A 54,943-nucleotide genomic window follows, 5' to 3' on the forward strand; every position below is an offset into this window, starting at 1 on the left:
GCCTACGTGTTACTCACCCGTCCGCCGCTAACCAAGTTCAGAAGCAAGCTCCCAAACAAGATCCGCTCGACTTGCATGTATTAGGCACGCCGCCAGCGTTCGTCCTGAGCCAGGATCAAACTCTCCAAATTGGTTTGTTTGACTTGCTCATTTCATTGCTGGTATAACTTTTGCTTCCACCCCGAAAGGCTTCAGCGTCCGTTTGTTTTAACGCTCGATGTTCAGTTTTCAAGGAGCAATCTTGTCTTCGCTTTTGGCCTCTTGCTCGGCGGCCTCTCAGCGGCGACTTGAATAATATATCACAACAGCCCATTTCGATGCAAGCACTTTTTTTAAACGCTCGACATTTTCTTTTTTTGCTGTCGTTGCCGTTATCCTTCTGTCGAAGGCGGCGAGAACTAATTTATCACAGATGGACAAGCTTCGTCAACAGATAATTTCGATTTATTTTGCAGGTCCGTTTAATGCCATTGTATCGTCTGGATGCCTTCATGAAGCGTAGCCAGATGCATCCGTCCCCCGTGCAAGTCCAAGTCGGTCGTTGGACAGCCGAGCGTCACGGACAGCAGCGCCAGTTGCCCGCGAAGAGTCGCCGCACGATACAGCCCGCGATCCGTACAGAAGTATAAGCTGTGATGCTGCTGGACGGCGTTGAATACAAAAATCCCCGACAGATCGAACCGATCGAAGCCCCCTTCTCGATTGCTTCGGACGATTTTGCCTTTGTCCGTGATTCCCAGCAATGCGCCTTCATATGCGGCCAGTCTGACAATCGCCGCTCCGAGCGTGAACTGTTCCCACGCGCAGGTCAGCCGGTCATACATCGCGATCCCCCACGGCAGCGCCAGATAAATGAACTGGGGCGTAACATAAAAGTCATAGACCGCGTTTTGAGCGGATGCGATATTTTTCCAGCCTTTGGCGGTATTGCACCATAATCCATGCTCCGTAGCCGCAAATCCGATCTGCCCCAGCTCCCTGTAGGCGTAGCAAACGATGGGCAGCTTCATATCCTTCCATTGGCTGCCCTTCATCTCGTATAGCCCCAGATCGGTGCACGCGAACATTTTCCCTCTGTCGATTCCCTCGCATAGACGATTGACGTGCACATTGGACGGCAAGCCATGAATCCACGATTCCCATCCGCCCTCGTCGTCGGATCTCCATATCCCGCGCCCCGCCGGCGACGTCAATATACGCTGATCCTCCAGCGCCCGTACGCTGGAGTGGTGAAAAAGCAAGCTTTCGGTCCGCGCTTGTCGGTTAGACATGCATGTGCACCTCACATACGATAATGATAATCGTTATCAACAATAATTGATTATATCCTTGTTGTTGCTCGCCCGCAACTTCTCCCTAATAAAAAGAGAAGCCCCGCATTCGGGAGCTTCTCACGTTGTATGCTTAACCGGCTTGCCCGTGCTTCAATCGACATTCGCAGCCGTATAACTCAGATCCATAAGATGCAGCCCCGTCTTTCGTATCGGCTTCTTAACTTCTGTCGCATATCCGCGATGCGCAAGCTTGCGCAGGAGCGCCGACAATTCAATCTGCAATCCGGCGAGATCGGGATGCTGCTGCAGCTCGGACAAGCTCCATGGCTCGGACCGGCTCTGCAGGATGCGCAGAAGCAGCGTCGCGGAAGACTTCATCTTGGTCAACACGGCGAACTCAACTGCCAGAATGACCAAGCTCACCCTCTGCTCCATCGTCTCGCGGCTTGACGTCAGCTCATCGTACAGCTTGAAGATGCCTGGGTTGACGCGTCTCATCTGCTCCCACACGTTGGACTGGGGCTGCTGTATTTCTTCTATTATCGCAATATGGGCCCAATGGTTGAGGGCAGCCAATATATTCGTAAAGGCATCCATAACGAGATGATCTTTTAAATGACGCTTCGCAAGCAAATAAGTGCGCAGGAAACGCGAATACTCACGAAGAAGCCGTCTCTCGCGGATAAGCGCCGGCCAGCGCTCAAGCCTGGATCTGGTGCTGGCGAGATAGCCGTCCCGGTCCAGCAGCGCTTCGCCCAGGGTCATCCATTGCAGCAGGGCTTGCCCATGATCGTCTTCGGTCATCCAGGCATCCAGGCGAGCGGGTGTCGACCTTCGTACGAGAATGGTCATATCGCTCCACTGCCAATGCTCCTCCAGCGCCTTCCCCTCGATCGATTGCTCGTCGTAGAGCGCCAGAATCAGACGGTCCACCCCATCGATCAAGGTCGGGGAACCCTCCTGATTCTTGACGAGCAACAGAGCGATCAGATGCTCGTCGGAGCCGAACAAGGCCGTATAAAATAGATTCGTGTCTTCGAGACGCTTCATAAAGTTCACCACCCTAAGACAGGCAATCAGTGGTCTGCCCGCCGTTTGTAGGATATAATGAGATATCTCTGTTCGAGGTTCGTTCATCCAATTTAATTCTACGCCGGGTTCAGGTTTCCTGCCGCCGGGCGAATTAAGATCATGGGGGCATTGTAGGGAATGAAAATGAAGGCCAGCAAAATATCGACGATGCGCACTTGGGGCTTGCTGCTGGTGCTGGGCGGCATGGGATTGATGGTGCTCGGGACAAGCGGCATCATCCTGTTCGGCGAGGTTGGCAAGATCATCGCCGCCGTATTCATGGTGATCGGGATTCTCACCTGCGGGGCGAGCATGTTCATCTACTTCTGGGTGGGCATGCTGTCAACCAGCGCACCCGTCATCGAATGTCCGGAATGCGGCAAGCGGACCAAGATGCTCGGCAAAACGGACAGGTGCATGTACTGTCATACGATCCTCACCTGGGATCCTGCCGAAGCGACGAACACCGCAGCAGCAGCCAAGGACTCGGATACACCAGCAACGACGACTTCATAACGACAAGGGCGCCTGTACCGCTGATCGCGGCAGGCGCCCTTTTCTTATTTACGGATAGCTCTGCAGCGCCTTGTCCAGCACGCTCCATATGTCTGCGGATGCAAAGGTTCTGTTCCAGGTAGCCGCGCCGGCGAGCTTGTACTTCTTGACCAGCTGAACGCGCGCTTTGATCGAATAATCGTTCTCGAGCCATATTCGCTGCAGCGCGCCGTCCTCCACGAACTCGGCATAGTACTGGCCGGTCTCTTCGGAAAGAACAGGTTTAATTTCTTTTTCCTTGACGAGCTTGGCGACCGCGTCCATGCCGATTGCTTTGGACGAGACGACCGTCTTGCCTTTGTCGTCCGTCTTCTCCGTCCACACTCTCGCATAGAACGGCATTCCCAATATCAATTGATCCGGACGCACGCCGTCTTCCTTAATAATTTTGGCAAGAGAGCTCTCCGTCCACGGCAGCGAGGCGACCGATCCCGATGTAGGGCTCGTAGCCCAATGCTCGTCGTACGCCATCAGAATGAGATAGTCTACACCCTGGGCGAGGCGACCGCGATCCAGATAGGCGGACCACATCTCGCTGTTCGACTTCGGCGTGACGTCGATCGACACCGACGCCCGTTGCTCATGCATGAGCGGCGTCAGTTCTCTGACGAATTGAATGAGATTGTCCTTATCCTTCGTATATACGTTCTCAAAGTCAAGGTTAATGCCTTGCAGCCTGAACGTCCGTACGTAAGCGATCAGCTGCTGGATCATGCGGTTGCGGGACTCATAGGATGAGAGCGCTTCGTGCGTACGGTCCGGCTCAAAAGAATTGTTGAACATGGCCCATACTTGCATGCCCTTGCCCCTGGCCCAGGACGAATATGCCGCATCCGCCTTGCTCTGGATGTTGCCCTGTCCGTCCTTCAAGGAGAACCATGACGGACTGACGACGTTGACGCCCGTCCATTCGCCGATCTTGGCAGGATCGGGCTGGACGCTATAGATCGCATCCCACGTAAGATTGATCCGCTTGCCGGTTACTTTCCAAGGGACGTAGGGCTCGTCCTGCTCTTCGATCGCGCCGGAAGGCGTCTCTTCGATGCCGCGCAGCGAGACATCCCGCTTGCTCATATAACCTAAAAAACCCGCGGCCGTCTGAACCTTGTACCAGCCGTTCTCTTCCGCCCACACGATCAGCGTGTCGCCCGCCTTCAGATCCTGCACGATCGGATGCGACTTGCCTGTTCCGCTGCGCAACTGCGCGCCCTTTTTGTTCGCTGCCGGCACCTCGGCCTTCTGAATCGCCAGACCCGGCTCCGTCAAACTGACGATGCCGGTCGTCTCGGCCGTCTCGGCGTTCAGCCCGAACAGCTGCCGGAGCGGCGCGAGCGGCAAATAAAGCGTGCCGTCGTCCGCCTTCTTGGCGCCGAAGCTCAGGCTGAAGGGCTTGCTGTTGAGCGTCGCGCTCAGTTCTCCGGTCTTGAAGTGAAGAACGCGCGTATCCGAAGTCATGATGATCGACTCGGTCTTGGCCTCATAACGCAAGCCGTCTCCGAACAACTCCTTGGCGAGCGGCATCGGAATCCACAGACCTTCGCCTTCCCCGATCGCATAATCGCCCGTCCACGCTCCATTGTTCATGATCGGATGTGCCTTGGCCATGTATTCAGGCGTCTCATGCGCACGATTCGGCTGCGAAGACCACCATGCAAATACCGCCGCCGCGGCCGAGAGGCAAAATAAAATCAATAGTCCAATGTAAGGCGCCAGTCTCCTGCGCCGTCTGACGCGTCCGCTCATCGTCGTCTGCAATCTCTCACACTCCTGTTTCTAGTCTATTTAAGGACGAGGCAACCGCAAGCGAGGTTTCACCCAAAATGATCCATAAAACAAATGCGCCGGGTTCGCCGGCGCAAGCATCGTATTGTATTCATAATCGTCGTACCATGATGCTCGCTTAAGACGTAAGCCCGCGGCAGGTCGGACACAATCCGTATATCTCCATCCGATGACCCTGTACGAGAAAACCCGTACGGTCTGCCGCTGCACGCTCTACCTCGCGCACGGGCTCGTGGTCGAAGTCGACCATCGAACCGCAGCTGGTGCATATCGCATGGTAATGATCCGACAGATCGGCGTCGAATCTGCTCGAGTCGTCCCCGTAGGTCAGCTCGCGGATCAGTCCGGCATCGACGAACAGCTTCAAATTATTATATACGGTAGCCACGCTCAGGCTCGGATAGGCGGGCGACAATGACTTGAAAATATCATCGGCAGTCGGGTGTGACCTGGACTCCATCAAATACTTCAAAATGGCGTAACGCTGCGGCGTCATCCGGACGCCTCCGGACTTGAGCTGGTCCACGGCATGATAGATCCGGGTGTCCATGCTCCTCACAGCCTTTCCTTCGGGTTAAATTATATTTTATAGCCATAAATTTAAAAATGTCAAATCCAAATCCTATAAAATAAAAGCATCCTCTTAAACAACGAGTGTCTAAAAGGATGCTTGTCGCGCTTCATATGCGATCAGGACTTGCCCTGCTGTCCCCGATTCTCCCAGAGCCAGAGCGCCACGCCCGCAACGATCAGCACGAAGGCGCCGATCATCGCGCCGGCCGAATGGAACAGCCAGCGAATGTTGGAGGAGCCGAGCAGAATCACGGCCCCGGCCGCCAGCAGTACGACGCTGAGCGCGGGAAACGTCCGCGAGTCGCCTTCGCTGCGGGCAGAACGCCCGTCCCAGCCGTACGGTCCGCGGTACAGGTAGCCGCCGGTGGCGATGCGCTCGTTCACGATATCCGTGCTCTGCAGCGTATCGAACAGGTTGTAAAGATAGATGATCGGCAGCAGCAGACTGACGAGCACGACGGTCAGCACATTGCCGTCCATCTCCTGCACGACAAATACGATGCCGCATATGTTGAGCGCGATCATCAGCATCAGCATGACGCCTTTGCCCATCAGCCCTAAGTACATGTAGCCGGTGCCGGGGAAAATAAACGAAAGGAAGCCCGCGAGCAGCTTGCTTTTCTTTTTGCGGACGGCACCCGCGGCTTGCGGGTCATAACCGGGCGGATAGGGCAACGTCCCTGCATCCGACCAGACGGTCTCTCCCGGCGCAGATGCGACCGAGGCGTCATGCGGCTGGCGCGCCCGCTCCTCGTACGGCTCGTTACTCATCGTTACATCCCTCGACTCTCATTTGTTATAGGTTCGTTGTTCACTCGGCGGATACCGAGGCGATTCCCTCCAGCTTGCGAAGCTGCTCGGCCAAGGCCACCGCCTGCAGCGGCTCGGCGAGCCTGATCGTCAGACGCATCCGCAGTCCGTCCGATCCGATCTTCATGGCGACGTACTCATCGAACTGGACTTTGATCAGCTTGGCGTCTCTCGTCTCCAGCAGCATGCGGATCGGCTCCATCAGCTCCTGTCCCGCCGCCGCAATCACGGTGAATACGAATTCTCTCGGATGCGCGACGTACCTCTTCTCGACGACATTAAGTCCCCACAGCACCGCGAGCGCCAGAAAAACGGAGAAAGCCGCCCCCAGATAGAAGCCTGCGCCAACCGCCAGTCCGATCGCCATCACGACCCAGAGCGAGGCCGCCGTCGTCAGCCCTTTGATCGATTTGCCCGTAAAAAGAATTGTGCCGGCGCCGAGGAAGCCGATGCCCGTAATCGCCTGGGCGGCCAGCCGGGCCGGGTCCCGGTTGACGCCGGTCTGACCCACGAACTCCGAGAAGCCGTAGATGGATAACACCATAATCAAGCAGGAACCGAGGCTCACGAGCGTATGCGTCTTCAGGCCGGCGGCGTGGTTCTTGCGCTCCCGCTCATAGCCGATCAGCGCGCCGAGCAGCACGGACAGCAAGAGGCGAAGCATGAGATGCCAGTCATCGATAACCCATGGATTGTCCAAGTCGGTATCACGCCTTATAAGTTACATTATAGTGGTCAATCGCATGCGGCAAAACGGCTTCCCGTCGGGGCAAGGAACCCGACTTAAGTCCTGGCCGGTCGCCGCATCGTGATCATCGTAATATCATCGCGCGGCTTGAACGACGCTTCGGACTGGAAGCCGAAGCGTTCATACAACGCGATCGCCGGACGGTTGCGCGCTTCGGCCGTCACTTCCCATGACGCAGCATCCGGCCACTGCGCGAGCAGATGCCCGATCAGCGCCGTCGCGACGCCTTCCCGGAAATGCTCGGGATGAACCATCATCCTGCTGATGACGGCTGTGCCGTCGTCAGCCCGCTCCGCCGCGATCGCGCCGATCAGCTCGCCGTCGTCGTCCCGGCAGCCCCAGAACGTCTCGTCGGCCGCCTGGAGCGAGGCAATCGTGTCATGCAGCGGGGGCAGATCGGGCACCCCGATCAGCTCCGCCTCGATCCGGTAGGCGGCGTGCTGCAGCCGCCACACATCGCCGGCATTCTCCTCGCTGGACAAGTCCAGCTTATGTACCGTTGGCATCTTCAGGACCGCGCTCCTCCAAAAAGAGACGGCTTCCCTATGGTCAGGTATGCCGCCTCTAGCCATTCTTATGAGTTTTTAAGTCGATCCATGAGCAATTTGTTGACCAGACCCGGGTTCGCCTTGCCCTTGGTCTCCTTCATAATCTGTCCGACAAGGAAGCCGATCGCCTTGTCCTTGCCGCCGCGATAGTCCTCGACCGACTGAGGATTGGCCTCTACGATCCGGTCGACGATGGCCAGAATCGCGCCCTCGTCGCTGATCTGCACGAGCCCCTGCTCCTCGACGATCTGCTGCGGCAGCTTGCCGGATTCGAGCATCGCCTTGAACACCGTCTTGGCAATCTTGGAACTGATCGTGCCCTTGGCGATGAGCTGGATCATCTCGCCGAGCCCTTGACCGGTGATCGGCACCTGCTGAATCTCCAGGTTGTTCGCGTTCAGATAGCCGAGCAGATCGCCCATGATCCAGTTGGCCGAAGCCTTGGCATCGTCGGTATACTTGAGCGACTCCTCGAAGAAATCGGCAAGCTTCATCGACGACGTGATGACACCGGCGTCATAGGAAGGCAAGCCGTACTTCTGAGTGTAGCGCGCCTGGCGCGCATCCGGCAGCTCGGGAATCGAGGCGCGTACGCGTTCCTTCCAGGCTTGGTCGATCTGCACCCGCACGAGGTCGGGATCGGGGAAGTAACGATAGTCATGCGCTTCTTCCTTGGAGCGCATGCTGAACGTCTTGCCCTGGGATTCGTCCCAGCGACGCGTCTCCTGGACGACCTTGCCGCCGCTGTCCAGCACGTCGGACTGGCGCATGACCTCGTACTCGAGGCCGCGCTGCACGCCGCGGAACGAATTCATGTTCTTGAGCTCGGTGCGCGTGCCGAACTTCTCCTGGCCCCAGGGGCGGATGCTGACGTTGGCGTCGCAGCGCAGGCTGCCTTCCTCCATCTTGACGTCGGATACATCGCAATATTGCATGATCGCCTTCAGCTTTTCCAGATACGCCTTCGCCTCTTCGGGCGAGCGGATATCCGGCTCGGAGACGATCTCGACGAGCGGCGTGCCGACACGGTTGAGGTCGACGAGCGAGCCGAGGCCGCCGTCCATATGCGTCAGCTTGCCGGCATCCTCCTCGAGATGCAGGCGGGTGATGCCGATGCGCTTGGTCTGGCCGTTCACCTCGATGTCGATCCAGCCGTTCGAGCCGATCGGCTCGTCGTACTGCGAGATTTGATACGCCTTGGGCGAATCGGGATAGAAGTAATTCTTGCGGTCGAACTTGCACCAGTCGGCGATCTCGCAATTGATGGCCATGGCGGCCTTCATCGCGTATTCGACCGCCTGTCGGTTCAGGACGGGCAGCACGCCGGGATGACCGAGACATACCGGGCACGTATGACTGTTCGGCGATGCGCCGAACGAAGTCTCGCAGCCGCAGAAGATCTTGGTCTTCGTGTGCAGCTCCACGTGCACCTCGAGGCCGACGACCGTCTCATATGGGGGGGATACGGTAGACATAAGTGGATGTTCCTCCTATTAGAGCGCCGGGCGCAGCTTGTGGAATTCGGTCTGGCCTTCGAAGGCGTGGGCCGCGCGCAGCACGGTCGACTCGTCGAACGGCTTCCCGATGATCTGCAGGCCGACGGGCAATCCGTCCGCGAGCCCGCACGGCACGCTGATCGCCGGCACGCCGGCAAGGCTCACCGGGATGGTGCAGATGTCGTTGAGATACATCGTGAGCGGATCGCCGACCTGCTCGCCGATGCGGAAGGCCGTCGTCGGCGCCGTCGGTCCGACGATCAGATCGAACCGCTCGAACGCCTGATCGAAGTCGCGCTTGATGAGCGTGCGGACCTGCTGTGCCTTCTTATAGTAAGCATCGTAATAGCCGGAGCTGAGCGCATACGTGCCCAGCATGATCCGCCGCTTGACCTCGGGGCCGAAGCCCTCGCTGCGGGACTGCTTGTACAGGTCCAGCAGGTTGGCCGGATCTTCGGCTCTGACGCCGTAGCGGACGCCGTCGAACCGGGCGAGGTTCGAGGATGCTTCGGACGATGCCAGCAAATAATAAGTGGCGATCGCATATTCGGTATGCGGCAGGGACACTTCTTCCCAGACGGCGCCGAGGGACTCCAGCGTCTTCAGCGCCTCCATCACGCGCGCCTTGACCTGCGGGTCGATGCCCTCGCCCATATATTCCTTGGCGACGCCGATGCGCAGCCCCTTGATATCGCCGGTCAGCGCGGCCCTATAGTCGGGGATGTCGACATTCGCGGACGTCGTGTCGCGCCGGTCGTGGCCCGCGATCGCCTGGAGCACGTAGGCCGAGTCCTCTACGTTCTTGGTGAGCGGTCCGATCTGATCGAGCGACGACGCGAAGGCGACGAGGCCGTAGCGCGATACGAGGCCGTACGTCGGCTTGAGGCCGACGATGCCGCAATAAGCGGCCGGCTGCCGGATCGAGCCGCCCGTATCGGAGCCGAGGGAGAAGTACACCTGTCCGGCCGCGACGGAGGCCGCCGAGCCGCCGCTGGAGCCGCCGGGCACGCGGTCCGTGTCCCAAGGATTGCGGGTCAGCTGGAACGAGGAGTTCTCGTTGGAGCCGCCCATGGCGAATTCGTCCATGTTGAGCTTGCCGATCGTGACCGACTGTGCGGCCTTGAGCTTCTGCACGACGGTCGCATCGTAGATCGGATCGTAGTTGGACAGGAATTGGCTCGCGCAAGTCGTGCGGAGCCCTTCGGTGACGATGTTGTCCTTGATGCCGGCAGGCAGACCGTACAGCAAGCCGCGCTCCGCCGGAGCGGCTGCGTCCATCGCCTTCGCCTGGGCGAGCGCGGCTTCCTCGTTCAGCGTCAGGAATGCGCCGATGCTGGCGTCCGTCTCGCCGATGCGGGAGAACGAAGCCTCCACAAGCTCCTGTACGGACAAATCTTTATGATGAAGCCTGTCGTGCACTTCGGACAATCTCAGATTAAACAGAGACAATGCAGCTTCCTCCTCGGAGTTGTTCTATTCCAATACCGCCGGCACCTTGAATTGGTCGTCCTCGGCCTCTGGCGCATTGCGCAGCACCTTTTCGATCGGCAGCGATTCGGCCGGCACGTCGTCCCGCATGACGTTCGACAGCGGCAGCACGTGACTCGTCGGCTCTACGCCGGTCGTGTCGAGACCGTTCAGCTTTTCGGCATATTTAAGAATGGCGTTCAGTTGCCCGGTGAACTTTTCCTTCTCCTCGTCGGTCAGCACGAGGCGCGCCAGATTGGCGACGTGCTCGACGTCCTTTACGGCGATACTCATGGATGGTTCTCTCCTTTGCTGTGGTGCCTTTTCAATGCTCATTATTATATCGGACAAGCGGGGGGAACTCAATGCATGTGCGCCCTTCGCTTTGTTTCATAAGCTCGAATATTGGGGAAATACTTAGATCGTATTGACGGCCGACATTGTCATATTAAATCGGGGAGGTTGTCCTAAATGTTGACTCGCCAAGCAATCGAACGGCAGGCGCCGCTGCGGGACAGCGGTTATGTGGAGTTCGCCGCGGAGCGCGATGTCGCAGCCGCAGAGATACTCACAGAACTGCTCGGACCGCAGGATGCGTCCGGACACTGGAGCGTGCGCTACGACAATTACCAGCAGCTGCTCCAGGTGCTGAACGCCATCGACCGCAAGCTGTCCGACAGTCAGAAGGAAGCCATCATGTGCAGGATATCCTATGAAGACCAATTCGAAGCGGAGCAGGACGAGCGCGACGGCTGGATTCAGGCGTCCCGCCTGCTCACAGGCTTCGGCCCGCATCGCGTGGTCGATTATATCGCGAACCGCAGGTTCTCAAGCCATATGCAGCCGATTGTGCAGCTCAGCGGCGCCCCGATCGGCTACGAGCTGCTGCTGCGTCCGCTGCCCGAGCAGCCGCCGTTCCGCCCGTCCGAGCTGTTCGCCGCGGCCCGCGCAGCGGGGCTTCACTCGTTCCTGGACCGCGAGGCGCGCAGCAGCGCCATTCGCGTCGCCTCGCGCCAGCTGCCCGCAGGCGTCAAGAAATTCATCAACTTCTTGCCGTCGTCGATCTACCGGCCGGAGGATTGCCTCCAGCAAACGTTCGAGCGCATCATCATGAGCGGCATGGACCCGGCCGACTTCGTGTTCGAGGTCGTGGAGACCGAGCGGCTGGACGACGTGAAGCATCTGAACAAAGTATTCTCCATGTACCGCAATATGGGCATCCGCCTTGCGATGGACGATCTGGGCGACGAATTTGCCACGGTCGACGTCATGGAGCAGCTGCAGCCAGACTACGTCAAGCTGGACCGCAAGTGGGTGTCGGGCTGCGATACCGATGCGAACAAGCAGCGGCGGATCGAGGATGTGCTCGAGCGTGCTGCCCGCTTCCACGGCGTCGTGCTCGCCGAGGGCGTCGAACGCGAGGAAGAATGGAAGTATCTGCGCGAAGCGGGCGTGCCGCTGATGCAGGGCTATCTGTTCGGACGGCCGGCGCCGGTGCCGATGCCCGTCCGATTCGGGAATGGCGCCGCGGCCGCCACTGTCTAAATTCGATTCGAAGGAGCGATGCGATCATGAGCAAGATTTATACGGCACAGGTAACCTCGAAGGGCGGACGCGAAGGCTTCGTCAAGTCTTCGGACGGCAAGCTGAACATGAAGCTGTCCCAGCCGTCCGATTCCGCAGACAGCGCGACGAATCCCGAGCAGTTGTTTGCTGCGGGATATGCGGCTTGTTTTCACAGCGCGCTGAAGATGGTCGCCAAGAACAAGGACCTTAATACTGAAGGCTCCGAAGTTATGGCCGAGGTGTCTCTGCATAAAGAAGATCCTGCGGGCTTCCGTCTGTCCGTCGTACTGAACGTGTCGGTGCCCGGGCTGGATGCGGAGCAGGTCCAGACGCTGGCGGATCAGGCGCATCAGGTGTGTCCGTACTCCAAGGCGACGCGCGGCGATATCGACGTCGAGGTGAAGACGGCGGCGACGCAGCGTTGAGGCGAGCGACCTGCCTGGTCAGTTGAATTTCCGCAAAAAAGACTTCCGCGTCGTCGCACACAGCGGCGGTTCGGAAGTCTTTTTTCATTCCATATGCAATCAGATCCAGGCCTTGAGATTGACCAGCCGGATGAATTCCTCGCGGCTCTGTACCTCGCGCGGCGCTTCTTCCTCGGGCTCTTCGGCGTCTCCGTTCATGATCCGCTTGAACAATTCCTCGTTGCGCGTGGCCAGCGCGTAGTCGATCAGCGCCTCTCTGCCGATCCGCTCCGCCTCCAGCTCGAGCAGCACTTCCTCAGGCTCGATATCGGAAGCAGGCACATAATATTGACGGTTCGCATTCGGAACCCGGATGATATAGTCAAAAGCGCTGTCGTTGTTGCGGTCATAGGCGATGACATAGCCGTATTCGCCAACGGGCATGTTCTGCTCGAACCGATCGTTCACGATGATGATTTTTTCCCCCAGCTTCAGCATCCCGTCTCCCCCTCCCCTGATCACGCGGGCATGTATCTTTGCTGCTTGTCCTACTATCCTACTAGATAATGCGCCGATTGTCCAAACAGAGAGAGTCGCTAGATCTGCTGCGCGGGCAGACGGTACAGCAGCTCCGGCGATACGGTGAGCGTCATATAGCCGTCCGTCGTGACGACATACGTATTTTCGATGCCGACGACCCCGCGACCGGGAAAAGTGAACTTCGGTTCGATCGCCAGCACGACGCCCGGCACGAGCGGCTCGTCAAAGCCGCGCGCGAGAACGGGCCATTCGTCGATCTCCAGGCCGATCCCATGGCCGAGGAACCGCACCTGATCCGCGCCGAAGCCCATGAAGTGGTCGGACAGCCCCGCTTCGTCCGCCAGCCGGAGCGACTCCGCATACAGCGCCGAGGGCGATGCACCCGGTCGAAGCTGCGACTCTATGCGGCGAAGAATCGCAACCGACACATCGTACGCGCGTTCCAGCTCCGCGTCCAGCTCGCCGATGACGGCCGTACGCGTCTGATCGATCGTATAGCCGTCGATACAGCAGCCGATGTCGAGCAGGATCGGCTCGCCGGCCAGGATCGGGCGTCGGCTCGCGCTCTGCGGCGCGGCCGGCGTGAGGCCGCGACCGCCCGCTGGCCCGTCGAAGTACGAGGGCTCCGCCGCCGCTTCGCCCGCCGCGACCATGCCCGTCATGATCTCCTGATTGTAGCCTCGCATCCGCATGAGGCCGATATGCCCGCCGCCCCGCATCTCGGCTTCGATGATCGCCATCAGCTCCAGTTCGGTCATGCCGGGTTGAAGCCGGGCGAAGGCGGTATCGAGCGCCTGCGCGGCGACATGGGCCGCGGCTTGGATGCGGCCGAGCTCGTAATCCGACTTGACCGACCGGACTGTCCGTATGACGGCGGAGGCATCGCGCAGCGTCAGATTGGGCAGCGCCTCCTGCAGCCGCAAATAGAGCTGGGCGGGCAGCACGTCGAGATCCGCGCCGACGGTCGGGCGCCGGCCGGCCGCGAACAGCTCGGCGTAGTCGGACGCCAGCTGCGCCTCGAAGCCGCGCAGCGAACGCAGCGGCGCCGTCTTGACCGCGGACTCCGCCGTCGCTCTGCCCAGGCTGCGGCGAACGTAATAAGTCGGCTCGCCCTGCGCCGGTATGAACAGGTAGCCGGTCTGCATCGAGCCCGACCAATAATAAAGCCCGACGTTCTGCGTGACCAGGCACGCGTCCAGTCCGGCAGCCGCCATGAGCTGCCGGAGTCGGGCACACCTCCCCGCCAGCTCCTCGGCTGTCAATGAATCGTTCAAAGTGCGGCCTCCCCAACCTTTTGGCTTTTCATCATTTTAACGCGGCGCGGCGCGCGAGAAAAGCGGGCTGACGAAAAACAGCCTCCAAATCGGAGGCTGCTCCCGCCCGGCCAACGGCGACAGTTCATGTACGCGGCCTATGACAGGGTTAATTCCGCGGCGCCCTTGAGATCCCACTCGATCGGCTCCATCACGCCGAAAATACGCGGACAAGCGATATGGACAATCAGTACGACACCCGGACGGCGAAGCGTCACTTCATAGTCATAGGCAGCATTGCGATAAGTATACGGAAACGAATGCAGCTCGTTGATGACCGCAAATTCGACGATCTCCGGCGCGGAATCCAGCCACTGGCCGGCCTGGGGCGCGAGATTCGCCTCAAGTCTGAGGTTGCCGGCAAGATAGGCGATCGCCGCCGCCCTGGCCGCAGCCGGATCGATAGAGAGTATGCCCGTCTCCAGCTTGCTCTTGTCCAGCTGCTGCGCTGCCGCATGCGCGGCGCGATCGATCGCCCGCTTGCCTTCGTGCAGGATGCCGAGCGCGCTCTCTTCTTCAAGCTGCATCGCATGCAGCAGCCACCACACGACAACCATCAGAAAACCGAAAACGAGCTTATGCAAATAGAACCACCCCATCCATTCAAGGCACGTACTCGCTCATCTTCATGCCTGCGGCCGCCAGCCTGGCCGTAACGGGCGGCGGCTCGACGCCGATCAGCCTGTCGATGTTCATCAGGTTGTCGTACGGGTAGCGGATGATAAGACGCAGCCCGCTGCCTCGTTCGAGGGGCATTCCCGGATCGGTGCCCGGCAGACCGCTCGTCGTCGTCACCTCGTATTCAAGCAGCGCAGGCCGGAAGCCGTACGCGGACAATCTCGCCCGGGACGCCGCGATCATCGCGCCGTCGATATAGCCGTAGCGTCCGCTCGCGCCGACCTCCAGCATATAATCCGTCTCCTGCTGGAGGAGCGCCTGGCGGAGTACGATCACATGCTTGTATACCGGTGAGAACATCAGCCAGCAGAACAGCGACGCAAAAAGAATGAACACGAGCAGCTGCTTCATGGGCTGATTCGGGCGATCGCACCCGCCATCCCTTCACCCTCGTCCCGCAGCCTCTCCTTGGTGCCGTCGCTCCCTCCCGCCACATTGACGTAGATCAGCACGACGGTCAGGATGAGCATCACGGTCATCAGCAGCTGTCTCATAGGCGCCCCCTCCTCGCGGCAGATTCATCGTATATTCGTATATTAAGGTTCCATGCTGCCGAGCGTCGTGTTGGTCGTCGTGCCGTGCGTCTCGATCCGGGCTCTCGTGCCGGTCGAATCGTTGGCTACGATGCCGTTGAACATGAGGGCCACAACGATCAGCATCATAACTGTGATCAGAATGTTGCGCATAGGAACACCTCCTTCCGCCGTAATGGATGTCTGCGATTAAAAATGCGGGCCATCAGGGCTTCAGCACGTCGAACAGCTTCTGCGATTCCTGGACCCAGGGGTAGAGAAAAATCTGGAACGTGTACAAAATGGGGAGACCTGCCAAGACGAATAACGCATAGGAAGCCGTCTCCTTCCTGCCCGCCTTCGCCAGCTCGATATTCGCCTTGTATTCCGCCAGCACATCGCGCAGCATCCGGTATACCTCGTCGCTCTCGTGCAGTCGCATGGAACGCATCGTCTCCGCAAAGCTGTAGCCCTCCGAAGTCCCGAGCCGCTCCTTGAACCGGACAAGCGCGCCGTCTGCGTCGTAGTACCACTCGTTGAGCAGCAGTTGAAGGTCGCCGCGGATGACGCGGGTGTATGACATGCAGCGCGCCAGCTTGCCGTGGAGATGGAGCCTGGAGCCCATATAATAAATAAGCTGATTCATCACAGCGATCAGCTCGCGGCGGATTCGGTCGCTGCGGTATTTGCGGAACGATTCGAGCAGGTACTTGTCCGATGCGGCCGCCGCCGCAATCAGTCCGATCGCCGGAATCACACGCCATATCGTCGGCTCGGATATATAACCTGTGCGGCTGCCCGCAAGGAGAAGGAGGGCAATCGCCGTGCCGGCCGCAATCAAGCTGCGCCGGGCCGCCAGGTAGACGGCGGGCGGCAGGCGAATGCCGCAGCCGGCCAGGAGCACCCGCCTCTCCTGCAGAGCGCTGCTCTCCGCTCCGCAGCCCATCGCCCGCAGCCACCATAGAGGCGGCTCCCGCTTGCGCCACCGGGCAAAGGAAACGCGCCACCTGGGCCTGCGGTACGTTACGGCGTGCAGCACGCATGCCGCTCCTGCCGCCGCCGATAAAAATTGGACGATGAATAAGACGGACGAATAGACGCTGTCTCCCATGTTCGCCAAGCAAGTTCACCTCCGGGTATGAATTAAGCCGGTTACATCCTTCGTCTCGAGAGATACAGCCCCATCAGAAAAGAAGCGAATATGAGCACCAGCGCATTCAGCAGCATGCTCCGTCCTCCCGGATCGGAGAGATAATAAAGTGTGCTGGCCTCCGAATTCAAACGAAAATTAATGGTCAGAAATACGCCTAAAAACAGAACGGGCGAAAAATTGGCCAGCCGGATCTCAAGCAGCCGATGACGTTCGGCATGGTCGTCCATCCGCGCCTTGCGCATGTCGTCGATGAGCTCGCGAAGATTGTCCGCGATATTGTTGCCTTCGCTCAGCGCAACCCGGAGCAAGTTCGAGAAATAATCCGCCCAAATATGCCCGATGGACAACGCGAATCGCCTGAGCGTGCGTTCGTCGTCGTGATGGATGTTCAGCTGGCGGTAGAGCTGTTCGAAAATCGCCTGCGTCTCCCCGGGAAGCTGCCGCTCCTCGACCATGCGCTGCAGCGCAGTCCGCACATGCCGCGATCCGTTGACCAGGTAACACTGATAGAACAGCTCCGCTGCCGGCAAAAAGTTCAATCTGGCCGCCAGCTGGCGATTGATCAACGACATGCGCAGCAGACTGTACGGCAGGGCGGCCAGCATGCCGCCGAGCAGCGCCATCGAGCGCGCCGACTGAAAAATCAGCGCGCCGCCCGCCAGTCCGCATAGCCCGAGTCCGGCCGCCAGCGACCAAAAGGCGCCGGGCGACATGCGCCAGCCGGATGCCGACAGCACATCCTCCAGGTGAACGGTCACCGGCCTGAGCCAACCGAAGCGGACAGCCTGAACCGCCTCCTCGGCTGCGTATCTCCCCAGCCTCCGCCTGCGGCTGTGCCGGTCCTCCAGCAGGGTGAACAGCGTCCTGAACGACGCGAACAGCAGCATAAACAGCAAGCAGCCTGCGGCCGTCAGTCCCGCTGTCAGCATGAGCTCTCCTGCCGCATGCCGCGAAGCCAAGCCAGACTGTCCGGATCGAATCTGCGCACCCGCTCCCACGCCCGCTCCGACAGCTCCGCGGCGAGCCGCCATGTGCCGCGCGTCTCGTCATAGCGCGCCCAGTCGCGCACAATGATGGAATCCCCGTTGCACACGAACTCGCCGATGCGGACCAGCTTCCGGCTGCCGGCGACCATGCGCATCTCGAAGCCGACCTGCGTGACATGCTCCGCGATCCGGCGCGTCAGCCTGACGGCGTTCATCGCCCGGCCGTCAAGCATGCACATATCGGTAATCGCGTCGGGCACGTCCTCCAGACTGTTCGCATGGACGGATGTAATGCTGCCTTCATGTCCCCGCGTGCAGGCGCGGACATAAATATTCGCATCCGCGTCCCGAATCTCGGCGTGGCAGATTCGCTGCGGTGACTGGCGGAGCGCCAGCTTGAACGCCTGCTGCGGCCCGTGTTGCGGATCGTCCTCGTCCGCCTCGTATTCGATGACGTTTTTGCCGGGAAAATCGCTCGACAGCCGCAGCTCGAATCTGCCCTCGATCGTCACGATCCGCTCTTCGTCCGGCATCGCTGCGATCAACGCCTTGATCAAATGCGTCTTGCCCGTATTCGTCGGGCCGATCACGACCATATTGAAGCGCGACTTCACGATGCAGTGCAGCAGCCGGTATACGGACTCGTCGATCGATCGATACTCGGGCCGCAGCAGCGTCTCAAGATCGAAGCGCCGCACCTTGTAAAAGCGAATCGTGAGCGAGGGCAGCGCCGTAAAACCGAAGCCTGTCATCGTCACGCGCGAGCCGTCCTGCAGCAGCACCTCGGCCCAGCGCTTGCGGGGGTTGATCGCATCGTTGTTGAAGAGCACCAGATTCTGCTGGATGCGCTCTACCTGCGCGATCGCGGCGAAGCTGTAGGCGGAGCGAACCGCAAAACCGTCCCGCACCTCGAATATGCGAGTCCCGACCACCTGCACCTCCTCGAGACCTTCTCTGTCTTTGAGCACCAGCTCGAGTACGTTCAAGCCGATGACCTCCGCGAACAGAGCTTCGGCAAGCGAATCATAGGGCAGCTGCCCGAAGCTAACATGCTGCAGCCGCTTTTTAATGATCCAATCGGACAATATCGCCAGCAGCTCCGCGCGCTCCTGCGGAAATCCGATAACCGCCCGGTTCAGCTTTTCCGCATATCGTCTGCGATCCTCTTCGCTGAATCCGCGCGGGGCCGCCAGCATATGGCGAGCTTCCTCCGTCAAGGCGCTCAAGTCCTGTCCGCCGTCCGACATCTCGTCAGCGGCTCCGCCGCCGGAAGCGCCGGTCGTATCCCGCTGCAGCGCAGCCGCATAAGCCGCCGCTGAAAATCTCGGCGTCATGTCGGGGCTAAGCTCGACCGACAACTCGTCTGCCCCCTCCGTCATCTGCCTCGTCCCCGGTGCTGCATCAGTCTGCGCAGCCATGGCCGCTCCGTACGCTTGAGCCTGGCCTCCCAGTTCAATTGCCTGAGCAGCGTACCCGCCACGGGATCGAACGCCGCCGCATGCCGCTCGTCCGCCGCCAGCCATTCGTCCAGCCGTCCGCTGTCCAGCTGCAGATGCACACTCTCCGCAAGCTGCAGCTCGGATAACGATATACAGCCGGTTTCCTTGCGAATCTCCTTCATTCCAAATCCCCCCGCGTGTCTGTATTTGCCCTGCATCAGCACCAGATGATAGTTGGCCAGCGTCAAGCCGAATTGCGAGCCGACCTGGCCGGCCCAGCGATTGACGTCCTCCTGAAAATGGGTCAAGCTGCCCGTCGTCACCAGACACCGATGGTCGGCGGTCCGCATGGCGCACACTGTAGCCGCATTGTCCCAATACGCGCTCACGTCGGCCACCGTCACCTCGAAGGCGTCCCGCGCCGCCGCAAGCAGCGCCTCCATCTGCTCGGGCTCGTAATATTCCGCCTGATCCCGCGCCAGATTGCCGAACAGCACGTGCAGCCCCTCGAGCCGGGACGGCGCGAACGCATACTGCCGGAGCCGCTCGCCCGTCAGCGTGCCCGACTTCAGCTCCGGCCGCATCCCGCCGAGCGTGATCTCCGGGCGGTCGATGCCCAGATACAGATGCGTCTTGGCACTCTTGAGGTTCAGACACAGATAACCGACGCGCTTGCCCGTGGTGGATGCGATCCTGTAGGCTGTGCCGAACGCTGCGAGCGAAGTGCCGATGTTCGGCGTCGAGCCGCCGAACGCGATCAGCGCTCCCCGTGATCCGCTCATGATCCGGTCTCTCCTTCCCCGCCGAACGAGGCCGCGTCATAGGCAATGACGAGCTTGGCTGCCCCGTCCTTGCAGGCGTTGTCCAGCGCCAGCCACTGGGCCTCCGTCAGGTTGAGATTGACCGCATCGATGGACCCGTTCGCGTCTCTGCGGGAGGCATACATCCGTTCCTTGTCCCCCTCGGCCATCGACAGCAGGTTCGAGCTCTTCGGATTGTCGATCTCCTGATTGGCAGCCGTCTTGACCGCCGCCACGATGACCGGCTCGTCGAACAGCCTGCGCGATGCCAGCCCGTCGGCCGACAAATACACGATCGCCCGGTCTCCGGCCCGAATGCCGCTCGACACCGACTTCACATAATCTCTCGGCACCTGGAAGGTTGCCTCGCCCCGCCTCGGCAGCAGCCTGAACTTGTCCAGCTTCCAGCGCAGCAGCGGCTCGCCGCCCCCCAGCGGCGCGGATGCCTCAAGTCCCGCCGCCTCCGACATCTCCGTGATCATCTCGGCGGTCACCGCGCCGCTCGGCAGCCGAAGCGTCGTCAGCATCTCCCGCTCCAGCGCCGTGCCGGCGGGCACGAACTGCCTGGGCACGACGACCTCCGCCGTCTCCGTCAACCGAATCTGCCGCAGCTGCAGCAGATATACGCCGTACACCAATAGTCCCGACAGCACCGCCGCAGACACGCTGATCCCGATCTGTCTTCCCCGATTCACATGCCATCCTCCCTTGACGGATACAAACAAAAAAACGCAGACGCAAGAGAGTATGACTACTCTCAAGTCGTCTGCGTTCTTCGCAGCCGTAACTATAATATAGAACTTCGTACCGCCAATATAGCAGAAGCTGGCGAGACTTGTAAACCCCCATTTTTCCAGGGATCGACAATTTCCCGGGAAATTCACCGCAGTTCACGTCGCGCTACAGCGCCGGCACGTACGGATTCTCCCGTTTTTCCTCGCCGATCGTCGTCTCGGGGCCGTGCCCCGGCAAGACGAGCGTGGCGTCTGGCAGCGGGTACAGCTTGCCCCGAATCGAGCGCGCGAGCGCATCCTGATTGCCGCCGGGCAAGTCGGTGCGTCCGACGGAGCGGCGGAACAGCGCGTCGCCCGCGAACAGCAGATCCCCGCACAGCAAGCTGACGCTGCCCGGCGAGTGTCCGGGCGTATGCAGCACCTCAAATGTCTCGCCAAGCAGCTCGAGCTTCTGGCCGTCTTCGAGATACGCATCGGGCGGACCGGACTTGACAGGCGCCGTCACGTCGCTCCAGCGGGCGGAGCCGTTCTTGGCGGGATCGGTCAGCCAGTCCTTCTCCAGCGCGTGGAGATAGACGGGGCAGCCGAACTTGACCCGCAGCTCGTCCACGCCGCCGATATGGTCGAAGTGCGCATGCGTGAGCAGGATCGCCTCGACCTTGAGACCGGCTACCTTGCGCTGAAGCGCGGGATCGGCCGTACCGGGATCGATGACGACCGCGCGCGTACGCGAAGCGTCGACGACGACGTAGGCGTTGGTCTGCAGCGGACCGAGCGGAAACGATTGAAACGTCAGCATCTTCCGATTCCTCCGCGCCTAGACGCGCTCCAGCACGTCCTGCAGCTCCCACAAAATAACCGGCGTGTACTCCGAGGCGTCGCCGTATTGCTTGACGATCTCCTTGCGGGCTACGGCCAGATTGTCCTGATAGTCCGACGCCTGGTTGTCCGGGTTCGCTTCCTTGAACGCAATCATGACGTCCTGCACATGCTGCGGGCGCGGCCCCCACTTGCCGAGCAGATGACCGCCCGTATCGGTGACGAGCACGATCGGAATCGATCGGCCGCCCAGCGTCAGATGCTCGTCGATCAGGTCAAAGTGCTGTTCGATAATCATGACCTCGGTCGGAATGCCCGCCGTCTCGAACGCACGGAAGACGACCGGCACGCTGCGCAGCGCATCGCCGCACCAGTCGGCGGTGATGATCATGGCGCGCAGATCGTCGCGGTTGTTCAGCGATTCGAAATATTCGCGGCTTTTGTCGTCCGGCCAAGCGAAGCCTTCGTAATTGGCGATGAACGCTTCTTTGTTTTTCTCCATTCCGTCCATGAACGCGCGCGGAGAAATACCTTGATTCAGCTTGTGAGCGAGCTGTTGGCTCATACTAATCCCTCGTTTCGACAATCGTGAATAGAACTTGCTCCTATTGTAGCAATCCCGGAACAAAAAGGAAAATTCCGGCGCGAAAAAGCGACAAAGCCGCTCTTAGACGGATTTGCCGCGCTTGCGGAGATACGAATAACCGACATATACGATGAGTACGGCCAGCGCGATCAAAATAATCGGACGCACGTACGGCGCAGCCTTGTCGTCGATCTGCTCCCAGTTGTCGCCGAGAGACTTGCCCAGCCAGACGAACAAAATCGACCACGGGATCGAAGCGAGCAGCGTGAGGCCGCTGAAAAGCGCCAGATTCATTCTGGCCATGCCTGCCGGAATCGAGATGACCTGACGCATGACGGGGACGAATCGCGCCGTGAACACGACGATTGCACCGTACTTTCTGAACCATTCCTCCGACTTGTCGACATGCTTGGACTTCAGATGGAGGAACTTGCCGTACTTGTCCACGATCGGTCTGCCGCCGTAACGGCCGATGGCATACAATATCCACTGCTGGAGCAGCGCGCCGACAACGCCGCACGCGACAGCGCCCCAAAAGTTGACGTCGCCCTTCCAGACGAGGTAGCCGCCGTAGCCGAGCACGATCTCGCTCGGGATGACCTCGATCGCGAGGCCGATGATAATGCCGAAGTAGCCGAGACCTTCAATCCATAGCAGCAATTGGTCAAGCCATCCGTGGATCGTATCCATCATAAACGTATGTACCTGCTCTCTTCATCGTATTTGCGCCGCGTACCCGACGCGATACCAGTAGGGGCCGGAACCTTTATCATTCTAGCACATCATTGCAGCCCGATTCTACTTGATACGGCGCGAGATAGAAATGGTGTCATGCCGGGACGGGCCTGCGCATACAATCCCAGTATCACTAGGACAACGCCTAAAGGAGCGAACGGGATATGAGCAGAGTGATGTTCATCAGCAAAAGAAGGATTCAGTGGTACATCGCGGCGCTGGCGATCGTCGTGCTGGGCGCGGCCTACGAGGGCTGGCACAGAACGCAGGCCGCCTCCGCGCCGCCTCCGGCGGACGTGCAGGTCCGCTATATCGTGACGACGGAATTCTCGTCGAAGACGGACAGCGGTCAGGAGATCGAGGCGTACCGGTGGGACCCCGGCACGATTCCCGTCAAGAAGGGACAGCCCGTCGAGCTCCGCATCACCGGCGTGAACGGCCAATCTCACCCGTTTGTCATCGAGGGACTGGGCATCAAGGGGAATGTCACCAAAGGAAAAACGACGATCGTCCGCTTCACGCCCAAGGAAGCCGGCACGTACGCCATCGTCTGCGAGACGCACAGCGATCCGAAGGACGGCGTCCCGATGGTCGGATATCTCGTCGTTCAATAACGGCTCCGCACGTAACCCGGCGCTCCTCTACCGCATAGATTAACGCGGAGAGGAGCGTTTTCCGCATGAAAAACGACATCGGCAAACATGCCGGCTCGCTGCCTACCGCCAGGACGATCAGGCGCGCGTGCGGCAACGAGCTCTACCGGACCGTGAAGCGGCTCAAGGCGTACGTGCCGGAAGCCAAAATGAAGGAAGCGGAGGAGCTGTACGTCCGCCGCGTCATCTTGAACCTGCTGTGGATTCACGAGCATCGCAGCGACCGCAAAAAGCTGGCCGACTGGTGGGACGCCGAAGTCGCCGCCGATATCGCCGCGCTCTGGGGAGTTGAGCAGGATCGGCTCAGCCATGCGTTCAGGGAAGCGTTCGGCGGCTGACTCTCCTGCATGGCGACACGAAGCCCGGAAGAGATGCGCATTCGTCCGATGCGCATCTTCCGGGCTTCGTGTTGTTGTTTAAGGCGATTGCGGCGCGAGCAGCTCCTCCGCCTCGCTGCGCCAATCCGCATCGCCGTCTTGAATTGCCTCGCGCAGCCACGGCACAGCCTCGTCGCGGCGACCTGCCAGCAGGGCGCATCTGGCGGCGTTGACCTTGGCGGACACGAACAGCTCCGTCCCGTACCACGGATTCGTCCGTCCCGCATACTGCCGCGCATACAGCTCCCGGTACCGCTCGAAAAATCCGACGCCCGCGTCGCCCGCCAGCCGCGCGCCGTCCGCATCTCCATCGTCTGCCAGCATCTGCGCGAGCTCGGCGAATCTGGCGATGACGGCGTTCTGCGCGTCGCGGTCGAAGCGCGCGAGCCGCAGCGCTTCCCGCAGGTGCGCCTCGGCTGCGCGCACGTCGCCGGTGTCCGCGTACGCCATGCCGAGGGCGTAGCGAACGGACGCGGAGGCCGGCTCATATCGGAGCCCGGCCTCCAGCCAGGCGGCCCGCTCGTCCGCGGGCAGCAGCGCCGCCGCCTCCAGGCGCGGCCGGTTCCAGGACGGGCTGTCGCGCTGCGCCTCGCGCAGCAGCTCAAGCCGCGCCGCATCGCTCTGCGCCGCGCGCGCCGCTTCGTAGGCGCCCGCCGCAGCAGCGCCGTGGAGCGCCTGCGGCACGGCGGCTGCGGCAACGCCGAGCAGCAGCAGCGGCGGCAGGACCAGGCGCGCCGAGCGGATCGCGGCAGGCGCCACGGGCCTTGCGGGCGCGAGCGGGCGCACCGGCGACGGTGCAGGGGACGGCTGCGACAGATGCAGCGCCAGCCAGTACAGCAGCAGCAGCCATACATAGGCATAGGACCAGTCGAAGTCGACGGCCGCATGCAGGAGCAGCACGGCAGCCGGGCCCCAGACGGCGCGGGCGCGGATGCGCGCGAGCCTGGCGGCGAACACGGCCAGCATGACGAGCAGTGCGGCCGATCCGACCGCGCCTGTGTCGATCAGCACCTCCAGGTAGCCGCTGTGCACCTCGTTGCCGATATACGGCCCGCTCTGGTACAGACCGACCTGCATGCGCCAGGCCTCTCCCCCGGCGCCCAACAGCGGCCGATCCGCGAACATGCGCAGCGCATCCGCGTAGTAGAGCGTGCGGGCGCCGGCTGTCTCCAGGTTGCCCTCCGCGCGGCTGCCGGAGGAGGCGTCCGCCGGTACGAGCAGCGCGCACGAGATCGCGGCGCATACCGCGAAGACGGCCGCGCCTCCCCATGCGCCGGTGAGCAGGCGCCGGAGGCGGGCCGCAAGTCGCGCCGGAGGCGGCGCGCAGCTCTCCGGCGGCCGCAGCAGCATAGCGACGGCTGCGAACGCCGCCGTCGCCGCGCCCAGCGCCCAGGCGCCCTCGCCCGGCGCGCCGGCCTCCATCGCGCGGAAGGCGACGCTGGCCGCGAACGCTGCGCCGACGGCGGCCAGCCCTGCGGCCGCCAGGCCGTAGCCGCGCCGGTCGCGTCGCTGTGCGGCCGCGAGCGCGACGGCGCCGCCCGCGGCGAGCGCCAGCATCGCGCCGCGCGATTCGGCGAGCAGCAGCGCCGTCAGCGCAGGCACGAGCGCGAGCGCGGCGAAGAGCCTGACCGCCCGCTGCGGCCGGTCCAGCAGCTGCCACAGGGCGAGCGCGAAAAAAGCGGCGACGGCTCCGAAGGCGTTGGGATACTGCAGGAAGCCGGCCAGGCGCGCCCCCGTCATCGTCAGCGCGGCGTCGGACGAACGATAGACGATGTCCGGGAAGCGGATCCACCCGTACCAGCCCGCCAGGCCACCCCATACGACATACAGGCCCGATGCGTGCAATGCCGCATGTCCGGCCGCCCTGCCGCCGCTGCGCAGCATAAATAAAGCTGCCAGCGAGAGCCAGGCGCCGTAAGCGCACCAGCGCAGCAGGCTGTCCGCCGTGCCGTGGACGGAGACGGGACCGGCCAGCCAGGCGAGCCCGTAGGCCGCGGCAAGTCCGAGCGGCGTCAGCGCCCACAGCGGGAGCCGTCGTCTGACCGCCGCAGCCGCGCAGGCCCATGCGCACGCCGCCGCTATGAGCAGCGCCGCTTCGAACCTATACGACGCCGTATCGTAAAACAGCCCTTGCCGATATGCCGCCCAGCCGAGCGCCCCCGCGAACAGCGCGCCGCCCGCGATCGTCGTAAACAGCCGCAGCAATTGTTTAAGCATCATGGTTCGTACCCGCTCCGCTAGATTCATACCTCTAGCGTAGCGACTTTGACAGGCCGCCGCAACTTGAGGCGTCGGCGCGGGCGGCGACGCCTCAAGTTGCGGCGGCAAGCTGAGGTTTGTGCAGTCATCCCCAAAAAACTGGCTTCGTCGTTCATCGGACGACAGTTATATTGATTTTTGCGCGGTACACCCACCGCCTATTCTTCGGCAGCATGGGGGCAAATGCAAAATTTGCGTCTAGCGCGGTGCGATGGGAGCGGTCTGGACATGCAGGTGCAAATTTGCGTCTAGCGCGGTGCGATGGCAGCGGATTGGATGTAATGTGTTGGCTACAGGCTAATTATAATTCCAATGAGAGCCCTATCCCCCAAGCTCAAACCGCTCACGCCTCGAGCCTGCGCGGCTCCGGCGGAGTCTTGGACTGGCGCTTGTGCTCGTAGAGGCGGCGGTCCGCGGCGGCTGCGAGGTCGGCCAGCGTCGCGCCGTCCTCCGGGTAGAAGGCGTAGCCCCAGGCGGCCGACAGGCGGTACCCGCTCAGCAGGGACATGCTCTCCATCCGGTCGTCGATGGCGCGCTTCAGCGCTTCCGCTTCCTGCCGCTCCGCGTAGGGGCATAGCAGCAGGAACTCGTCTCCGCCCCAGCGGCAGACGATCTCGCCGCGCACGGCGGCCTCCTTCATCGCCGAAGCGGCGAGGGCGATCGCCCTGTCGCCTTCTGCGTGCCCAAGACTGTCGTTGATCTGCTTGAAGTCGTTCAGATCGAGCAGCACGACGGCCAGGCGCTTGCGTCTGGCTGCAGCTTGCTTCAATAGCCCATGGATGCAGCGATAGGCGAAGCTGCGGTTCCACAGACCGGTCAGGCTGTCCCGGTCAGCCATTCGCTTGAGCCGGTCATAGCGTCTGCCCAGCAGACCGAAGGCGGGGAACAGGACAAGCGCGAAGACAGCCGCTTCCCACAGCGCGTAGCCGCCCGCATCGCCGAAGTAACGCTCGGCCGTTCCGGCAGCGGCTACAGCCCCGCTGACGAGCGCGGCTATGGCGAGCCCTGCTCTAAACCCGCGATTGTCCATGTTCGCCCGTTCCTTTCTTCGACATAGGCAGCTTTATGAGATTACGACTCTGTTGCGTCCCTCGTTTTTGGCCCTGTACAGCGCCACGTCGGCCTTGGAGAACAGCTGCTGGAGCATGTCTCCGACGGGGATCTGCTCTTGATCGTGCACATCCTCCGTGACGATCCCCATGCTGATCGTGATGCGGATCGTCTCCCCGGCGATGCGCACTTCGTTATTCAGCACGGATGCCATCACCCGGTCCGCAATCCGCTGCGCCTCCTCCCGTGTAGCCTGGGGCACGAAGATCGTGAACTCCTCCCCGCCGTAACGGGCGAGCAGGTCTACGCTCCTGAGCTCCCCGCGGACGGCCGCAGCGGTCGCCCGCAGCACCTCGTCGCCAGCCAGGTGGCCGAACCGGTCGTTGATCTGCTTGAAGTGATCGACATCGAACAGCAGGATGGAGAACGGTAAATTCCGCTGCTGGCATAAGTAGGCTTCGTGCTCGACGTAATGCTGGAAAAACGTACGGTTGTAGCAGCCGGTGAGACCGTCCGTAATCGCGGCCTGTTCAAGCTTCTGGTTGGCCCGGTACAGCTCGTCCTGCATCGCGATCAGCTCGAGATTGCGTTCGTGTAGCGCTTCATTCTTGTGGTTCATCTCGTCGATCAGCTTGCGCTGCTCGGTCACATCATAAAAAGCGATAATACGCCCCTGCAGGCTCTTGAACTGATCGAACAGCGGGGATATCCGCAGCGATACGGACCTGTATGCGCCGCCTGCGAGCAGTATCTCCGTGCGAATTCTGTCGGCGGGATGATGTCTGTAGCGGAATAAAAATTCGCTCAGATCGTTCGCCGGCTGGCCGGTCAGCAGAAACCGCTCCAATTCGAAAGCCTCGCCCTTCACAACGTTGAAAAAGCCGAGCGCGCTGCGATTGAAATCCAAAACATAGCCCGCTTCGTCGATCACTACGATTCCCGTCTCTACCTGTTCGAAAATTCTGTGCTTCGCGATGTCCACGAGGTCGAAAACGCCGTATCGGTATATCGCGTAGACGAAGCAAACGTCCGACAGCAGGATGCCTGCCGAGGTTAAGCCCTGAACCACGCCAAGCCACGGTGCCAGCACGACGTTGAACAGCAGATCGAGCACGACGAATACGGATAATATGAACATGCCGAGCAGCGAGACGGCAAGCTGCTGGCGCTCGTTGAACGACCGCACGGTCCGGTGAGCCTGGAACATATGGATAAGCGCCACGAAGAAGTACGAGAACTCGATGAAGGTCATGACCCAGAAAAGCGGACCGTAGTCGCGGGCAGCGTACTGCCCGTCCTGCGGACTCACAAATAAGCTGCCGGGATTCCAGATCGCAGACACGGCGCAAAATAGCGCCGGCAGCGCGAAGGCCAGCCACCGGGAGGGCTTGCGCAAGTAATGCGTGCGGCGTGTCAGCAGCAATACGAATGCGAGCCATCCCGGACCGAGCAGCGCAAGCGCGGCGAAGGACACGGTCAAGTAAAAATGCTGATAGGAGGAAATGTCCGTGGATCGCACACCTACCTGGCCGAGCGGCCAGAGCATCATAATAAAATGAAAGAGCAGATATGCCTTGTGCGTCCTCGTGATGGGATTAAAGGCTATGAACAGGCCAAACAGAATAAACAGGCAAACAAATAGCAGAAAGTCTGGCCGTAAAAATTCCAATCGGCTCACCTTTTCATCGTTCGGCTAACCCTTTAATCGGGACTAATTGATTTATTCTAACACAGCCTCGATTTTGTCGACAAGGACATTGGGAAGTATTGGAAAACAAAATATTAAATTTATCTATTTAATTACTTTAAATTCCATTCTTCTCTCCATATAAGGAAGGATAGACAGGAAATCCCGGAATTCCTCATATTCCTGACGCGCAGTGGCAGGTACGTCGCTCCCGCTCCGCACAGCTCGAATCAGCAGGTTCTTGGGCGTATGCTCCAGATCGATGAACTCGAGCAGCTGAACCTTGTAGCCGGCCAGCTCCAGCAGTTGGGCCCGCGCGGCATCCGTGACGAGCGCCGAGAAGCGTTCCTTTAAAATGCCGTGCTTAAGCAGCGGCTTCAGCACCGGCTGCTCGATCTGGCGGAAAAGCTCATGCTGGCAGCAGGGAACCGACAAAATGACGGACGCTCCCCAATCGACAGCCTTGAGGAGAGCGGCGTCGGTCGCCGTGTCGCAGGCATGCAGCGTGACGACCATGTCCACCTCGTCCGCATCCGCATATGCCGCGATATCTCCCACCGCGAAGCGGAGACGCTCCCAGCCCAGCTTGTCCGCAAGTCTCGCGCATGTCTCGATGACATCGGCCTTCAGATCCAGCCCGATGATGCGCACCTGCAGTCCCTCGCGGATCGCCAGCAGATGATACAGCGCGAACGTCAGATAGGACTTGCCGCAGCCAAAATCAACGATCGTAAGCTCCTTGTCCTGCGGCAAATAAGCGATTACGTCCGCCACCATCTCGAGGAAACGGTTGATCTGCCTGAACTTGTCGTACTTGGCCTTGAGCACGCGCCCGTCCGCAGTCATCACGCCAAGCGCCTCCAAAAAGGGAACCGGTTCGCCTTCCGGGAGAATGTACGTCTTGGATCGGTTGTGCGACGGCACAGGCACTGCGGTTCCGCCTTGTATGGCTGCCTTGGCAGTCGGCGCGCTGCGGAGGATCGCAGCCTTGCCCTTTTTGCTGACCAGAATCTGAATATCGCTCCCGGGCGTCTTGAGCAGCGCTTGCCGGTATTCGTTCTCCACGAGACGAACCAGCTCATCCGCGGCCTCGGCGGGCGTCAGATTGTCGTGCAGCGCCTTCTGGCCTGCGAACCGTTCGAATTGATAGAACAGCTCGCCTCTAAGCATGACGGGCCGGATCGCGATCTTGCGCGTCTCCTCCGTCTTGCTGCGCGGCTGGCTCACGGTCGCCTGAATCAAGCTGCCGTTGCCGATCGCCTCTGCGATAACTGTCCGCAGCTCCTCCGTCTTCGCTTGAGTGCTCATGATGCTGTCTCCTTGGTCAGATTGTTCCACTGCCGGATGCCCTCGCCCAACTCCTCGTGCGACAGGCCGCCCACTCCCAGCGCGTCATCGTCCAGTCTCTGCAGCCGTCCGTAAAACGCCAGGCCCTCCGCGGAATCGGCGTCGCCGACGTCGAAAAGATCATACAGACTGTTCTCCGCATCCGCAAACCGACCGGCATGCTCCTGCCATTCCCATGCGGCGCGCAGCGTCGATGCCGAGCCCTCCGTGCGCGCCGGACCGGTCGTCAGCCGCTCCATACGCCGCTCAAGGTCCAGTCCCTCGATCGGCCCGTGCGTCCGCAGCACATAGCCGATGAGTCGAAGCGCCTTTTCGAGACGCGGCAGGCTCTCGGCAGTGCGGCCCATGTCGGCGAGCACGTCTCCCTCCTCCTGCAGGCAGGTGGCGATCGCCGCAATCGCTTCGGCGTCCACCCGGTCCCCGCTGCTGAACATCTTCATGAGATCCTCATCCGACAACCCCAGCGCAAGCCGCGCGCGCAGCCGCAGCTCCTTGCTCATCCAGACGTCGATCACCTGGAGCGCTTCCTCATGCTTGCCCTGCTGCTTGAGCCCCATGAGCGCGCCGAAGGCGACCGACATCTGGTTGATGAGGCGCATGAAGTAATCGCGTTCAAACATCGGTGTCCTCCTCCGCGGAATCTTCGGCCGCACGGACGAATTCGAGAATCGCCTGCGCGAACGCTTCAGGCCGCTCTATCATGCTCATATGTCCGGCCCCCGCCAGAAGACGGTGCGTCACGTCCGCACCCGACACCGGAAACCGCTTTTCAGCCGCGATCACCTGATCAGACTCCCCCGCCAGCAGCAGGATCGGCAGCGCGAGCCGCTCGAGAACGCCGCGGCGGTCCGGGCGCTCCTTCATGCCGAGGGCGGCGCCGATCCCGGCCTGGGGCGAGGCCGCGAAGCCGATCTCCTTGGCGCGCTCGACCCGGTCCTGCATAGTCTTCAGATTGTCCGGTGCGAAGAGCTTTGGAATCAGGTCCTCGATATGCCCGCGCATGCCTTCGCTTGCGATGCGGGCAGCGACCTTGTCACGGTTGGCCCGGCCGTTGTCGTCGTCGGGGAAGGTCGTGGAGTGAACGAGCCCGAGGCCGCGCAGACGGTCCGGATATCGTTCGGCCAGCGCCAGCGCAGCATAGCCGCCCATCGAATGTCCGAAGACGTAGGCCCGGTCGATGCCGAGCGCGTCCAGCAGCTGTACGGCGTCCTCGGCCAGCTGCTCCATCGCGTACGTGCCCTCGGCGGCGTCGGATTCGCCGTGTCCGCGAGCGTCGGGCGCCACGACCCTCGCGTGCGCCGACAGCAGCGGCAGCGCTTCGTCCCAGTAGCCCCGGCTGCCGCAATAGCCGTGCAGCAGCAGCAAAGGCGCACCTTCTCCCTCATCCGTATACGAGACGCCGAGTCCGTTTTTTAATGTCAGCCGGCTTTGAGCCATTTCGAGCACATCCTTCCGCTTTTTTGTTTATTGTAGCGAACCGGCGCCCTTGAACTCAAATCCATGGCAGGATTCGCAGAGGCGATGCACATCGCTGTTCCCGAGGGGCGCTGCGTTTCGTTAGAGACGGCGGGGCAGACGGCGGGGCGGCGGGCAGCGTTATCCGAGGGGACCGAGCATGCCGCGTACTCCGTCGATGCTGCGCGCCGCCGGATAAGCGAGCATGCCGCAGTCTTCGAGCGCGCCGCAGGCGGCATCCGCGATGCGTCCCGCCATCTCCATGACGGCATACAGCGATGTCGTCTGCAGCGTCTTGTACGGCTGGGGCCCGAACTCGCCCACGACCGCAGCGACGCTGTAATCGCCGACGGCCGGGAGCGCAGCGCCGGTCGCGCGCGCCGGCTGCAGCGGCCCCTGGCCGAGCAAGTAGCGGCCGACATTGTCCGGACGGCCCAGACAGGCATCGACGGCGATGACGATCGCCCCCTCGGGCAAGGACGCGACATCGCTCGCCAGCCTGTCCGCGTCGCACGGCCGGCGCAGCGTGCCGATCACGCGCCTCGCCCCGCGCTCCTCCAGCATCGTGCCGACCAGCGGCCCCAGGCTGTCGCCTGTAGAGCGGTCCGTGCCGATGCACAGGAAGACCGGCTGCTCGCCGGGATGCCGGGCGCATATGTGCCGGAAAAATCGGCCGAGCTCCCCGGCGCTCGATACCGAATATTGCAGGAACGCTGCGCCGGAAGCGCGGTTGTCGGACATAAGTCGGTTCCTCTCGCATAGACATGTGTTGATTCAAGACTAACACGCGGCGTACAGTTATGCCAACGCGGGGCGAGCGTCTCCTGTGGTACAATGGGATGAGCTTATATCGAGAGAGGATGCTGCGGGAATGGATCTGTCCAAGCCGACACAAGAAAACGTGGAATATATGATCGAGGCGATCAAGACGAAGCTGCGGATGGCTACCGGCGCGGCGATGCAGGCTTCGCACTTCACAGCGGAGCGCTACGAAGATCTGAAGGATATCTACGATATGGTCGCGTCCAAGGAGCGATTCAGCATCAGCGAGGTCGAGGCGCTCGTGTCCGAGCTCGGGAGATTGCGGGGCTAGATGCAAGACTCGGCTGGTAGACGGGACCGCGGTGCGCGATAGCGATATGTGGCGTATGCGTACCGGGAACCGCCCAATATCGGGCGGTTCCGTCGATCGAATCGCCCCGCGCCCCCGCCCCATCCGGCGCCATAGCCACACAAAAACCGCCTCCGCGGCCTTATCGGCAGCAGGAGGCGGTTTTTGCGCGCGCGGCCCGGCAGCAGCGCCCGTTCGCGCCAGCGGCCCTACACGGCGCCCGGCGCGAAGCCGGACGCCGCCAGGAAGCGGCCGAACGCCGCGCGGCCCGCGGCGTCTTGCTTGAACACGCCGGCGTCGCGCAGCACGGCGTGGAACTTGTCGCCCACGGCCGCCTGCAGCGCGGCCGCGGCGGCTTCCGGCGCGAGCGCCGTGCCGTGCGCGGCGACGAGCGCCGCGATCCAATCCGCGTGCTTCGCGAGCGGATGGCCTTCCGCGCCGACGGCGGCCGGAGCGTAGGCCGCCTCGCCGGAGAGCAGCCGCGCGATCCCGGCCAGCTCGGCGTCGAGCCGCCCCGGCAGCACCGCCAGGCCCATGACCTCGATCAGGCCGATGTTTTCCTTTTTGATATGGTGCAGCTCGCTGTGCGGGTGGAAGATCCCGTCCGGATGCGCCTCGCTCGTGCGGTTGTTGCGCAGCACCAGGTCAAGCTCGTACTCGCCGCCGGCCGCGAGCCGCGCGATCGGGGTGATCGTGTTGTGCGGCACGTCGCCGCTCATCGCCAGCACGTCTGCCGCTCCGTCGCTGTACCCCCGCCAATCGGCCAGCACGCGTCCGGCTACACGGAGCAATGCAGCCCGGTCGGCGCTGCGCAGCCGCAGCACCGACATCGGCCACTGCACGATGCCGCCGCGCACCGCCTGCTCCTCGCCGTGCGCCGTCCATGCCGGGACGCCGGCTTTTTCCATCGGGAATACATGTCTCCCCGCCTGGAAGTGGTCGTGGTTCAGAATCGAGCCGCCCACGATCGGCAGGTCGGCGTTCGAGCCGATGAAGTAATGCGGGTATGCGTCCACGAAGTCCAGCAGCCGCTCGAACGTCTCCGGCACGATCCGCATCGGCACATGCTCGCCACGCAGCACGATGCTGTGCTCGTTGTAATACACGTACGGGGAGTACTGGAAAAACCACTGCTCGCCCCGCAGCGTCAGCGGGAGAATCCGCAGATTCTGTCGCGCGGGATGATCTGGACGGCCGGCATAGCCGACATTTTCCCGGCAGAGCAGGCACTTCGGATATTCGGTCTTCGTCTGCGGCAGGCTCCGCAGCAGCGCGATCTCGCGCGGGTCCTTCTCTGGCTTGGACAGGTTGACCGTGATCTCCAGCTCGCCGTCGTCCGTCGGGTGAAGCCAGTAGCCGTTCTTCGAGATGCGGTCCATCCGAATATAGTTGGAGTCGATGTTCAGCCGGTAAAACCAGTCCGTCGCCGCCCGCACGCCCTCCGCAGCCGTCAGCCGGCCGAACGCCGCCGCGGTCTCCGACGGCCGGGGCATCAACAGCCCCATGATCCGGGCGTCGAACAGATCGCGCTGGGTCGTCGTGTCGTCGGGGATCAGCCCGAGCGTCGCCGCCGCGTCCAGCAGCGGCTCCAGCACCGCGACCGGACTGTCCAGCTCCTCCTCCGGCAGCGGCCCGCCCGCCGGCGCGGCCAGTCCGAACAGGTCCAGCAGCGCATTGTGCGCGTGATCCTCGTCGAGCTCGCCGATCATGCCGCGCCGCAGCGCGAACCGCACGAGCCTGCGAGTCAGCAGGCCGACCTCGTCCCTGAGCGCCTCCGTCATGCCGCCGTCCGCGGCTTCGCCCTTGTTGCTCATCTCGCGTCATCCCTTCCGTCTGTATAGCCTCGCTTGCTGCTCGGCGCGCTTCGCTCCGGACCTGTACGGTGTCCGGATACATGCTGCGCCCGGTCGCTCCGGTATTACTTGCCGTACCCGTCCGGATGCGCCGAATGCCACGTCCACGCGCTCTCGACGATCGGACGCAGGTCGGCATGCTTCGGCGTCCAGCCGAGCTCCGTGCGGGCGCGCTCGGAGGAGGCGATCAGCACGGCCGGATCTCCCGACCGGCGCGGCACGATCTTCGCTGGTATCTCATGCCCCGTCACCTCACGGGACACGTCGATGACCTGCTTGACCGAGAACCCCGTCCCGTTGCCCAGGTTGTAGACCGCGCTCTCGCCGCCGCCGCGCAGCCGCTCCAGGGCGCGGATATGCGCATCGGCGAGATCGCTGACGTGGATGTAGTCGCGGATGCAGGTGCCGTCCTCGGTCGGGTAGTCGTCGCCGAATACCGAGATGAACTCGCGCTGGCCGAGCGCGACCTGCAGCACGAGCGGGATCAGATGCGACTCGGGATCGTGGTCTTCGCCGATGCGCCCGCTCTCGTGCGCGCCCGCCGCGTTGAAGTAGCGCAGCGACACGGACTTGATGCCGTGCGCGACGTCGAACCAGGAGATCATCTTCTCCATGGCCAGCTTCGTCTCGCCGTAGGCGTTGGTCGGCTTGGTGCGGTCGTATTCGTCGATCGGCACCTTCTCCGGCTCGCCGTAGGTCGCGGCGGTCGAGGAGAAGACGATGCGGGAGACGTTCGCCTTTTTCATCGCCTCGAGCAGCACGAGGGTGCCGTATACGTTGTTGTTGTAATATTTGCCGGGATTGGTCATGCTCTCGCCCACCAGCGAGTTGGCCGCGAAGTGGATGACGCCGTCGATCTCGTTCTCGGAGAAGATCACGTCCAATATCGCCTCGTCGCGCAGATCGCCCTCGTACAGCTTGCCGCCCAGCAGCGCTTCCTTGTGCCCCTGGTACAGATTGTCGAGCACGACCACCTCTTCGCCCTTGTCCAACAACGCCGCTACCGTATGAGAGCCGATGTAGCCCGCTCCGCCCGTCACCAATACTGCCATGTCAGATCTCCTCCTTCGCTTCGTGTACGCCGTCGCCGATATCGCATACGTAAAAATCCGCCGTCAGCCCGGTCGCAGCCTTGTACTTGTCGCCGACTTCAGCAATAAACCGCTCCACCGCATCCTGATGCACGAGCGAGATCGTGCAGCCGCCGAAGCCCGCGCCCGTCATGCGGGAGCCGAGCACGCCCGGCACCTCGCGCGCCGCCGCGACCATCGCGTCCAGCTCCGCGCCCGTCACCTCATACAGGTCGCGCAGAGAGTCGTGCGACGCATTCATCAGCCGGCCGAAGGCGGCCAGATCGCCCTGGCGCAGCACTTCTACGGAGCGGCCGACGCGGTCGATCTCCTCCACGACGTGGCGCGCGCGATTTTTTACAGTGTCGTCCGCGATCAGGTGCTCGAACTCGTCGTACTGCCCGAGCGTCAGCTGGCCCAGCAGCGTCAGCTCGGGGAACGCGGCGCGCAGATCGCTCACGGCAGCCTCGCACTGGGCGCGGCGCTCGTTGTACGCGGAATCCACGAGTCCGCGGCGCTTGTTCGTGTTGCCGATGACGAGCTTGCAGTCGCCCGATTCGAACGGGACGAGCTCATGCTTCAAGGTGTCGCAGTCGAGCAGGATCGCATGATCCTTGCGGCCGTTGGCGACCGCGAACTGATCCATGATGCCGCACTTCACGCCGACGAACTCGTTCTCCGCATGCTGCGACCAGCGCGCGATCTCGACCGTATCCGTATTCCGGCCCTCGAGCGTCAGCAGCGCATACGCCGTGACGACCTCGATCGACGCCGACGAGGACAGCCCGGCACCGTTCGGAATCTCGCCGTGGAACAGCATATCGTAGCCGTGCGGCAGTTCGATGCCCCGCTGGCCCAGCTCCCAGACGACGCTCTTGGGATAGTTGGTCCAATCGTCGTCGCCGGTGAAGGTCAGACCGTCCAAGGAGACGAGGCGCGTATCCGCGGGAAAGTTGGTGGAGGCCAGACTCAGCTGCCGGTCGGCGCGCGGACGAATGAGCAGCGTCGTGCCGAAGGTGAGCGCGGCCGGAAAGACGGCGCCGCCGTTGTAGTCGGTATGCTCCCCGATCAGGTTGACGCGGCCCGGCGCCTCGAATATACGAATGCCGGACTCGTCGCCGCCGAAGCGGGAGATGAATTGCTCGCGAAGCGTCGGATAATGAGGCATGATGAGATTCCTCCTAAAATGGATGGGGCTGCGATTTACTAACAGTATAACGTCACAACGCGCGGACGGGAAATGGCTTGATATGCGTACTCTATGGAGAAATGTGACTTCGTGCGGTACAATCGCGAATAGAAGCAAACCAAGGAGCGCGGAACCGATGAACGATACGCCTACCTATCGCGTGGCCTCCAATCCGGCCCGCACGCTGCCCCAGGGGCTCGCCGTGCTGTTTGCCGGCGAGAGCCAGACCCGCCCGCTGCATCGCGTCGGCCCCAAGGTCGTCGACTATTATCTGCTGCACCATGTGATCTCCGGGCGAGGCATGTTCGAAGCGGACGGCGAGACGCGTTCGCTCGGCCCGGGCCATACGTTCCTCATCCGCCCGAAGCGGCTGTTCAGCTACGCCTCCGACGCGGACGATCCCTGGCGGTATCGATGGGTCGCCTTCGCGGGAGACCGCGCCGAGGCGCTGCTCGCCGAAGCGGGGCTCGGCTCCGATCGGCTGGTCGTACATTCCGGCGACTCCGAAGCCCCTGCGGGCCGCTGCCTCGACATATTCGAAGCGTTCCGCACGCGGAGCGCCTCCGCTTCGCTCGAAGCCGCGGGACAGCTGCATCTGCTGCTCGCCTGTCTGAAGGCGGCGGGCACGGAGCTTGAGGAGCGGCCGCCCGTCGCCGATACGCACGGCGAGGAGCTCGTCCGGCAGGTGATCGGCTATCTCTCCACCCAGTATGCGGAGCCGCTGTCGATCGAGGCGATGGCGGAGACGCTTGGCTACAATCGCGCCTACCTGTCCCGGCTGTTCAAGCGCCATACCGGCGTGACGCCGATCGACTTTCTGTCGCGCATCCGGATCGACCGCGGCAAGCGGCTGCTGCGCGAGCGGCCGGAGCTGACCGTGGAGCAGGTCGCTTCCTCGGTCGGATTCCAAGACGGCTTGTATTTCTCCAAGCAGTTCAGACGCGCTTGCGGCGAGACGCCGACCGGCTACAGGACGCGCACGCTGCGCTCCTGAGCTTTCATACCGAGCGTTACGCTCATTTTCCCCTCTCCGCAACCCGGTTCGTGCCCCTTGTCCCCGTCGGCATGCTGCGCCCTCGTCCGATGATGGCGTTTCCATCGATATTATCGATGATCGGTATGCGAATCGCGCGATACCTCTCCGCCGTTCGAGGATGTTAAGATAATCCTCAACAAACGACCGAGGGGGCGATATAGTTGTTGATCCAAGATCATACGGCTTATAAAATATGGGAGAGCACGATCAAGGAACATGAGCGGAAATGGGCGTTCGAGCGCCAGCACCGCGAGACGAAGCGCCCCCGCGCCGATCTGCCCGCGACCTGGCTCGCGCTGATCCTGGCGAGCACGCTGCGCATGTATTGATCCGCCCACAGACAGGTGGTGGCCAACGTGGATTTTATTTATATTCGGTCGTTCCTCGAGGTAGCGCGCTGCCAGAGCTTCACCAAGGCCGCGGACAATCTGGGCTACGTCCAGTCCAGCGTGACGACGCATATTCAGAAGCTGGAGCAGGAATACGGCGTCATCCTGTTTGAGCGGTTCGGCAGGTCGATGAGACTGACCTCGGCCGGCGAGCAGCTCCGCGACACGTTCGAGCAGATCCTCGCGCTGTACGAGAGCTCCAAGCACATGATCTCCAGGCCCGCCAAGGGTCATCTCGACATCGGCACGATCGAATCGCTGTTCTCTTTTTTCCTGCCCCCCGTCTTCCACCGGTTTCGCCACAGCTATCCGGAGATTAATCTTCAGGTCCATCCGATTACGGAGACGCAGATACTGCAACTGGTCAAGACCGGGGAGATCGACATGGGCGTCGTGCTCGATCAGCCGATCCAGGAGGAGGACATCGAGTCGATCAAGCTCAGGGAGGAGGAGCTGGTGCTCGTCGCCAGTCCCGGACATCGCCTGCAGCATGCCGTCCAGCTCGACGCCTCCGACTTGAACGGACAATCCTACATCGCGACCGAGCATACTTGCACCTACCGGCATGCGTTCGAGCGGCTGCTCGGCAGACATGGCGTCGCGTACGACGTGCACCACGAGTTCGGCAGCCTCGAGGCGATCAAGCAATGCGTAGCCTATGGCCTCGGCATCGGGCTGCTGCCGCGAATCTCGGTGCTGCGCGAGCTGGCGGAGGGCAGGCTGATCCGGCTTCCGTTCGCGCATCCGGACATTACCTTTTATACCCAGATCGTCATCCACCGCAAAAAATGGCGCGACCCCGCGATCCGCCACATGATCGATCTGCTGCACGAGGCGGCCGGCATGGACGATGACGGCCTCATACCGCGGGCACAATAAGCGCATGCGAAAAAGAGCCGATACCGGACGATGCCCGGTGTCGGCTCTTAAGCATATGCCTCTCTCTACCCGCGCTGCACGGCCGCAGCCCGTTCCCTCGGCTCGGCCGGAGCTTCGTCGCGCCCTTCGAAGTTCAGCTTGTCCGCCACCAGATAGAGCGGCCGCCGCTTCGACTCCTCGTAGATGCGACCGATGTACTCGCCCAGCACGCCGAGCAGCGACAGCGTGATGCCATGGAAAAACAGGCTGATGACGATCAGCGACGTCCATCCCTCCGTCGTCGTGTCGGTGAAGATGCGCTGACAGATGACGACGATCAGGTAGACGAAGCCTGCTGCCGACAGCAGGAAACCGAGAATGCCGGCGAGCTTGAGCGGCTTCGTCGAGAACGAGGTGATCGCGTCCAGCGACAGCCGGACCATCTTGCGCAGCGGGTACTTGGTCTCCCCTGCGAAGCGCTCCTCCCGCGCGTACTCGAGGCCGATCTGGCGATAGCCGGCCCAGGCTACCATGCCGCGGATGAAGCGGCTCCGCTCCCGCATGCCGCTGAGCGCGTCGCACACTTTGCGGTCCATCAGCCTGAAGTCGCCCGTATCGACGGGGATGTTCACGCTTGTCATCGCCGCCAGCGTGCGATAGAACCACTTGGCCGTCGTCTTTTTGAACCAGGTCTCTCCTTGCCTGGATATGCGCTTGCCGTAGACGACGTCGTAGCCTTCGCGCCAGAGCGCCAGCATCTGCGGGATCAGACCCGGCGGGTCCTGCAGGTCCGCATCGATCAGCACGACGGCCCTGCCCGACGCATGGTCCATGCCCGCCGTCACGGCGATCTGATGACCGAAGTTGCGGGCGAAGTCGAGCAGCTTCACCCTGTGATCCCGAGCGCAGATGCCGCGCACGATGGAGGCCGTTCTGTCTCTGCTGCCGTCGTTGACGAACACCAGCTCATAGCTCTCCCCTGTCGCAGCCAGCACCTCGGTCAATTTTGCATAGGTAGTCTCTATGACCTCTTCCTCATTGTACATCGGGACGACGACGGACAGCGTCACCACTGCAGCCATGCGGCTTCCTCCTCAACAGTACGTACTATCAATCAGAATCCCCAACTCGGGAGCCAGCGTATGCCGAAGTTCATCCATTCGCGGCTGATGGTCATGCCGGTGAGCACCGGATAGAACCAGACGAACAGCACGGCGGCCCCCGCCACGACGACGACGGTGAACGTCCTGCCGTAATACCAGCGCTGCTCCAGCCATCTGAGCATCCACACGATGGACAGAATCAGCAGCGGCACCATCGGGAAGTAGTGGTACAAAAACGTAATGCTGCGCGGCGAGACCATCCACGGCACGTAAAACGATAAATACATAACCGCGATGGTCAGCACCGCCTTGTCCCGGTTGCGGGCGCCCAGCCACCAGGAGAGGAGCAGGGCCGCCAGGCCGCCCCACCATATGACCGGGTTGCCGATGGCCGCGATGCTCTGCGCGTCTCCCTTCGCCAGGTCCTTGCCGCCGTAGTACCACACCGGGCGCAGCATCTCCGGCCACGTATACCACTTGGAGGAGTACGGATGCTTTTCTTTGACGCCCTTGTGATAGTTGTAGATGTCCTTCTGGTAGCGCGGCAGGTCCTTGAGCCCGTCGTCGGCCTTGGTCGCCTTCTCGTACGGGATGTACGAGGCTGCATAGATGCCTGCGGGCACCGCCACGAACAGGATCAGGCAGGACAGCAAGGTCAGCGTCAGCTTCTTGAAGTAGGCGCTGCCGTACTCCCAGCGCGACTCGCGCCAGCGCCTGTACAGCGCCAGGAACAACAGCACGGCGAGCCCCGCGCCGCCGTACATATAGTTCCACTTGACCGCCGATGCGCAGCCGAAGAAGATACCGGACAGCGCCAACCATCCGAAGCTGCGCCCGAAGCCGCCGTACTCCCACTTGCGCTCGCCGTACTTGTACATGAACGTATACATCAGGATCGTGAAGGTAACGCCGAAAATATCGACGTTGGCCATCCGCGAATGCACGAGATGAAAGCCCTCGAGCACGAGCAGCAGCGCCGCAATGAACGCGTAGCGGGTGCTGCGGAACATCGCCCGGGCGGCTGCATAAAACACCGGCACCATCAGCGTGCCGAATACGGCGGCCATGAATCGCCAGCCGTACGGCGTCATATCGAACAGCCGGATGCCGAATGTCAGCAGCCACTTGCCGAGCGGCGGATGCGTCCATTCGTAGGGCTGCATCTGATGGATAAATTCGTAGGCGGTGCGCCCGTGGTAGATCTCGTCGAAATACATGCTGTTGCGGTAGTCGGGCCGGTACGGCGCCTCGTCCTGCTCGTCGAAAACCTGGGCCCCCGCCCCCTCTGCGTCCGCTCCGGCCTTGCCGACAGGCTCGATGCCGGATATCGCGATGCGCGCCTTGGTGCCGGCCTCGAAGAAGCCCGCCTCGTACAGGGTGTATCCGGTGCGCTTGGCGGTGAACCGCATATAGCGCGCGCTGGCCGGCTTGTCCTCCGCCATCCAGGTGAAGACGCGCCCGGTCTTGTGCTCGACCGTCAGATACGGCGTCCAATTCACGCCGTCCGCGGACGAATCGATCTGCGTCTCTCCCGCGGCGCCCGGTCCCTCATAGAGATTGATGCGGCCGACCTGGCGCAGCTCGCCGAAGTCCGCCACGAAGCCTTCGCCCGAAGCGCCCGGCCGCCAGAAAGTCTGGGGCCCGTGCCGGTTGCCCAGATCGTGAAGAGACAGCAGCGCCGAGACGAGCATGAGCAGCGCGATCAGGAGCAAATCGATGCGTCCCCAGGGCCGCCGGGTCCGATCCTCGTCGCGGCCGAAGCCATAGGCGGACAGGCTGCCGCCGTAATCCCGTGATTCCATGATCGTCCTCGCCCTCTAAAATAATCTGTTACCTATTGTAGTCTATAGCAAGGCCTCTCGGAAAGCCCGCAATGATTCAGCGCCCGGTCGCAAGGGTAAAAAAAAGCAAGCAAGACGATCATAGCTTATGACCCCAATTACAAAATGGCTTAGCCATTACAAGGAGGAATTCACATGGCAGGAATGGTTAAAGGTGCGGTTATCGGCGGTGTAGTCGGAGCGGCCGCAGCGCTGCTGCTGGCTCCGAAACCCGGACGCGAGATGCGCCAGGATCTAATGGCGGCCTATAACAAATCGATGGACAAATCGAAGGAATGGGCCTCCACCGCCGGTACGAAGACGCAAGAGCTGGCTTCCAAAGTCGGCCAGCAGGCTTCGGATATCATCAGCCAGACCAAATCGGCGATGACGAACGCGAAGGACGGCATCAACGCCGCGAAGGACGACATCAGCGCTTCCCTTCAAGAATCGCACAAACCTAACTGAATGCTCTACAAAAGCCAATCCCCGGGTATCCCGGGGATGGCTTTTGTATGTGGGCATCGGCAACTTCAACCACAAAGGAGGCTATCCCCATGCAGGAAAAGAGCGCAGCCGGACCGGAGCAGACCAAGGCCGAATACAGCGCCGAGGCCGACAGCAAACCGTCTGGGCCGATCCCGACAAGGACGCTCGATGAGGCGCGCAACGGCTCCATGGTCCAGGACTTCGACGATCTGAAGCGGCTGGGCGCGGACATGGAACGCGTCAAGACCGGCAGCGAGCTAAGCGAAGAGGGGCTGGTCAGCGACCCGAACCAGGACGATTCCTGAGATCCCGTCCCGAACCGCTCCCACTATCCGGACGCCAAAAATGAAGGGCCTCCGAGGAGGCCCCTAACAGGTTGCGTCGATCAGCCAGTCTCCTGTACGCCGTGTGCAATCGCTTCCCGATTAAGGAGCGACCGCAGATCGCTGGCGTCCAGTGCCTGGTCCAGCAGCGACACGACGGAAATCGAAGGTACGCCGTCTCTAACGAAGTCTCCTCCGGAGAGATGGTAGCCGAACTCCCTCAGAATGGTGTACGTCTGGCAGAGCTGATCCGCCGCTCGCACAGCCTCTTGCTCTGATGGATATTGAGCCAGCCGGTTGCCGTTACCAAGTGGCGTCTTGCGGGATTGGATGCTCAGTGTATGGGCTTCGTCTTTTTGCCTGACCACGATGTCGCACTCGAAGCATTCGATTCGATACTTGACTGTCATCATGCCCACCGCCTTCGGCGAAGTGAATGTGTAGCTTACCGATTATTACCCGACGCCCCGCACCTAGAAACAGTGCGGGGCGTCTGGAATTAATTGGATTCCTCTTCGTCGGGTTCGGTAAGCCATCCCTTCAGCTTCTCGATGGCGCGCCGCTGAATACGGGAGATGCTCATCTGGGACACCTGGAGGCGATCGGCCGCGCTGCGCTGCGACAGACCTTCTTCGTACAGCAGCAGCAGCACCTGCCGCTCCTCGGGCTTGAGCTTCATCATCGCTTCCTGCAGATCGATTCTGCGATCGACGCCGGCGAAGTCGTCGGCCGTCGATCCGATCAGCTCGCCGAGCGTTGCCGTATTCTCCTCCTGGGACACCGGCGTATCCAGGGAGACGTAATGATGCAGCTCCCTCCCGGCCAGCACTTCAAGCGTATCCTCTACGCCCATTTCCAGAAACTCTGCGATCTCCTCGACGCTCGGAGAGCGCTCGAGTCGGACGGTCATCTCGTCGATCGCCTGCTGCACGACGAGTCCCTTCTCCTTGATCCGGCGCGGTACTTGTATGTACCAGGACTTATCCCGGAGATAGTTCTTCATCTGGCCGACGATGCTTTTCATGGCGTACGGCTCGAAGGGCATGCCGAGGTCAGGGTCGAATTGCTTCAGCAATCTGAAGAGCGTCATCCTGCCGACCTGGAACAGATCCTCCTGCAAGCTCAGATGGCTGCGCGACATTTTGTGCGCGGCCATACGCACGAGCGGCTCGTAATGCCGGATGAGCTCCTCGGCCAGATCATTGCACAGCGTTTTCTGATATTCCAGCAGCTTCAAGATCGCGTCGTCGGGCAGACGGGCGCTCGATTGAAGGCTCATACTGTTTCTTGAGCGAGCCGCCGTTTAGTTAGTATGACTCTTGTCCCTTGATTGCTCCGGATCTCTACTTCGTCCATCAGTGCTTGCATCAGATAAAGTCCCAATCCGCCCGACTGGATTTCCTCGATGGACTTTCCGTGCAAGGTGGACGTCGACCGGTCGCTCACCTGTTCGAAGCTGATACCCGAGTCGCTCACCGCGATCTGCAGGCGGTCATCGCCCATGACGGTAAAAGAAACCTCCAGCTGACCGGGCTGCGAATGGTCGTATGCATGCAATACAGCATTGTTGCAGGCTTCGGATACGGCCACCTTCATGTCTTCGATTTCCTCGAATGAAAACTTCATCTTGGCGGCTATGCCGTACAGGGTCAAACGAATAATATCAACGAACTCGGCTTTGGCGGGTACCGTCAGCGTCACTGTCCCATCGTTTCTCATCGTTGTTCCGTCCTCGTTCCCTTCGGATTGTAATTGCTCATTGGTATTAAGCATTCGGAGAAGCAGCCAAAAACGGAGTGATCCCCGTCATGTCGAATAGTTTCTGAATCGTCGAAGGCACTTCTTCTACTCCGAAAGGGGCGTTGCGAGAATGACGGGCCTTCACAATACTGATCAGAATGCCAATCCCGGTGCTGTCGATGTATTTAAGATCTCGAAGATTAAGTATGAGCTTGCGGTCCGACAATTCCATGAGCGGCTCCATGACGGAGCGCATTTGGGAAGCCACCTCCAGATCAAGCTCGCCGGCAATACGCACGACGGTCAGTCCATCTAGATTTTCTGTTTGGAACGTCAATTTTTCGTTTTGCATACGAAACCCCTCTCCAATATTTCATAAATTTCATTACCCCTTCGCCGAGGCGTTTGAAACACCGAAACCGGCTTAAAACCTTGTTTCGCGGTGCACGGCGTCCGGGTAATGTAGGATAACCCAACACTGGATAATAATTTCACCGAGGAGCTGATAATCATGGATAAAAATGTGGACATCGAACGGCATGAGGTGCACGAAAAGTCGGATTCCAGCATGGTGTGGTCGACCTTTATCAAGTATGCCGCTTACCTCGTCATTTTTTTCGGCGTTCTCTATCTCATTATTTACTACCTGCTCCCGCTCGTCTAAACCGTCCGGGAATCGGAAATACTTGAACGAGCTTAACATGATGGAGGCGTTCGTTTGCACCCGCTTCACTTCGGTTCGCTGCTATGGCCGTCCAACAACAAAAAAATCGTGCAATATCCGACACTCTCCGGCGATGCCGAACGTTGCGATGTATTGATCGTCGGAGGAGGCCTGACGGGCACGCTGATCGCCCACAAGCTGACGGAAGCCGGCTTGTCCGTCGCGCTCGTCGAAGAGAACGGGATCGGTTCGGGCAGTTCCTCTGCCAGCACCGGTCTTTTGCAATACTCCAACGATATCATGCTGTCGGACCTGGCATCCCAGCTCGGCGAAGACCGCGCCATTCTATTTTACCAAGAATGCAAGCATGCGGTCGAGAGGTTATGTCAGCTTGCCGCGAGACTGCCCCAGGATGTCGGCTTTAAAAGGCGGAGCAGCCTGTACTACGCCAGCTCGGCGCAGGACGTCCCCAAGCTCCGGAGCGAGTATGAGATGCTGTGCAAAAACGGATTCAGTGTCGACTGGCTAGACGAGGCCAAGATCAAAGCCGACTTTCCGTTCGCCAAGCCGGCCGCCCTTGTGACGAGCGGGGACGGCGAGCTCGATCCGTATCATTTTGCCGTACGCTTGGCCGAGCAGGCCGCAGACCGCGGTCTGCGCATATTCGAGCGCACCTCCCTCGTGTCGGTAGAAGGAACGAAGGGCGATTTGCTGTGCCATACGACAGGAGGTACGGTCCGGGCGCAGGCAATTGTGTATGCGGTCGGCTATCGCCCCGAAACAGCTTGCTGCAGCGCAATCGACGTCAAGCTGGCGCGTACATACGCCATCGCGACGCGGCCCGTCCCCAGCCTGGCCGAATGGCATCAGCGATGGCTGCTGTGGGAGACGGCCCGCCCGTACCTGTATGCCCGCACGACGACCGAAGGGCGCGTCATTATCGGCGGATTCGACGAAGACATGCGCACGCCCGTGGAGCTGCAGCATCAGCTGCGGGCCATATCGTTGCGGCTGCTTGACGAGGCCAAGGCATTGTTCCCCCGACTGCCGCTCGAGCTCGAATACGAATGGAATGCGACCTTCGGCGAATCCAACGACAATTTGCCGTGGATCGGGGAAGATCCGGAACGCCCCGGTCATTATCTCGCATTGGGGTATGGGGGCAACGGCGCCGTCTACAGCATGCTTGCAAGCGACATTATTTTGGACGAGCTGCAGGACCGCCCGAATCCGCTGTCGTCCATCGTCGGTTTGCGCAATCGAAAAACCGGTCTGCCGACTTAACCGCAGACCGGTTTCTTTTTTTTGACCATGCAACCCGCTGCCGTTAGTTCACGATCTCCAGCGCGCCGGCCCGGCTCAGCAGATCTCCCGCCTGATCGTCCGGCCGCTCGCCTACGACGACGAGATAGCGACCGTCGTTGACAGCCTCCGCCAGCCGGTCCGTGTCCCCGCCCGACAGCCCCAGATCCGCCAGCAGCGAATCGGTATGCGGGCCGTCTCCGTTCAGGCCCAGCAATCCGCCGCCAGGAACGGCCAGGCCGGGTGCGGCGACGCCGGGGTTCGTGACCCCGCCGGCAAAACCGCCGGTGCCGCTCAGCTGAGGCACGGCGAACACGCCGGCGACCGGGACATCCCCGTCTCCGTCCCACGCGTCTCCGTCTCTGCGGCCGGAGAAATGCTCCCTGGCGGCCCTGATGCCCGCGATGCCCTCGACTTGAATCGCATCGCTCGCCGACAGCAACGGTACGTTTTCTTCGTTTTTGACGATTACGCGGACGTCATCCTTATGCGCGCCGCTGGCGCGCAGCAGCTCAACGGCGTCCAGAACTTGCTGTTCCTTGTCGAAGATCCCGATTGTGATTCCCAAGGGCGTTACCTCCTTATAGGCGCTAGATGCCAACACCGCCTTTTTGTAATTTTACCCTGGGAATGCCGCTTTGAACCGTACCGCGCACAGCAACCGGCGAGTCTCGTCAGCGCAGCTTGCGGTAGATCCGGTATTCGTCGTTCCACGTCTCGTAGCGGCCCGCGAAGCTCGTGAAGGCGACCGATTCCTTGTTGCCGAGCACGAGGAAGCCGCCCGGAGAGAGGCTGTCGTACAACAGCCCGTGCACCCGCTCCCGCAGCGCCGTATCGAAGTAGATCATCACGTTGCGGCAAAATATAATCTGGAATTCGTTGAAGGACCTGTCCGTCACCAGATTGTGCTCGGCGAATACGATCCGTTCGAGAATCCGGGGGTGAAGCGTGGCAAGGCCGTGATTGGACTCATAGTAGGAAGCGAAGTCCTGCTCGCCTCCTCCTTGAAGATAGTTGTGCGCGTACAGACTCAGGCGGTCCTGCGAGATCATGCCCTGCCGGGCGCGCTGCAGACTGGCCTCGCTGATGTCCGTCGCATAGATCCGCGACTTGCTCAGCATGCGGCTCTCTTCAAGCATAATCGCCATCGAATAGGCCTCTTCACCGGTCGCACACCCCGCATGCCAAACGCGCACGAACGTAGACTGATTCAGGATCGGCATGACGCGCTCCCGTATCAGCTTGAACATGCCCGGATCGCGGAACATCTCGGTGACCGGGATGACGAGATCGGACAGCAGACGCTCGAATGCGTCGCGATCGTGAAGCACGAGATTCTGAAGCAGAGATATCGTCTCCAACTGCTCGGTCGACGCTCTGTGCCAGATTCTGCGCCGCAAGGACGGGTAGGCATAGTTGCGAAAATCGTAGCCGTATCGCTTGAAGACGGCTTCCAGCAGACATTCGATCTCGATTTTCTCCAGTCGATCGTCATATGGGCTTATGTCCAGAAAATCTGTCATTACTAAACCACACCTTCGATAGAGACAAAAGCCGGCCTCGAGGAAACGGCTTCGCAATTAATCATAGGTAAACCGGATGCAGCGTATCGGCAAGCATGTAAATGCGTATGTACACTTCTGCGGTCATTCGGTCATAGCGCCTGCTTGACCTCGACGCGAACGAGGCAGCGGTCGTCGGGTCTGCGATCGAGAGATTCCTGTACGAGCAGCTGCTCCAGCGCCTTCGAGTCGCCCTCGGACTCCAGGATCGTGCCGGTGAGCTGGGCGATGCGCTGCTCCATGTCCCCGGGGAACAGATCCAGCAATCCGTCCGTGAACAGGTGCAGGACGTCGCCGGCGCGCAGGCTGGCCGTCTCGGTCGCCACCTCCATCTGCTCGAACATCCCGATCGGCGGCGCCGTCGCGCCGAGCTGGTGGGTCCCGCTGCCGTCGCCCCTCGTGATGAGCCCGGGCGGATGGCCGGCATTCACATACTCGATAATGCCGTTCTCCAGATCGATCCAGGCGCATATCCCGGTGCAGTAGTACTGGACCATCTCGTTCTCGTATTGGAGCTGCAGCAGCCGGCGGTTCAGCTCATTGACGATTCGCTTGGGCGTCACGGTCGTGCGCATCGCCTCATGCAGGACGGAGGCGGTGAACATGCTGATGAGCGACGAAGAGATGCCATGCCCCATCGCGTCCATGATCGCGATCAGATAATGGCGCGAATCGAGCACATGCCACGCGTACAGATCTCCGGCCAGCCCCTCGGACGCACGGAAGAAGGCGCGCATCCGCAGATTCTCCTCGTCGACGTCGTTGGGCATGACTGCCTCCTGCACCTGGCGGGCCAGGCTCAGCTCCTCATGCAGGCGCCGATCCCGTTCCTTGTGCCAGTCGAGCTCGGTCTTCAGGCGAAGCGCCGAACGAATCCGCGCCAGCAGCTCGATCTTGTTGATCGGCTTGGTCACATAATCCGTCGCGCCTGCATCGAGCGCCTCGGCCAGCTTGCGAGAATCGCCGATCGCCGTCACCATGATGACCGGTATATCCCGCAGCTGCTCGTCCTTCTGAAGCATGCCGCAGGCTTCGATCCCATCCGTGCCGGGCATCATCAGATCAAGCAGGATCAGATTGACGGAGACGGGGGTCTGCGCGCCCCGCCCCTCGGACCTCAGTATATCGAACATCTCGTCCGCCGAATAAGCGACCTGTACGTCTTCATAGCCCGACCGGTTCAGCATCTCCCGGACCACCATGACATTCATCGGATTGTCGTCCACGACCAAAATGCTCATAATTTACGGATCTCCTCGCCTCTATCATACGTTAAAGGTATCGCAGCCATAAGCAGCTGTAAAGCAAAAGCCTGCAAACGGGAATAAGGAATGAACGGGCCGCAGCCCCCTCATCCCTTATTCCCGTCAGCCGGCCCTTTCAGTCACGATCAATGCTTCGCCATCACAAGCACTTTGCCGCGATCGAGTTCGGCCTCGTACTGCTCCGCCTCTGCGGCGTCGAAGCCGAGCGCCTCGATCTTCGCGCGCAGTTCGTCCCCGCGATCCCTGAACAGATTGGCTACGGATTGAATCACGCCTTCCTCCGAAGCGCCGATCGTGTTCGCATTCGCGACGTCGGCGATGCGATCGGTGCGGCTCTCGCCGTGCGCCAGCACATAGATCTCTTCCTCGCGGTATCCTTGACGGTGAAGATCTTTCACCGTGTCGAATGCTTCAAGACCGTTGTTCACCAGCTTTGCGTACGCTCTATCCATAGCAGATTCCTCCTGTCGTGTGGTTCGGGTCGGATACTAATGATATAAACTTGCGAATCAGATTCGCAATGAATCGTCAGTTGTGACTGTGTCCGTTATATACCCGATGGCTGCCTGCTTGAAACGGCTCCGGCACATAGGCGGCGCTGTCGTACAAACGCGGCTCCTCCTCGGCCAGCTCGGCGGCGCGAACCGCCTTTTCTTCCTTGCTCTGCTGCTTCGCGCTGCGGATGGCGGATACGACATTCATGCCGACCTTGAACCATTCGGTCCACGTCTTCTTGCTCTCCGGACCGGGCTCGAGCGCGGCCACCTGCTGCCGCACTGCGCGGGACAAGGTGGACGAGATATCCCGCACCGCCCCCGTCGTCTCCTTCAGCGTCACCCCGGCATTGCGGGCAGCCTGGAAGAAATCGTCGGTAGACCGAATCTTGTTCTTCACGTCCTCGGAGATGACCTTGACGTTGTTGGTCAGGTCCTCGACCTGCGTATGCAGCATCCCCACCGTCTGATTCGCTTCCTTAATCGTGCCTTGGACGGAGACCAGCGTCTCCCGAGCCGCCTTCAAGGTAACGATCAAATATACGCAGAGGGCGGCGAAGCTGATCGCAACGACGACGACGCTCCAAGCCATCAATGCTTGGTTGCTCATGCGTATCACCTGCCTTTCTTAGGATTTCAATGTCGCTTGCATATCGTCAATTACCCCTGCCCGGCGCCGACGAAACGGCGAGATGCCTTGCTGCGAGCCGGATCTCGGCGTTCGCCCGATTGGACAACGACGAAGTTTGACGACATCTATTGTAGGATTAATTTGGCGGCAATGATGATGATTCAGCCTGCCGGGGCAGTGGTAAGGATGCAGCAAGATCATACCGGACACACCGCAAGCAAGGGAAAACGGGGGAACATCCACAAGCGACTCCCGGTCCTGCGAGGTATGATCACTATCGATACTTAGGAGGCGTTCTTATGTTATACTGGGCATTTATTTTCCTGCTCGTCGCGATCGTAGCCGCTATCTTCGGCTTCGGCGGCATTGTCGGAGCAGCGGTCGGCGTAGCCAAGTTCCTGTTCTTCCTGTTCATCATCCTGTTCGTCATCTCTCTCATCTTCGGACGCCGCCGCAACTTATAAACGCAGCATATAAATAAGTAAGCCCGGCAGTCCATAAGAGCGTTCGCGAAAAAACGGCAATCGTCTACGATCCTCGTAGCGTTGCCGTTTTTTACTGTCCGCTGCTTGCGCTTCCCCGGAGGCTTGACTGTGCCGCGGGATGACAGGTTTAACAAATGCTGTTTCAGCGCAGACAAAATGCGTTAATTAAATACATGCTTGTAATGCTGCATGTGCATTCCCCCAAACGGAGGTAGATCGCCCAATGCAAGCCTTGCTACTTGCCGGGATGCCGCGAGCGGACAATCCCGGAGGGTGGATGGGAACCGTGGCCAACCGGCCATGGATCGAACATCTGCTGCTGAACTGTCCGGCGCAGGGCGTCCGTGACGTCATCCTCGCCATTCCGGGAGATGAGGTCGGCCATGACATAGCGTCCCTGCTGGGAGACGGCTCCAAGTACGGCGTACATATCGCCTACTTGACCGGCTGGGAGCCGGGAAATACGGCCGGCGCGCTCCATGCCGCCGAGCCGCTGCTGCAGGAACGCTTCATCGTCGCTCACGCGGATGTCGTCCAGACGATTCGGCTCGACGAGGCGATGGCGCATCATGTGCGGGAAGGCGTCTTGGCGACCGTATGCCTGCTCGATACGGACGGCGATGCGCCGTTCGGCCATGTCTCCATCGATCTCGAGGGACGCGTCATCGCCATGCGCAACAAGACAGGCCCCGAATATGCGCCGTCTAACCTCACCAATTCAGGCGTATATATGATGAGTAAATCCGCGCTGTCCTTCATCCCGGATGCACCCGACGCAACGCTGGAAGAAACGCTGTTTCCTCTTCTGATCGGCATTGGAAGCGACGTGGCCGGCTATATCGCCAGCGGTTACTGGAAAGCCGCCGATACGCCCGAGCGCTACCGCGAGCTTCATTGGGATGTGCTCGACCGCAAGCTTCCGCTCTCGATCAGCGGTACGGAAATGAACGAGAAAGGCATCTGGATCGGCAAAAATGCGACCATCGGCAAAGGCGTCTTGCTCGTGCCTCCCGTCGTTATCGGCGACTATGCGATCATCGGCGACAAAGCGATCGTCGGCCCTTACTCCGTCGTAGGCAACTACTGCCGTATCGGCGCAGGCGCCCGAATCGCCAGATCGATCGTGCTGGACCGGACCGATGTCGGCGTGTCGGCGCGGCTAAACGAATGTGTAATCGGCAACGGCGTACACGACGCCGGCAGCCTGACTATTGCATAACAGAAATCAGACGCAAAATGCTGGAGGTGCGACATTAATGAGTCCAAAAACATTTCAAATCGCCTATGTGAGCACCTACGTCCCGAAAAAATGCGGTCTTGCGACGTATACGCATCATTTGCGGGAAGCGGTGCGTGAGGCGCATAACGGCATTTTTCCGGATCCGATCGTAGCGATGTGCAACGAAGACGAAAAGGAGCTCTATAATGAGAGCTGGCACTATCCGCTGCTCAAAAACGACCGGGAAGAGTACCGCAAAATGGCGGACTATCTCAACCGCAGCTCGGTCGATATCGTCTCCTTGCAGCATGAATTCGGCATCTTCGGCGGCGAGGCCGGTTCCTACGCGATCGATCTGATCAGCAGGCTGAACAAACCAGTCGTCACGACGTTCCACACGGTGTTCGAGACGCCTCAAGAGCCGTACGCCGCCGTGCAAGCCGAGATCGCGAAGCGGAGCGACCGAATTCATGTCATGAATCGCAAGGCGATCGGTTATCTGAACGACAACTTCGGCGTGCCGCTCGAGAAAATCTCCTTCATCCCCCACGGCACCCCGGTGCCGAGCCGCGCGGACCGCATCCGGACCCGCAGCGAATACGGCTGGGAGAAGCGCAAGGTGATCTTCCAGTTCGGCCTGCTCAGCCGCAGCAAAGGCGTGGAGCTCATCCTCCGCTCGATGGCGGCGGCGGTGAAGGCCGTGCCCGATCTGCTCTATGTGCTGGCAGGACAGACACATCCCGAGGTGCGCAAGCATGAAGGCGAGGCATACCGGGACGAGTTGAATGCCATGATCGAGGAGCTGGGCCTCCAGCATCATGTGCGTATGATCGACGGCTATATTCCGGAAGAGGAACTGACCTCTCTGCTGCAGGCATGCGACCTGTACGTGACGCCTTATCCGGGCATGCAGCAGATTACGAGCGGCACGCTGGCTTATGCGGTCGGTCTGGGCAGACCCGTGCTGAGCACGCCTTACATTTATGCCAAGGACCTTCTGCAAGGTTGCGAGGAGCTCCTGCTGCCTTACGGCGATGTAGAAGCTTGGAGCGTGAAGCTGATCGAGCTGTTCTCCTACCCGGAGAAGCTGAAGCTCTGCGAAAAGACGGCGGCAGATATCGGACGAAGCATGCAATGGCCGGTCGTGGGCCAAGAATACCTGCAGTTGCTCGAACGGACGGCTGCGGAGAAACGCTGGAGGATGGCCGATGTTATCTAACTCGAAGGGGCGGAGAAGTCCGCCCTCTTTTACACATCTGCGTAGAATGACGGACGATACGGGTCTGCTGGAACATGCGCTCGGACGCACGCCGCGCAGACTGGAAGGTTATACGACGGATGACAATGCGCGATCGCTGTGGGTCGTGACGGAGTGGCTGCGCGACGCGCCCGGCTCCGAGGTCGGAGAGTCGGACCGCCGCCTGCTGCTGGAGCTGGCCTCCATCTATTTATCGTTCATGCTGTGGCAGCAAAAAGAAGACGGCTGGTGGCACAACAACGTCGCCTACGATCGTTCGCCCGAGGAGGAATCGGTGTCCCACGACTGTCAGGGACGCTCCATCTGGGCTTGCGTGGATGCATGGGTCGGACTGCCCGATTCGCACAAGGAAGCGGCGAAGGCGATGTTCGAATGCGCGATGCCAACGATCCCCCGCATCGATTCGCTGCGCGGCAAAGGCTATACGCTGTCGGCCTGCGCGCATGCGCTTGAGGCCGAGCGGCTCGGCCAGATCTCCTTCAAGCCGGGCTGGCGCGAGCAGTTGAAGTCGCATGTCGTCCGGCTGCAGGATGAACTGATCGACATGTTCAATCGGCATTCGGACGAGGAGTGGCGCTGGTTCGAGCCTGTGATGAGCTATGGCAACGGCGTGCTGCCCTGGTCGCTGCTTCGCTCCTACCGGGTCACGCGTGCGCCCGAAGCGCTGGAGATCGGACTGGACAGCCTCTCGTCCCTGCGAATCGCCATGACCGCCGAAGAAGGCTGGCTCAGACCGATCGGCAACTCCGCCTGGCGGTCGCGCGAGCATAGCAGCCAATGGGATCAGCAGCCGCTCGAGATATTCAAGCTGGCGCTCGCGCTCGAGGAAGGCGCGATGGCGCTCGAGGAAGCGGGCAAGCAAGGCATCTCGCTGCTGCTGGCCTACGAGCAGGGCGCGGATTCGAACCGGACGCAGCCGGGCTCCCGCAAGTCGGGCGCAGGCGATCCTGCTGCGCCGGGCTTCCGCGGCGCGAGCGCCATCCGCGCGCCCGAGGTCGGCATCGCGCTGGCGGTACGCGCGGAGACGGAGGAGCGCTGGTCCGATGCCCGCGTCGCGGCGGCGTCGGCCAGGCCGTCTCCGGCGCGGCGCGACGATCGCGGCGCGGACGGGCAGGGCGAAGCCGCTGCGGCGGATCGCGGGCAGCGGCGCGTTGCGGCGCGCGGCGCGGGCGAGGCTGCGGCGGTGTCCCAGCCGCAGCCAGGCGATCGCGAGGGCGCGGCCTCGTACGCGACGGAAGCCCGCGCGATCGAGGTCGCGGACTACGCGGCCCAGCTGCGGGCGGCGCGCAACCGCTGCCTGGACTGGTTTTTCGGCGATAACGACCTCGGCGCCATCATGGCCGACGAGCTCGACGGCAGCGGCTGCGACGGCCTCCAGCAAGACGGCCCCAACGTCAACTGCGGCGCTGAGTCGACCATCGCTTATCTCATGACCGCCGCATTATGCCGATAACACGAACCTACAGCTATCATCCAATCCCCTGCAGGAATGCGGGGGATTTTATTTCTGTCGCTCCAGATCGTCGGCATACTTCCAGCGGCTCACGTCGCGGAGATGGGTGCCGAAGGCGTCGGCTTCGAGCCAAGCCTTTGAAGCGGCGGCCCGGAGGCGCAGAGCCGTAGTCGCTGAAGCGGATGCCCTCCTTCAAGCCGGTAAGCTCCATC

62 protein-coding genes and 1 rRNA gene are annotated in these 54,943 nt (G+C 61.1%); 17 read left to right on the plus strand and 46 right to left on the minus strand.

Annotated elements, in window-relative coordinates; all coding sequences use genetic code 11:
• The 3 genes from VQ071_RS24810 to VQ071_RS24820 all read right to left on the minus strand — a co-directional run.
• Nucleotides 1–131, minus strand: a 16S ribosomal RNA gene (locus VQ071_RS24810); the annotation flags it as partial.
• A 330-nt stretch (nt 132–461) separates the two neighbouring features.
• On the minus strand, nt 462–1,271 hold the full coding sequence (locus tag VQ071_RS24815) for a hypothetical protein (protein ID WP_340516945.1): 810 nt from the start codon (nt 1,269–1,271) through the stop codon (nt 462–464).
• Between the two features lie 153 nt (nt 1,272–1,424).
• Complete coding sequence (locus tag VQ071_RS24820) at nt 1,425–2,324, minus strand: nucleotidyltransferase-like protein (protein ID WP_340516946.1); 900 nt, start codon at nt 2,322–2,324, stop codon at nt 1,425–1,427.
• 159 nt (nt 2,325–2,483) lie between these two features.
• Here VQ071_RS24820 and VQ071_RS24825 point away from each other — a divergent pair, with 159 nt between their 5' ends.
• Nucleotides 2,484–2,861 (plus strand): DUF2614 family zinc ribbon-containing protein, encoded by a 378-nt coding sequence (locus tag VQ071_RS24825; protein ID WP_340516947.1) that lies wholly within the window; start codon nt 2,484–2,486, stop codon nt 2,859–2,861.
• A gap of 48 nt (nt 2,862–2,909) precedes the next feature.
• Here VQ071_RS24825 and VQ071_RS24830 read toward each other — a convergent pair whose 3' ends face one another.
• From VQ071_RS24830 to gatC, 8 genes are all read right to left on the minus strand, one after another.
• Nucleotides 2,910–4,655, minus strand: a complete 1,746-nt coding sequence (locus VQ071_RS24830) for a glycosyl hydrolase family 18 protein (RefSeq protein WP_340516948.1) — start codon at nt 4,653–4,655, stop codon at nt 2,910–2,912.
• Between the two features lie 145 nt (nt 4,656–4,800).
• Nucleotides 4,801–5,232 (minus strand): Fur family transcriptional regulator, encoded by a 432-nt coding sequence (locus VQ071_RS24835; RefSeq protein WP_340517114.1) that lies wholly within the window; start codon nt 5,230–5,232, stop codon nt 4,801–4,803.
• 140 nt (nt 5,233–5,372) lie between these two features.
• Nucleotides 5,373–6,026 carry a hypothetical protein gene (locus VQ071_RS24840; protein WP_340516949.1) on the minus strand — a complete coding sequence of 218 codons (654 nt, stop codon included), beginning with the start codon at nt 6,024–6,026 and terminating at the stop codon, nt 5,373–5,375.
• A gap of 40 nt (nt 6,027–6,066) precedes the next feature.
• Complete coding sequence (locus VQ071_RS24845) at nt 6,067–6,765, minus strand: MgtC/SapB family protein (RefSeq protein ID WP_340516950.1); 699 nt, start codon at nt 6,763–6,765, stop codon at nt 6,067–6,069.
• Between the two features lie 83 nt (nt 6,766–6,848).
• On the minus strand, nt 6,849–7,319 hold the full coding sequence (locus VQ071_RS24850; protein WP_340516951.1) for a GNAT family N-acetyltransferase: 471 nt from the start codon (nt 7,317–7,319) through the stop codon (nt 6,849–6,851).
• A 68-nt stretch (nt 7,320–7,387) separates the two neighbouring features.
• Nucleotides 7,388–8,836: an Asp-tRNA(Asn)/Glu-tRNA(Gln) amidotransferase subunit GatB gene (gene gatB, locus VQ071_RS24855; protein WP_340516952.1), complete on the minus strand. Its 1,449-nt coding sequence runs from the start codon at nt 8,834–8,836 to the stop codon at nt 7,388–7,390.
• Between the two features lie 18 nt (nt 8,837–8,854).
• Nucleotides 8,855–10,306: an Asp-tRNA(Asn)/Glu-tRNA(Gln) amidotransferase subunit GatA gene (gatA, locus tag VQ071_RS24860; protein WP_340516953.1), complete on the minus strand. Its 1,452-nt coding sequence runs from the start codon at nt 10,304–10,306 to the stop codon at nt 8,855–8,857.
• A gap of 24 nt (nt 10,307–10,330) precedes the next feature.
• Nucleotides 10,331–10,618: an Asp-tRNA(Asn)/Glu-tRNA(Gln) amidotransferase subunit GatC gene (gene gatC, locus VQ071_RS24865; RefSeq protein ID WP_340516954.1), complete on the minus strand. Its 288-nt coding sequence runs from the start codon at nt 10,616–10,618 to the stop codon at nt 10,331–10,333.
• Between the two features lie 177 nt (nt 10,619–10,795).
• Between gatC and VQ071_RS24870 the strand changes: the two genes are divergently transcribed.
• The gene (locus VQ071_RS24870) at nt 10,796–11,869 is read left to right on the plus strand and encodes an EAL domain-containing protein (RefSeq protein WP_340516955.1); all 1,074 of its coding nucleotides are present in this window, start codon (nt 10,796–10,798) and stop codon (nt 11,867–11,869) included.
• A 26-nt stretch (nt 11,870–11,895) separates the two neighbouring features.
• Nucleotides 11,896–12,315 carry an organic hydroperoxide resistance protein gene (locus VQ071_RS24875; protein ID WP_340516956.1) on the plus strand — a complete coding sequence of 140 codons (420 nt, stop codon included), beginning with the start codon at nt 11,896–11,898 and terminating at the stop codon, nt 12,313–12,315.
• A 99-nt stretch (nt 12,316–12,414) separates the two neighbouring features.
• On the opposite strand, the gene VQ071_RS24880 is transcribed toward VQ071_RS24875, so the two are convergent.
• The 14 genes from VQ071_RS24880 to VQ071_RS24945 all read right to left on the minus strand — a co-directional run bounded on the left by VQ071_RS24880 (nt 12,415) and on the right by VQ071_RS24945 (nt 22,544).
• On the minus strand, nt 12,415–12,792 hold the full coding sequence (locus VQ071_RS24880; RefSeq protein ID WP_340516957.1) for an ATPase: 378 nt from the start codon (nt 12,790–12,792) through the stop codon (nt 12,415–12,417).
• A gap of 98 nt (nt 12,793–12,890) precedes the next feature.
• Nucleotides 12,891–14,108: a M24 family metallopeptidase gene (locus VQ071_RS24885; protein ID WP_340516958.1), complete on the minus strand. Its 1,218-nt coding sequence runs from the start codon at nt 14,106–14,108 to the stop codon at nt 12,891–12,893.
• Between the two features lie 137 nt (nt 14,109–14,245).
• Nucleotides 14,246–14,731: a hypothetical protein gene (locus VQ071_RS24890; protein ID WP_340516959.1), complete on the minus strand. Its 486-nt coding sequence runs from the start codon at nt 14,729–14,731 to the stop codon at nt 14,246–14,248.
• A 19-nt stretch (nt 14,732–14,750) separates the two neighbouring features.
• Nucleotides 14,751–15,176, minus strand: a complete 426-nt coding sequence (locus tag VQ071_RS24895; RefSeq protein ID WP_340516960.1) for a hypothetical protein — start codon at nt 15,174–15,176, stop codon at nt 14,751–14,753.
• Nucleotides 15,173–15,319 (minus strand): hypothetical protein, encoded by a 147-nt coding sequence (locus VQ071_RS24900; RefSeq protein WP_340516961.1) that lies wholly within the window; start codon nt 15,317–15,319, stop codon nt 15,173–15,175. Before VQ071_RS24900 ends, VQ071_RS24895 begins: the two co-directional genes overlap by 4 nt.
• Before the next feature lie 42 nt (nt 15,320–15,361).
• On the minus strand, nt 15,362–15,511 hold the full coding sequence (locus tag VQ071_RS24905; RefSeq protein ID WP_340516962.1) for a hypothetical protein: 150 nt from the start codon (nt 15,509–15,511) through the stop codon (nt 15,362–15,364).
• Nucleotides 15,512–15,563: 52 nt separating this feature from the next.
• Complete coding sequence (locus VQ071_RS24910) at nt 15,564–16,457, minus strand: hypothetical protein (protein ID WP_340516963.1); 894 nt, start codon at nt 16,455–16,457, stop codon at nt 15,564–15,566.
• Nucleotides 16,458–16,489: 32 nt separating this feature from the next.
• Nucleotides 16,490–17,419, minus strand: a complete 930-nt coding sequence (locus VQ071_RS24915; protein ID WP_340516964.1) for a hypothetical protein — start codon at nt 17,417–17,419, stop codon at nt 16,490–16,492.
• A complete protein-coding gene (locus VQ071_RS24920; protein ID WP_340516965.1) occupies nt 17,413–18,855 on the minus strand; it encodes an ATPase, T2SS/T4P/T4SS family in 1,443 nt (480 codons plus the stop codon). Before VQ071_RS24920 ends, VQ071_RS24915 begins: the two co-directional genes overlap by 7 nt.
• Nucleotides 18,852–19,697 (minus strand): hypothetical protein, encoded by an 846-nt coding sequence (locus VQ071_RS24925; RefSeq protein ID WP_340516966.1) that lies wholly within the window; start codon nt 19,695–19,697, stop codon nt 18,852–18,854. The genes VQ071_RS24920 and VQ071_RS24925 overlap by 4 nt, the downstream gene beginning before the upstream one ends.
• On the minus strand, nt 19,694–20,410 hold the full coding sequence (locus VQ071_RS24930; protein WP_340516967.1) for an SAF domain-containing protein: 717 nt from the start codon (nt 20,408–20,410) through the stop codon (nt 19,694–19,696). The genes VQ071_RS24925 and VQ071_RS24930 overlap by 4 nt, the downstream gene beginning before the upstream one ends.
• A 205-nt stretch (nt 20,411–20,615) precedes the next feature.
• A complete protein-coding gene (locus tag VQ071_RS24935) occupies nt 20,616–21,248 on the minus strand; it encodes an MBL fold metallo-hydrolase (RefSeq protein ID WP_340516968.1) in 633 nt (210 codons plus the stop codon).
• Nucleotides 21,249–21,266: 18 nt separating this feature from the next.
• Nucleotides 21,267–21,833: a thioredoxin family protein gene (locus VQ071_RS24940; protein ID WP_340516969.1), complete on the minus strand. Its 567-nt coding sequence runs from the start codon at nt 21,831–21,833 to the stop codon at nt 21,267–21,269.
• Between the two features lie 102 nt (nt 21,834–21,935).
• Nucleotides 21,936–22,544 carry a DedA family protein gene (locus VQ071_RS24945; protein WP_340517116.1) on the minus strand — a complete coding sequence of 203 codons (609 nt, stop codon included), beginning with the start codon at nt 22,542–22,544 and terminating at the stop codon, nt 21,936–21,938.
• A 209-nt stretch (nt 22,545–22,753) separates the two neighbouring features.
• Here VQ071_RS24945 and VQ071_RS24950 point away from each other — a divergent pair, with 209 nt between their 5' ends.
• Both VQ071_RS24950 and VQ071_RS24955 read left to right on the plus strand, forming a co-directional pair.
• Nucleotides 22,754–23,203, plus strand: coding sequence for a cupredoxin domain-containing protein (locus VQ071_RS24950; protein WP_340516970.1), 450 nt, complete (start codon nt 22,754–22,756; stop codon nt 23,201–23,203).
• Nucleotides 23,204–23,268: 65 nt separating this feature from the next.
• Entirely contained in the window at nt 23,269–23,580 is a 312-nt protein-coding gene (locus VQ071_RS24955; protein ID WP_340516971.1) for a dehydrogenase, read from the plus strand.
• A gap of 78 nt (nt 23,581–23,658) precedes the next feature.
• On the opposite strand, the gene VQ071_RS24960 is transcribed toward VQ071_RS24955, so the two are convergent.
• The 7 genes from VQ071_RS24960 to yyaC form a co-directional block, all read right to left on the minus strand.
• A complete protein-coding gene (locus VQ071_RS24960) occupies nt 23,659–25,839 on the minus strand; it encodes an O-antigen ligase family protein (RefSeq protein ID WP_340516972.1) in 2,181 nt (726 codons plus the stop codon).
• A gap of 382 nt (nt 25,840–26,221) precedes the next feature.
• Nucleotides 26,222–26,908, minus strand: coding sequence for a GGDEF domain-containing protein (locus tag VQ071_RS24965; RefSeq protein ID WP_340516973.1), 687 nt, complete (start codon nt 26,906–26,908; stop codon nt 26,222–26,224).
• A gap of 33 nt (nt 26,909–26,941) precedes the next feature.
• Nucleotides 26,942–28,606 (minus strand): histidine kinase N-terminal 7TM domain-containing diguanylate cyclase, encoded by a 1,665-nt coding sequence (locus tag VQ071_RS24970; protein WP_340516974.1) that lies wholly within the window; start codon nt 28,604–28,606, stop codon nt 26,942–26,944.
• A gap of 114 nt (nt 28,607–28,720) precedes the next feature.
• Nucleotides 28,721–29,923: a class I SAM-dependent methyltransferase gene (locus tag VQ071_RS24975; protein WP_340516975.1), complete on the minus strand. Its 1,203-nt coding sequence runs from the start codon at nt 29,921–29,923 to the stop codon at nt 28,721–28,723.
• Nucleotides 29,920–30,582 (minus strand): DUF6483 family protein, encoded by a 663-nt coding sequence (locus tag VQ071_RS24980; RefSeq protein WP_340516976.1) that lies wholly within the window; start codon nt 30,580–30,582, stop codon nt 29,920–29,922. Before VQ071_RS24980 ends, VQ071_RS24975 begins: the two co-directional genes overlap by 4 nt.
• On the minus strand, nt 30,575–31,399 hold the full coding sequence (locus tag VQ071_RS24985) for an alpha/beta fold hydrolase (protein ID WP_340516977.1): 825 nt from the start codon (nt 31,397–31,399) through the stop codon (nt 30,575–30,577). Before VQ071_RS24985 ends, VQ071_RS24980 begins: the two co-directional genes overlap by 8 nt.
• Nucleotides 31,400–31,558: 159 nt before the next feature.
• Nucleotides 31,559–32,158, minus strand: coding sequence for a spore protease YyaC (gene yyaC / locus VQ071_RS24990; RefSeq protein WP_340516978.1), 600 nt, complete (start codon nt 32,156–32,158; stop codon nt 31,559–31,561).
• Between the two features lie 130 nt (nt 32,159–32,288).
• On the opposite strand from yyaC, the gene VQ071_RS24995 reads away from it, so the two are divergent.
• The gene (locus tag VQ071_RS24995; protein WP_340516979.1) at nt 32,289–32,510 is read left to right on the plus strand and encodes a DUF1128 domain-containing protein; all 222 of its coding nucleotides are present in this window, start codon (nt 32,289–32,291) and stop codon (nt 32,508–32,510) included.
• Between the two features lie 227 nt (nt 32,511–32,737).
• On the opposite strand, the gene VQ071_RS25000 is transcribed toward VQ071_RS24995, so the two are convergent.
• The 3 genes from VQ071_RS25000 to VQ071_RS25010 all read right to left on the minus strand — a co-directional run bounded on the left by VQ071_RS25000 (nt 32,738) and on the right by VQ071_RS25010 (nt 36,619).
• Nucleotides 32,738–34,342, minus strand: coding sequence for a UDP-glucose--hexose-1-phosphate uridylyltransferase (locus VQ071_RS25000; RefSeq protein ID WP_445293336.1), 1,605 nt, complete (start codon nt 34,340–34,342; stop codon nt 32,738–32,740).
• A gap of 104 nt (nt 34,343–34,446) precedes the next feature.
• On the minus strand, nt 34,447–35,433 hold the full coding sequence (gene galE, locus VQ071_RS25005; protein ID WP_340516980.1) for a UDP-glucose 4-epimerase GalE: 987 nt from the start codon (nt 35,431–35,433) through the stop codon (nt 34,447–34,449).
• A 1-nt stretch (nt 35,434) separates the two neighbouring features.
• Nucleotides 35,435–36,619 carry a galactokinase gene (locus tag VQ071_RS25010; protein WP_340516981.1) on the minus strand — a complete coding sequence of 395 codons (1,185 nt, stop codon included), beginning with the start codon at nt 36,617–36,619 and terminating at the stop codon, nt 35,435–35,437.
• 157 nt (nt 36,620–36,776) lie between these two features.
• Here VQ071_RS25010 and VQ071_RS25015 point away from each other — a divergent pair, with 157 nt between their 5' ends.
• From VQ071_RS25015 to VQ071_RS25025, 3 genes are all read left to right on the plus strand, one after another.
• Nucleotides 36,777–37,634: an AraC family transcriptional regulator gene (locus VQ071_RS25015; RefSeq protein WP_340516982.1), complete on the plus strand. Its 858-nt coding sequence runs from the start codon at nt 36,777–36,779 to the stop codon at nt 37,632–37,634.
• A gap of 203 nt (nt 37,635–37,837) precedes the next feature.
• Nucleotides 37,838–38,005, plus strand: a complete 168-nt coding sequence (locus VQ071_RS25020) for a hypothetical protein (protein ID WP_340516983.1) — start codon at nt 37,838–37,840, stop codon at nt 38,003–38,005.
• A gap of 27 nt (nt 38,006–38,032) precedes the next feature.
• Entirely contained in the window at nt 38,033–38,944 is a 912-nt protein-coding gene (locus VQ071_RS25025; RefSeq protein ID WP_340516984.1) for a LysR family transcriptional regulator, read from the plus strand.
• Between the two features lie 65 nt (nt 38,945–39,009).
• Here VQ071_RS25025 and VQ071_RS25030 read toward each other — a convergent pair whose 3' ends face one another.
• Complete coding sequence (locus VQ071_RS25030; RefSeq protein WP_340516985.1) at nt 39,010–40,005, minus strand: glycosyltransferase family 2 protein; 996 nt, start codon at nt 40,003–40,005, stop codon at nt 39,010–39,012.
• 32 nt (nt 40,006–40,037) lie between these two features.
• Nucleotides 40,038–41,828 (minus strand): glycosyltransferase family 39 protein, encoded by a 1,791-nt coding sequence (locus tag VQ071_RS25035; RefSeq protein ID WP_340516986.1) that lies wholly within the window; start codon nt 41,826–41,828, stop codon nt 40,038–40,040.
• A 174-nt stretch (nt 41,829–42,002) separates the two neighbouring features.
• Between VQ071_RS25035 and VQ071_RS25040 the strand changes: the two genes are divergently transcribed.
• Together VQ071_RS25040 and VQ071_RS25045 are read left to right on the plus strand one after the other, a co-directional pair.
• The gene (locus VQ071_RS25040; protein ID WP_340516987.1) at nt 42,003–42,314 is read left to right on the plus strand and encodes a YtxH domain-containing protein; all 312 of its coding nucleotides are present in this window, start codon (nt 42,003–42,005) and stop codon (nt 42,312–42,314) included.
• Between the two features lie 89 nt (nt 42,315–42,403).
• On the plus strand, nt 42,404–42,640 hold the full coding sequence (locus VQ071_RS25045; RefSeq protein WP_340516988.1) for a hypothetical protein: 237 nt from the start codon (nt 42,404–42,406) through the stop codon (nt 42,638–42,640).
• An 80-nt stretch (nt 42,641–42,720) separates the two neighbouring features.
• Here VQ071_RS25045 and VQ071_RS25050 read toward each other — a convergent pair whose 3' ends face one another.
• The 4 genes from VQ071_RS25050 to VQ071_RS25065 all read right to left on the minus strand — a co-directional run bounded on the left by VQ071_RS25050 (nt 42,721) and on the right by VQ071_RS25065 (nt 44,750).
• Complete coding sequence (locus tag VQ071_RS25050) at nt 42,721–43,071, minus strand: hypothetical protein (RefSeq protein WP_340516989.1); 351 nt, start codon at nt 43,069–43,071, stop codon at nt 42,721–42,723.
• Nucleotides 43,072–43,157: 86 nt separating this feature from the next.
• Nucleotides 43,158–43,937, minus strand: coding sequence for a sigma-70 family RNA polymerase sigma factor (locus tag VQ071_RS25055; RefSeq protein ID WP_340516990.1), 780 nt, complete (start codon nt 43,935–43,937; stop codon nt 43,158–43,160).
• Entirely contained in the window at nt 43,934–44,377 is a 444-nt protein-coding gene (rsbW, locus tag VQ071_RS25060; protein WP_340516991.1) for an anti-sigma B factor RsbW, read from the minus strand. Before rsbW ends, VQ071_RS25055 begins: the two co-directional genes overlap by 4 nt.
• 46 nt (nt 44,378–44,423) lie before the next feature.
• The gene (locus VQ071_RS25065) at nt 44,424–44,750 is read right to left on the minus strand and encodes an STAS domain-containing protein (RefSeq protein WP_340516992.1); all 327 of its coding nucleotides are present in this window, start codon (nt 44,748–44,750) and stop codon (nt 44,424–44,426) included.
• Between the two features lie 159 nt (nt 44,751–44,909).
• On the opposite strand from VQ071_RS25065, the gene VQ071_RS25070 reads away from it, so the two are divergent.
• Nucleotides 44,910–45,062 carry a hypothetical protein gene (locus VQ071_RS25070; protein ID WP_340516993.1) on the plus strand — a complete coding sequence of 51 codons (153 nt, stop codon included), beginning with the start codon at nt 44,910–44,912 and terminating at the stop codon, nt 45,060–45,062.
• A gap of 54 nt (nt 45,063–45,116) precedes the next feature.
• Complete coding sequence (locus VQ071_RS25075) at nt 45,117–46,346, plus strand: NAD(P)/FAD-dependent oxidoreductase (RefSeq protein WP_340516994.1); 1,230 nt, start codon at nt 45,117–45,119, stop codon at nt 46,344–46,346.
• Nucleotides 46,347–46,389: 43 nt separating this feature from the next.
• Here VQ071_RS25075 and VQ071_RS25080 read toward each other — a convergent pair whose 3' ends face one another.
• From VQ071_RS25080 to VQ071_RS25100, 5 genes are all read right to left on the minus strand, one after another.
• Nucleotides 46,390–46,932 carry a hypothetical protein gene (locus VQ071_RS25080; RefSeq protein ID WP_340516995.1) on the minus strand — a complete coding sequence of 181 codons (543 nt, stop codon included), beginning with the start codon at nt 46,930–46,932 and terminating at the stop codon, nt 46,390–46,392.
• A gap of 106 nt (nt 46,933–47,038) precedes the next feature.
• A complete protein-coding gene (locus VQ071_RS25085) occupies nt 47,039–47,887 on the minus strand; it encodes a CheR family methyltransferase (protein ID WP_340516996.1) in 849 nt (282 codons plus the stop codon).
• Between the two features lie 131 nt (nt 47,888–48,018).
• Nucleotides 48,019–49,167, minus strand: a complete 1,149-nt coding sequence (locus VQ071_RS25090; protein WP_340516997.1) for a PP2C family protein-serine/threonine phosphatase — start codon at nt 49,165–49,167, stop codon at nt 48,019–48,021.
• A gap of 149 nt (nt 49,168–49,316) precedes the next feature.
• On the minus strand, nt 49,317–49,643 hold the full coding sequence (locus VQ071_RS25095; protein ID WP_340516998.1) for a general stress protein: 327 nt from the start codon (nt 49,641–49,643) through the stop codon (nt 49,317–49,319).
• Nucleotides 49,644–49,719: 76 nt separating this feature from the next.
• Nucleotides 49,720–50,295, minus strand: coding sequence for a DUF948 domain-containing protein (locus VQ071_RS25100; protein ID WP_340516999.1), 576 nt, complete (start codon nt 50,293–50,295; stop codon nt 49,720–49,722).
• A gap of 320 nt (nt 50,296–50,615) precedes the next feature.
• Between VQ071_RS25100 and VQ071_RS25105 the strand changes: the two genes are divergently transcribed.
• From VQ071_RS25105 to VQ071_RS25120, 4 genes are all read left to right on the plus strand, one after another.
• On the plus strand, nt 50,616–50,780 hold the full coding sequence (locus VQ071_RS25105; RefSeq protein ID WP_340517000.1) for a DUF1328 domain-containing protein: 165 nt from the start codon (nt 50,616–50,618) through the stop codon (nt 50,778–50,780).
• A gap of 244 nt (nt 50,781–51,024) precedes the next feature.
• Entirely contained in the window at nt 51,025–52,020 is a 996-nt protein-coding gene (locus VQ071_RS25110) for an NDP-sugar synthase (RefSeq protein WP_340517001.1), read from the plus strand.
• A 37-nt stretch (nt 52,021–52,057) separates the two neighbouring features.
• The gene (locus VQ071_RS25115; protein WP_340517002.1) at nt 52,058–53,239 is read left to right on the plus strand and encodes a glycosyltransferase family 4 protein; all 1,182 of its coding nucleotides are present in this window, start codon (nt 52,058–52,060) and stop codon (nt 53,237–53,239) included.
• A gap of 46 nt (nt 53,240–53,285) precedes the next feature.
• Nucleotides 53,286–54,731, plus strand: coding sequence for a hypothetical protein (locus VQ071_RS25120; RefSeq protein ID WP_340517003.1), 1,446 nt, complete (start codon nt 53,286–53,288; stop codon nt 54,729–54,731).
• Nucleotides 54,732–54,943 lie beyond the last annotated feature (212 nt).

The sequence above is a fragment of the Cohnella sp. 56 genome, assembly GCF_037963805.1.
In the GTDB taxonomy this organism is placed as follows: Bacteria; Bacillota; Bacilli; order Paenibacillales; family Paenibacillaceae; genus Cohnella.

Bases quoted from the DNA above. Each gene is read 5' to 3' on its own strand.
- VQ071_RS24815 (WP_340516945.1), bottom strand. From the start codon at position 1,271: ATGTCTAACCGACAAGCGCGGACCGAAAGCTTGCTTTTTCACCACTCC.
- VQ071_RS24820 (WP_340516946.1), bottom strand. From the start codon at position 2,324: ATGAAGCGTCTCGAAGACACGAATCTATTTTATACGGCCTTGTTCGGC.
- VQ071_RS24825 (WP_340516947.1), top strand. From the start codon at position 2,484: ATGAAAATGAAGGCCAGCAAAATATCGACGATGCGCACTTGGGGCTTG.
- VQ071_RS24835 (WP_340517114.1), bottom strand. From the start codon at position 5,232: ATGGACACCCGGATCTATCATGCCGTGGACCAGCTCAAGTCCGGAGGC.
- VQ071_RS24840 (WP_340516949.1), bottom strand. From the start codon at position 6,026: ATGAGTAACGAGCCGTACGAGGAGCGGGCGCGCCAGCCGCATGACGCC.
- VQ071_RS24850 (WP_340516951.1), bottom strand. From the start codon at position 7,319: ATGCCAACGGTACATAAGCTGGACTTGTCCAGCGAGGAGAATGCCGGC.
- gatB (WP_340516952.1), bottom strand. From the start codon at position 8,836: ATGTCTACCGTATCCCCCCCATATGAGACGGTCGTCGGCCTCGAGGTG.
- gatC (WP_340516954.1), bottom strand. From the start codon at position 10,618: ATGAGTATCGCCGTAAAGGACGTCGAGCACGTCGCCAATCTGGCGCGC.
- VQ071_RS24870 (WP_340516955.1), top strand. From the start codon at position 10,796: ATGTTGACTCGCCAAGCAATCGAACGGCAGGCGCCGCTGCGGGACAGC.
- VQ071_RS24875 (WP_340516956.1), top strand. From the start codon at position 11,896: ATGAGCAAGATTTATACGGCACAGGTAACCTCGAAGGGCGGACGCGAA.
- VQ071_RS24880 (WP_340516957.1), bottom strand. From the start codon at position 12,792: ATGCTGAAGCTGGGGGAAAAAATCATCATCGTGAACGATCGGTTCGAG.
- VQ071_RS24895 (WP_340516960.1), bottom strand. From the start codon at position 15,176: ATGAAGCAGCTGCTCGTGTTCATTCTTTTTGCGTCGCTGTTCTGCTGG.
- VQ071_RS24900 (WP_340516961.1), bottom strand. From the start codon at position 15,319: ATGAGACAGCTGCTGATGACCGTGATGCTCATCCTGACCGTCGTGCTG.
- VQ071_RS24905 (WP_340516962.1), bottom strand. From the start codon at position 15,511: ATGCGCAACATTCTGATCACAGTTATGATGCTGATCGTTGTGGCCCTC.
- VQ071_RS24915 (WP_340516964.1), bottom strand. From the start codon at position 17,419: ATGCTGACAGCGGGACTGACGGCCGCAGGCTGCTTGCTGTTTATGCTG.
- VQ071_RS24920 (WP_340516965.1), bottom strand. From the start codon at position 18,855: ATGACGGAGGGGGCAGACGAGTTGTCGGTCGAGCTTAGCCCCGACATG.
- VQ071_RS24925 (WP_340516966.1), bottom strand. From the start codon at position 19,697: ATGAGCGGATCACGGGGAGCGCTGATCGCGTTCGGCGGCTCGACGCCG.
- VQ071_RS24935 (WP_340516968.1), bottom strand. From the start codon at position 21,248: ATGCTGACGTTTCAATCGTTTCCGCTCGGTCCGCTGCAGACCAACGCC.
- VQ071_RS24940 (WP_340516969.1), bottom strand. From the start codon at position 21,833: ATGAGCCAACAGCTCGCTCACAAGCTGAATCAAGGTATTTCTCCGCGC.
- VQ071_RS24945 (WP_340517116.1), bottom strand. From the start codon at position 22,544: ATGGATACGATCCACGGATGGCTTGACCAATTGCTGCTATGGATTGAA.
- VQ071_RS24950 (WP_340516970.1), top strand. From the start codon at position 22,754: ATGAGCAGAGTGATGTTCATCAGCAAAAGAAGGATTCAGTGGTACATC.
- VQ071_RS24955 (WP_340516971.1), top strand. From the start codon at position 23,269: ATGAAAAACGACATCGGCAAACATGCCGGCTCGCTGCCTACCGCCAGG.
- VQ071_RS24960 (WP_340516972.1), bottom strand. From the start codon at position 25,839: ATGATGCTTAAACAATTGCTGCGGCTGTTTACGACGATCGCGGGCGGC.
- VQ071_RS24965 (WP_340516973.1), bottom strand. From the start codon at position 26,908: ATGGACAATCGCGGGTTTAGAGCAGGGCTCGCCATAGCCGCGCTCGTC.
- VQ071_RS24975 (WP_340516975.1), bottom strand. From the start codon at position 29,923: ATGAGCACTCAAGCGAAGACGGAGGAGCTGCGGACAGTTATCGCAGAG.
- VQ071_RS24980 (WP_340516976.1), bottom strand. From the start codon at position 30,582: ATGTTTGAACGCGATTACTTCATGCGCCTCATCAACCAGATGTCGGTC.
- VQ071_RS24985 (WP_340516977.1), bottom strand. From the start codon at position 31,399: ATGGCTCAAAGCCGGCTGACATTAAAAAACGGACTCGGCGTCTCGTAT.
- yyaC (WP_340516978.1), bottom strand. From the start codon at position 32,158: ATGTCCGACAACCGCGCTTCCGGCGCAGCGTTCCTGCAATATTCGGTA.
- VQ071_RS24995 (WP_340516979.1), top strand. From the start codon at position 32,289: ATGGATCTGTCCAAGCCGACACAAGAAAACGTGGAATATATGATCGAG.
- VQ071_RS25000 (WP_445293336.1), bottom strand. From the start codon at position 34,342: ATGAGCAACAAGGGCGAAGCCGCGGACGGCGGCATGACGGAGGCGCTC.
- galE (WP_340516980.1), bottom strand. From the start codon at position 35,433: ATGGCAGTATTGGTGACGGGCGGAGCGGGCTACATCGGCTCTCATACG.
- VQ071_RS25010 (WP_340516981.1), bottom strand. From the start codon at position 36,619: ATGCCTCATTATCCGACGCTTCGCGAGCAATTCATCTCCCGCTTCGGC.
- VQ071_RS25015 (WP_340516982.1), top strand. From the start codon at position 36,777: ATGAACGATACGCCTACCTATCGCGTGGCCTCCAATCCGGCCCGCACG.
- VQ071_RS25030 (WP_340516985.1), bottom strand. From the start codon at position 40,005: ATGGCTGCAGTGGTGACGCTGTCCGTCGTCGTCCCGATGTACAATGAG.
- VQ071_RS25035 (WP_340516986.1), bottom strand. From the start codon at position 41,828: ATGGAATCACGGGATTACGGCGGCAGCCTGTCCGCCTATGGCTTCGGC.
- VQ071_RS25040 (WP_340516987.1), top strand. From the start codon at position 42,003: ATGGCAGGAATGGTTAAAGGTGCGGTTATCGGCGGTGTAGTCGGAGCG.
- VQ071_RS25045 (WP_340516988.1), top strand. From the start codon at position 42,404: ATGCAGGAAAAGAGCGCAGCCGGACCGGAGCAGACCAAGGCCGAATAC.
- VQ071_RS25050 (WP_340516989.1), bottom strand. From the start codon at position 43,071: ATGATGACAGTCAAGTATCGAATCGAATGCTTCGAGTGCGACATCGTG.
- VQ071_RS25055 (WP_340516990.1), bottom strand. From the start codon at position 43,937: ATGAGCCTTCAATCGAGCGCCCGTCTGCCCGACGACGCGATCTTGAAG.
- rsbW (WP_340516991.1), bottom strand. From the start codon at position 44,377: ATGAGAAACGATGGGACAGTGACGCTGACGGTACCCGCCAAAGCCGAG.
- VQ071_RS25065 (WP_340516992.1), bottom strand. From the start codon at position 44,750: ATGCAAAACGAAAAATTGACGTTCCAAACAGAAAATCTAGATGGACTG.
- VQ071_RS25070 (WP_340516993.1), top strand. From the start codon at position 44,910: ATGGATAAAAATGTGGACATCGAACGGCATGAGGTGCACGAAAAGTCG.
- VQ071_RS25085 (WP_340516996.1), bottom strand. From the start codon at position 47,887: ATGACAGATTTTCTGGACATAAGCCCATATGACGATCGACTGGAGAAA.
- VQ071_RS25090 (WP_340516997.1), bottom strand. From the start codon at position 49,167: ATGAGCATTTTGGTCGTGGACGACAATCCGATGAATGTCATGGTGGTC.
- VQ071_RS25095 (WP_340516998.1), bottom strand. From the start codon at position 49,643: ATGGATAGAGCGTACGCAAAGCTGGTGAACAACGGTCTTGAAGCATTC.
- VQ071_RS25100 (WP_340516999.1), bottom strand. From the start codon at position 50,295: ATGAGCAACCAAGCATTGATGGCTTGGAGCGTCGTCGTCGTTGCGATC.
- VQ071_RS25105 (WP_340517000.1), top strand. From the start codon at position 50,616: ATGTTATACTGGGCATTTATTTTCCTGCTCGTCGCGATCGTAGCCGCT.
- VQ071_RS25110 (WP_340517001.1), top strand. From the start codon at position 51,025: ATGCAAGCCTTGCTACTTGCCGGGATGCCGCGAGCGGACAATCCCGGA.
- VQ071_RS25115 (WP_340517002.1), top strand. From the start codon at position 52,058: ATGAGTCCAAAAACATTTCAAATCGCCTATGTGAGCACCTACGTCCCG.
- VQ071_RS25120 (WP_340517003.1), top strand. From the start codon at position 53,286: ATGACGGACGATACGGGTCTGCTGGAACATGCGCTCGGACGCACGCCG.